Annotated in this window: 59 protein-coding genes and 1 tRNA gene (2 of these 60 only partly in view); 35 read left to right on the top strand and 25 right to left on the bottom strand. The window is 64.4% G+C overall.

The window, feature by feature from the left end:
- Positions 1 to 644, bottom strand: the 5' portion of a protein-coding gene (locus ABIB73_RS23230) for a DNA helicase (protein WP_354227682.1). It extends 97 nt beyond the left edge of the window; 644 of the gene's 741 nt are visible here — the first part of the coding sequence; its start codon is at positions 642 to 644; its stop codon lies off the left edge, out of view.
- 168 nt (positions 645 to 812) lie between these two features.
- The gene (gene lipB, locus ABIB73_RS23225; RefSeq protein WP_354227680.1) at positions 813 to 1,562 is read right to left on the bottom strand and encodes a lipoyl(octanoyl) transferase LipB; all 750 of its coding nucleotides are present in this window, start codon (positions 1,560 to 1,562) and stop codon (positions 813 to 815) included.
- 67 nt (positions 1,563 to 1,629) lie between these two features.
- Between lipB and ABIB73_RS23220 the strand changes: the two genes are divergently transcribed.
- Entirely contained in the window at positions 1,630 to 1,872 is a 243-nt protein-coding gene (locus ABIB73_RS23220; protein ID WP_011088012.1) for a FliM/FliN family flagellar motor switch protein, read from the top strand.
- Positions 1,873 to 2,030: 158 nt separating this feature from the next.
- Positions 2,031 to 2,115, top strand: a tRNA-Leu gene (locus tag ABIB73_RS23215).
- Positions 2,116 to 2,163: 48 nt separating this feature from the next.
- Here ABIB73_RS23215 and ABIB73_RS23210 read toward each other — a convergent pair.
- Entirely contained in the window at positions 2,164 to 2,421 is a 258-nt protein-coding gene (locus ABIB73_RS23210) for a hypothetical protein (RefSeq protein WP_354227678.1), read from the bottom strand.
- A 295-nt stretch (positions 2,422 to 2,716) separates the two neighbouring features.
- Here ABIB73_RS23210 and ABIB73_RS23205 point away from each other — a divergent pair, with 295 nt between their 5' ends.
- The gene (locus ABIB73_RS23205) at positions 2,717 to 3,091 is read left to right on the top strand and encodes a hypothetical protein (protein ID WP_354227676.1); all 375 of its coding nucleotides are present in this window, start codon (positions 2,717 to 2,719) and stop codon (positions 3,089 to 3,091) included.
- A gap of 7 nt (positions 3,092 to 3,098) precedes the next feature.
- Here the strand turns inward: ABIB73_RS23205 and ABIB73_RS23200 are convergent, their stop codons facing one another.
- Entirely contained in the window at positions 3,099 to 4,352 is a 1,254-nt protein-coding gene (locus ABIB73_RS23200) for a polysaccharide deacetylase family protein (RefSeq protein ID WP_354227674.1), read from the bottom strand.
- 161 nt (positions 4,353 to 4,513) lie between these two features.
- Complete coding sequence (locus tag ABIB73_RS23195) at positions 4,514 to 5,287, bottom strand: polysaccharide deacetylase family protein (RefSeq protein ID WP_354227866.1); 774 nt, start codon at positions 5,285 to 5,287, stop codon at positions 4,514 to 4,516.
- A gap of 116 nt (positions 5,288 to 5,403) precedes the next feature.
- Between ABIB73_RS23195 and mgtE the strand changes: the two genes are divergently transcribed.
- The 4 genes from mgtE (at position 5,404) to tolA (ending at position 9,385) form a co-directional block, all read left to right on the top strand.
- Entirely contained in the window at positions 5,404 to 6,825 is a 1,422-nt protein-coding gene (mgtE, locus tag ABIB73_RS23190; protein WP_354227672.1) for a magnesium transporter, read from the top strand.
- 248 nt (positions 6,826 to 7,073) lie between these two features.
- Complete coding sequence (locus ABIB73_RS23185; protein WP_354227670.1) at positions 7,074 to 7,391, top strand: helix-turn-helix domain-containing protein; 318 nt, start codon at positions 7,074 to 7,076, stop codon at positions 7,389 to 7,391.
- 119 nt (positions 7,392 to 7,510) lie between these two features.
- A complete protein-coding gene (locus ABIB73_RS23180; RefSeq protein ID WP_354227668.1) occupies positions 7,511 to 8,329 on the top strand; it encodes an aldo/keto reductase in 819 nt (272 codons plus the stop codon).
- 48 nt (positions 8,330 to 8,377) lie between these two features.
- Positions 8,378 to 9,385: a cell envelope integrity protein TolA gene (gene tolA, locus ABIB73_RS23175; RefSeq protein ID WP_354227666.1), complete on the top strand. Its 1,008-nt coding sequence runs from the start codon at positions 8,378 to 8,380 to the stop codon at positions 9,383 to 9,385.
- 982 nt (positions 9,386 to 10,367) lie between these two features.
- On the opposite strand, the gene ABIB73_RS23170 is transcribed toward tolA, so the two are convergent.
- Complete coding sequence (locus ABIB73_RS23170) at positions 10,368 to 11,084, bottom strand: DUF599 domain-containing protein (protein WP_354227664.1); 717 nt, start codon at positions 11,082 to 11,084, stop codon at positions 10,368 to 10,370.
- Between the two features lie 123 nt (positions 11,085 to 11,207).
- Here ABIB73_RS23170 and ABIB73_RS23165 point away from each other — a divergent pair, with 123 nt between their 5' ends.
- From ABIB73_RS23165 to ABIB73_RS23145, 5 genes are all read left to right on the top strand, one after another.
- Positions 11,208 to 11,870, top strand: coding sequence for a glutathione S-transferase family protein (locus ABIB73_RS23165; RefSeq protein WP_354227662.1), 663 nt, complete (start codon positions 11,208 to 11,210; stop codon positions 11,868 to 11,870).
- A gap of 163 nt (positions 11,871 to 12,033) precedes the next feature.
- Complete coding sequence (locus ABIB73_RS23160; protein ID WP_354227660.1) at positions 12,034 to 12,402, top strand: YidB family protein; 369 nt, start codon at positions 12,034 to 12,036, stop codon at positions 12,400 to 12,402.
- Positions 12,403 to 12,590: 188 nt separating this feature from the next.
- Positions 12,591 to 12,794: a hypothetical protein gene (locus ABIB73_RS23155; protein WP_354227659.1), complete on the top strand. Its 204-nt coding sequence runs from the start codon at positions 12,591 to 12,593 to the stop codon at positions 12,792 to 12,794.
- A gap of 157 nt (positions 12,795 to 12,951) precedes the next feature.
- Positions 12,952 to 13,935: a hypothetical protein gene (locus tag ABIB73_RS23150; protein WP_354227657.1), complete on the top strand. Its 984-nt coding sequence runs from the start codon at positions 12,952 to 12,954 to the stop codon at positions 13,933 to 13,935.
- 42 nt (positions 13,936 to 13,977) lie between these two features.
- A complete protein-coding gene (locus tag ABIB73_RS23145; protein ID WP_354227655.1) occupies positions 13,978 to 14,418 on the top strand; it encodes a DUF1489 family protein in 441 nt (146 codons plus the stop codon).
- Between the two features lie 9 nt (positions 14,419 to 14,427).
- Here the strand turns inward: ABIB73_RS23145 and ABIB73_RS23140 are convergent, their stop codons facing one another.
- Together ABIB73_RS23140 and panC are read right to left on the bottom strand one after the other, a co-directional pair.
- On the bottom strand, positions 14,428 to 15,177 hold the full coding sequence (locus ABIB73_RS23140; protein ID WP_354227653.1) for a hypothetical protein: 750 nt from the start codon (positions 15,175 to 15,177) through the stop codon (positions 14,428 to 14,430).
- Positions 15,178 to 15,249: 72 nt separating this feature from the next.
- Positions 15,250 to 16,104, bottom strand: a complete 855-nt coding sequence (panC, locus tag ABIB73_RS23135) for a pantoate--beta-alanine ligase (protein WP_354227651.1) — start codon at positions 16,102 to 16,104, stop codon at positions 15,250 to 15,252.
- A gap of 283 nt (positions 16,105 to 16,387) precedes the next feature.
- Between panC and ABIB73_RS23130 the strand changes: the two genes are divergently transcribed.
- The 3 genes from ABIB73_RS23130 to ABIB73_RS23120 all read left to right on the top strand — a co-directional run bounded on the left by ABIB73_RS23130 (position 16,388) and on the right by ABIB73_RS23120 (position 19,411).
- Positions 16,388 to 17,311 carry a division plane positioning ATPase MipZ gene (locus ABIB73_RS23130; RefSeq protein WP_354227649.1) on the top strand — a complete coding sequence of 308 codons (924 nt, stop codon included), beginning with the start codon at positions 16,388 to 16,390 and terminating at the stop codon, positions 17,309 to 17,311.
- Positions 17,312 to 17,658: 347 nt separating this feature from the next.
- Positions 17,659 to 18,519: an alpha/beta fold hydrolase gene (locus tag ABIB73_RS23125; protein WP_354227647.1), complete on the top strand. Its 861-nt coding sequence runs from the start codon at positions 17,659 to 17,661 to the stop codon at positions 18,517 to 18,519.
- Positions 18,520 to 18,655: 136 nt separating this feature from the next.
- Positions 18,656 to 19,411 (top strand): VWA domain-containing protein, encoded by a 756-nt coding sequence (locus tag ABIB73_RS23120; RefSeq protein ID WP_354227645.1) that lies wholly within the window; start codon positions 18,656 to 18,658, stop codon positions 19,409 to 19,411.
- A 4-nt stretch (positions 19,412 to 19,415) separates the two neighbouring features.
- Here the strand turns inward: ABIB73_RS23120 and ABIB73_RS23115 are convergent, their stop codons facing one another.
- A complete protein-coding gene (locus ABIB73_RS23115; RefSeq protein ID WP_354227643.1) occupies positions 19,416 to 19,835 on the bottom strand; it encodes a DUF302 domain-containing protein in 420 nt (139 codons plus the stop codon).
- Between the two features lie 126 nt (positions 19,836 to 19,961).
- On the opposite strand from ABIB73_RS23115, the gene ABIB73_RS23110 reads away from it, so the two are divergent.
- Positions 19,962 to 20,687 carry a DnaJ domain-containing protein gene (locus ABIB73_RS23110; RefSeq protein ID WP_354227641.1) on the top strand — a complete coding sequence of 242 codons (726 nt, stop codon included), beginning with the start codon at positions 19,962 to 19,964 and terminating at the stop codon, positions 20,685 to 20,687.
- Between the two features lie 227 nt (positions 20,688 to 20,914).
- On the opposite strand, the gene ABIB73_RS23105 is transcribed toward ABIB73_RS23110, so the two are convergent.
- Complete coding sequence (locus tag ABIB73_RS23105) at positions 20,915 to 22,726, bottom strand: serine hydrolase (RefSeq protein ID WP_354227639.1); 1,812 nt, start codon at positions 22,724 to 22,726, stop codon at positions 20,915 to 20,917.
- 389 nt (positions 22,727 to 23,115) lie between these two features.
- On the opposite strand from ABIB73_RS23105, the gene ABIB73_RS23100 reads away from it, so the two are divergent.
- Positions 23,116 to 23,454, top strand: coding sequence for a phasin family protein (locus tag ABIB73_RS23100; RefSeq protein ID WP_354227637.1), 339 nt, complete (start codon positions 23,116 to 23,118; stop codon positions 23,452 to 23,454).
- A 75-nt stretch (positions 23,455 to 23,529) separates the two neighbouring features.
- Here the strand turns inward: ABIB73_RS23100 and ABIB73_RS23095 are convergent, their stop codons facing one another.
- Positions 23,530 to 25,917 carry a pilus assembly protein TadG-related protein gene (locus ABIB73_RS23095; protein ID WP_354227635.1) on the bottom strand — a complete coding sequence of 796 codons (2,388 nt, stop codon included), beginning with the start codon at positions 25,915 to 25,917 and terminating at the stop codon, positions 23,530 to 23,532.
- A 58-nt stretch (positions 25,918 to 25,975) separates the two neighbouring features.
- Here ABIB73_RS23095 and clpS point away from each other — a divergent pair, with 58 nt between their 5' ends.
- Complete coding sequence (gene clpS, locus ABIB73_RS23090; RefSeq protein ID WP_015685564.1) at positions 25,976 to 26,308, top strand: ATP-dependent Clp protease adapter ClpS; 333 nt, start codon at positions 25,976 to 25,978, stop codon at positions 26,306 to 26,308.
- A 281-nt stretch (positions 26,309 to 26,589) separates the two neighbouring features.
- On the top strand, positions 26,590 to 28,998 hold the full coding sequence (gene clpA, locus ABIB73_RS23085) for an ATP-dependent Clp protease ATP-binding subunit ClpA (RefSeq protein ID WP_354227633.1): 2,409 nt from the start codon (positions 26,590 to 26,592) through the stop codon (positions 28,996 to 28,998).
- A 190-nt stretch (positions 28,999 to 29,188) separates the two neighbouring features.
- Here clpA and ABIB73_RS23080 read toward each other — a convergent pair whose 3' ends face one another.
- The 3 genes from ABIB73_RS23080 to ABIB73_RS23070 all read right to left on the bottom strand — a co-directional run bounded on the left by ABIB73_RS23080 (position 29,189) and on the right by ABIB73_RS23070 (position 32,845).
- Positions 29,189 to 30,610, bottom strand: coding sequence for an MFS transporter (locus ABIB73_RS23080; protein WP_354227632.1), 1,422 nt, complete (start codon positions 30,608 to 30,610; stop codon positions 29,189 to 29,191).
- 179 nt (positions 30,611 to 30,789) lie between these two features.
- Positions 30,790 to 31,815, bottom strand: coding sequence for an aldo/keto reductase (locus tag ABIB73_RS23075; RefSeq protein ID WP_354227630.1), 1,026 nt, complete (start codon positions 31,813 to 31,815; stop codon positions 30,790 to 30,792).
- 124 nt (positions 31,816 to 31,939) lie between these two features.
- On the bottom strand, positions 31,940 to 32,845 hold the full coding sequence (locus ABIB73_RS23070; RefSeq protein WP_354227628.1) for a LysR substrate-binding domain-containing protein: 906 nt from the start codon (positions 32,843 to 32,845) through the stop codon (positions 31,940 to 31,942).
- 219 nt (positions 32,846 to 33,064) lie between these two features.
- Between ABIB73_RS23070 and ABIB73_RS23065 the strand changes: the two genes are divergently transcribed.
- Both ABIB73_RS23065 and ABIB73_RS23060 read left to right on the top strand, forming a co-directional pair.
- Entirely contained in the window at positions 33,065 to 34,387 is a 1,323-nt protein-coding gene (locus ABIB73_RS23065; protein WP_354227626.1) for an aspartate aminotransferase family protein, read from the top strand.
- Positions 34,388 to 34,406: 19 nt separating this feature from the next.
- A complete protein-coding gene (locus tag ABIB73_RS23060; protein ID WP_354227624.1) occupies positions 34,407 to 35,309 on the top strand; it encodes an amino acid ABC transporter substrate-binding protein in 903 nt (300 codons plus the stop codon).
- On the opposite strand, the gene ABIB73_RS23055 is transcribed toward ABIB73_RS23060, so the two are convergent.
- Together ABIB73_RS23055 and ABIB73_RS23050 are read right to left on the bottom strand one after the other, a co-directional pair.
- Entirely contained in the window at positions 35,306 to 35,497 is a 192-nt protein-coding gene (locus ABIB73_RS23055; protein WP_354227864.1) for a hypothetical protein, read from the bottom strand. The genes ABIB73_RS23060 and ABIB73_RS23055 overlap by 4 nt on opposite strands.
- 171 nt (positions 35,498 to 35,668) lie before the next feature.
- Positions 35,669 to 36,625, bottom strand: coding sequence for an AraC-like ligand-binding domain-containing protein (locus ABIB73_RS23050; protein ID WP_354227622.1), 957 nt, complete (start codon positions 36,623 to 36,625; stop codon positions 35,669 to 35,671).
- Positions 36,626 to 36,820: 195 nt separating this feature from the next.
- Here ABIB73_RS23050 and ABIB73_RS23045 point away from each other — a divergent pair, with 195 nt between their 5' ends.
- Together ABIB73_RS23045 and ABIB73_RS23040 are read left to right on the top strand one after the other, a co-directional pair.
- A complete protein-coding gene (locus tag ABIB73_RS23045) occupies positions 36,821 to 37,837 on the top strand; it encodes a carbon-nitrogen hydrolase family protein (RefSeq protein WP_354227620.1) in 1,017 nt (338 codons plus the stop codon).
- Positions 37,838 to 37,859: 22 nt separating this feature from the next.
- Positions 37,860 to 38,900: a phenylacetaldoxime dehydratase family protein gene (locus tag ABIB73_RS23040; protein ID WP_354227618.1), complete on the top strand. Its 1,041-nt coding sequence runs from the start codon at positions 37,860 to 37,862 to the stop codon at positions 38,898 to 38,900.
- A 4-nt stretch (positions 38,901 to 38,904) separates the two neighbouring features.
- Here ABIB73_RS23040 and ABIB73_RS23035 read toward each other — a convergent pair whose 3' ends face one another.
- Positions 38,905 to 39,543 carry an HAD family hydrolase gene (locus ABIB73_RS23035; RefSeq protein WP_354227616.1) on the bottom strand — a complete coding sequence of 213 codons (639 nt, stop codon included), beginning with the start codon at positions 39,541 to 39,543 and terminating at the stop codon, positions 38,905 to 38,907.
- A gap of 302 nt (positions 39,544 to 39,845) precedes the next feature.
- Here ABIB73_RS23035 and ABIB73_RS23030 point away from each other — a divergent pair, with 302 nt between their 5' ends.
- Genes ABIB73_RS23030 through ABIB73_RS23015 form a run of 4 tightly spaced genes read left to right on the top strand, consistent with a single transcriptional unit; the run spans position 39,846 to position 40,837 of the window.
- A complete protein-coding gene (locus ABIB73_RS23030; protein WP_354227614.1) occupies positions 39,846 to 40,040 on the top strand; it encodes a hypothetical protein in 195 nt (64 codons plus the stop codon).
- Between the two features lie 60 nt (positions 40,041 to 40,100).
- On the top strand, positions 40,101 to 40,349 hold the full coding sequence (locus ABIB73_RS23025; protein ID WP_354227612.1) for a hypothetical protein: 249 nt from the start codon (positions 40,101 to 40,103) through the stop codon (positions 40,347 to 40,349).
- Positions 40,350 to 40,358: 9 nt separating this feature from the next.
- Positions 40,359 to 40,601: a hypothetical protein gene (locus tag ABIB73_RS23020; RefSeq protein WP_354227610.1), complete on the top strand. Its 243-nt coding sequence runs from the start codon at positions 40,359 to 40,361 to the stop codon at positions 40,599 to 40,601.
- Between the two features lie 41 nt (positions 40,602 to 40,642).
- The gene (locus tag ABIB73_RS23015) at positions 40,643 to 40,837 is read left to right on the top strand and encodes a hypothetical protein (protein WP_354227608.1); all 195 of its coding nucleotides are present in this window, start codon (positions 40,643 to 40,645) and stop codon (positions 40,835 to 40,837) included.
- An 82-nt stretch (positions 40,838 to 40,919) separates the two neighbouring features.
- Here ABIB73_RS23015 and ABIB73_RS23010 read toward each other — a convergent pair whose 3' ends face one another.
- Positions 40,920 to 41,948: a TRAP transporter substrate-binding protein gene (locus ABIB73_RS23010; protein ID WP_354227606.1), complete on the bottom strand. Its 1,029-nt coding sequence runs from the start codon at positions 41,946 to 41,948 to the stop codon at positions 40,920 to 40,922.
- A gap of 102 nt (positions 41,949 to 42,050) precedes the next feature.
- Between ABIB73_RS23010 and ABIB73_RS23005 the strand changes: the two genes are divergently transcribed.
- The 4 genes from ABIB73_RS23005 to tsaA all read left to right on the top strand — a co-directional run bounded on the left by ABIB73_RS23005 (position 42,051) and on the right by tsaA (position 44,778).
- Positions 42,051 to 43,010: a transglycosylase SLT domain-containing protein gene (locus ABIB73_RS23005; protein WP_354227862.1), complete on the top strand. Its 960-nt coding sequence runs from the start codon at positions 42,051 to 42,053 to the stop codon at positions 43,008 to 43,010.
- 158 nt (positions 43,011 to 43,168) lie between these two features.
- Positions 43,169 to 43,909, top strand: coding sequence for an AzlC family ABC transporter permease (locus tag ABIB73_RS23000; RefSeq protein WP_354227604.1), 741 nt, complete (start codon positions 43,169 to 43,171; stop codon positions 43,907 to 43,909).
- A complete protein-coding gene (locus tag ABIB73_RS22995; protein ID WP_354227602.1) occupies positions 43,906 to 44,256 on the top strand; it encodes an AzlD domain-containing protein in 351 nt (116 codons plus the stop codon). The genes ABIB73_RS23000 and ABIB73_RS22995 overlap by 4 nt, the downstream gene beginning before the upstream one ends.
- 30 nt (positions 44,257 to 44,286) lie before the next feature.
- A complete protein-coding gene (gene tsaA / locus ABIB73_RS22990; RefSeq protein WP_354227600.1) occupies positions 44,287 to 44,778 on the top strand; it encodes a tRNA (N6-threonylcarbamoyladenosine(37)-N6)-methyltransferase TrmO in 492 nt (163 codons plus the stop codon).
- Positions 44,779 to 44,895: 117 nt separating this feature from the next.
- Here the strand turns inward: tsaA and ABIB73_RS22985 are convergent, their stop codons facing one another.
- Genes ABIB73_RS22985 through ABIB73_RS22970 form a run of 4 tightly spaced genes read right to left on the bottom strand, consistent with a single transcriptional unit; the run spans position 44,896 to position 47,900 of the window.
- Positions 44,896 to 45,324, bottom strand: coding sequence for an HIT family protein (locus ABIB73_RS22985; RefSeq protein WP_354227598.1), 429 nt, complete (start codon positions 45,322 to 45,324; stop codon positions 44,896 to 44,898).
- A 60-nt stretch (positions 45,325 to 45,384) separates the two neighbouring features.
- Positions 45,385 to 46,626, bottom strand: coding sequence for a GNAT family N-acetyltransferase (locus tag ABIB73_RS22980; protein ID WP_354227596.1), 1,242 nt, complete (start codon positions 46,624 to 46,626; stop codon positions 45,385 to 45,387).
- Positions 46,627 to 46,680: 54 nt separating this feature from the next.
- Complete coding sequence (locus tag ABIB73_RS22975) at positions 46,681 to 47,427, bottom strand: glycerophosphodiester phosphodiesterase (RefSeq protein ID WP_354227594.1); 747 nt, start codon at positions 47,425 to 47,427, stop codon at positions 46,681 to 46,683.
- A gap of 5 nt (positions 47,428 to 47,432) precedes the next feature.
- The gene (locus ABIB73_RS22970; protein ID WP_354227592.1) at positions 47,433 to 47,900 is read right to left on the bottom strand and encodes a RidA family protein; all 468 of its coding nucleotides are present in this window, start codon (positions 47,898 to 47,900) and stop codon (positions 47,433 to 47,435) included.
- A gap of 252 nt (positions 47,901 to 48,152) precedes the next feature.
- Between ABIB73_RS22970 and ABIB73_RS22965 the strand changes: the two genes are divergently transcribed.
- Positions 48,153 to 48,998, top strand: coding sequence for a cell envelope integrity EipB family protein (locus tag ABIB73_RS22965; protein WP_354227591.1), 846 nt, complete (start codon positions 48,153 to 48,155; stop codon positions 48,996 to 48,998).
- A 75-nt stretch (positions 48,999 to 49,073) separates the two neighbouring features.
- Positions 49,074 to 49,475, top strand: a complete 402-nt coding sequence (locus tag ABIB73_RS22960; protein WP_354227589.1) for a RidA family protein — start codon at positions 49,074 to 49,076, stop codon at positions 49,473 to 49,475.
- 57 nt (positions 49,476 to 49,532) lie between these two features.
- Here ABIB73_RS22960 and ABIB73_RS22955 read toward each other — a convergent pair whose 3' ends face one another.
- Positions 49,533 to 50,822, bottom strand: a complete 1,290-nt coding sequence (locus ABIB73_RS22955) for a DNA polymerase IV (RefSeq protein ID WP_354227587.1) — start codon at positions 50,820 to 50,822, stop codon at positions 49,533 to 49,535.
- Complete coding sequence (locus ABIB73_RS22950) at positions 50,819 to 51,130, bottom strand: DUF3572 domain-containing protein (protein ID WP_045012358.1); 312 nt, start codon at positions 51,128 to 51,130, stop codon at positions 50,819 to 50,821. The genes ABIB73_RS22955 and ABIB73_RS22950 overlap by 4 nt, the downstream gene beginning before the upstream one ends.
- Positions 51,131 to 51,406: 276 nt before the next feature.
- On the opposite strand from ABIB73_RS22950, the gene ABIB73_RS22945 reads away from it, so the two are divergent.
- Together ABIB73_RS22945 and ABIB73_RS22940 are read left to right on the top strand one after the other, a co-directional pair.
- The gene (locus tag ABIB73_RS22945; RefSeq protein ID WP_008566616.1) at positions 51,407 to 51,772 is read left to right on the top strand and encodes a response regulator; all 366 of its coding nucleotides are present in this window, start codon (positions 51,407 to 51,409) and stop codon (positions 51,770 to 51,772) included.
- Between the two features lie 13 nt (positions 51,773 to 51,785).
- Complete coding sequence (locus tag ABIB73_RS22940) at positions 51,786 to 53,159, top strand: PleD family two-component system response regulator (protein ID WP_354227585.1); 1,374 nt, start codon at positions 51,786 to 51,788, stop codon at positions 53,157 to 53,159.
- A gap of 263 nt (positions 53,160 to 53,422) precedes the next feature.
- Here the strand turns inward: ABIB73_RS22940 and ABIB73_RS22935 are convergent, their stop codons facing one another.
- Positions 53,423 to 53,620: the 3' end of a universal stress protein gene (locus ABIB73_RS22935; RefSeq protein ID WP_354227583.1), read on the bottom strand. It continues 255 nt past the right edge of the window; the window shows 198 of its 453 coding nt (coding positions 256-453); its start codon lies off the right edge, out of view — the gene reads right to left on this strand; its stop codon occupies positions 53,423 to 53,425.

Here is a 53,620-nt window from a genome sequence, read left to right as displayed (position 1 = left end):
AGGTCGGGGCAGGGCTTGACTGTGGGATCATAGGACCGGTCGATCTGCGAGATGAAGACGACGATCAACCCCTTGTCGCGCGCGAACGATTTCAGCGCGCGCACCTGGACGGTCAGGTCGGGGTTTTCCCGCCTCTGGTCGAGCAGTTGCAGATAGTCGATCACCACGACCGTGCCGCGGGGAGCCGCGGCCATCTGCTTGACGACGTAGTCGGCACTGATCGCGTCGGAGCAATCGACCTCGAACATGTCAGCGAATTGCGCCGGGTCGGCGCCGATCGCCCGGAAGCGGTCGAGAACGTCTTTCTCGGTATATTCGAGCGAGAAGAACGCGGCGCGGCTGCCGGACTTCATGGCCTCCACGGCAAGCTCGAGGCTCATCAAGGTCTTGCCCTGACTGGGGCGCGCTCCGACCAGCACCAGGTCGCCCGGCTGGAATTGCGGGAACAGTCGATTGGCCGGCGTCACTGCGGCGGCTTTCGCTGCGAGCATGCTCCAGGCGCTGAACCCTTCGCCCGCGGCTATGCGGTCAAGCGCAGCGTGGAGCGGAATGTCTTCCTCGCGGGAGAGGCGCTTCGCCTTGCGCTTCAGATGATAGATGGGTGCAGACAGCTTCTCATCGTGAGAACCTCCCATTGCGAGCATGATCGCAATCCCTCCTTATGCCTGGCGCTCGAACAGTCGGTCCGATGATCAACTCGCCCGGCATGACGTCTACTTTCCCGGCGGAGGGGGGAGGCGTGGGCGACACCGGAAGCAAACGTAGCCGATTCCGCGCCAGTGGAGAACAAGCGCGGCTCGGCCGCCAACAGCCTAGACGGCCGCTTCCGGCACCAGCGCGCGGGTCGGCCCGAACAGCTCCTCGAACGCCTGGCGCAGCGCGATATCGACATCGGCCATCGTCACGAGCTGGCCGAGATCGACCAGCGAGGTGACGCCGTAACGGGGATCGGCGACGCCGCAGGGCACGATCCCTGCGAAATGCGCAAGCTCCGGCTCGACATTGATGGCGATGCCGTGGAACGAGACCCAGCGCTTCAGCCGGACCCCGATGGCGGCGATCTTGTCCTCGTGCCCGACGCCCTTGTCGGGCCGCTTGACCCAGACGCCGACCCGGTCCTCGCGCCGTTCGCCACGGACGTTGAAGGCGGCGAGCGTGCGCAGGATCAGTTCCTCCAGGCTCGCGACATAGGCCCGGACGTCCGGCCGGCGGCGCTTGAGGTCGATCATGACGTAGGCCACCCGCTGGCCGGGGCCGTGATAGGTCAGCTGCCCGCCGCGTCCCGTGGCAAAGGTCGGGAAGCGCGGGTCGAGCAGGTCGGAGGCCTTGCCCGAGGTGCCGGAGGTGTAGAGCGGAGGGTGTTCGAGCAGCCAGACCAGCTCCGGGGCCTCGCCCGCAGCGATTGCCGCGACTCGCGCCTCCATGGCGGCAACCGCTTCCGGATAGGGCACGGGCGCGTCCGAAATCAGCCATTCCACCGGTGTCCCGGCGGAGGCGGAAAACGATGTCAAATCGAGGTCTTGGCGCTGGTCTTGGCGGGGGTTTTGAGGCGAATTAACCATTGGCTAACCATAACGTGGTGATGATCGTAGGCGCAAATGCAGAGTCTCCAGTTGCGGCGGTGCTCAAGTGCCTACTCTCGATAAAGTCACCGTGGATCTCATGGTTGTCCTCGGGACGACCACCATGCCAATCCATCAAGTATTACGTCTTTCCCGCGGCGCCATCATCGAGCTGGACGCAACCGAGGCCGATGAGGTCAAGGTGCTGGCCAACAATCTGCCGGTCGCCTCCGGCGTCGTGCTGGTCGACCGCAACCGGATCGCGGTCGAGGTCAAGCAGATGCTGCCGCGCACGCCGGGCACGCGGTAGCGGCCCGGGCACCCGGCAAGGTTGATCCGGCGCAGGGTGAACTTTCTTCCCAAGCTTGTGGAATTCGGGGTCTTTGCAGGCTTGTACCCCTCTGATGGATTTGTTAGATCGGCGCCGTTGATCCGGTAGGCCTCAAGCCTTAAGCCGGCATCCCCAAAGCGCTCGTGGCGGAATTGGTAGACGCGCTGCCTTGAGGTGGCAGTGAGTAAAATCGTGGGGGTTCGAGTCCCTCCGAGCGCACCATCGTCGAAAATCCGATCCGGTCGAAAGCCAGGCCCCCGCGCGGGCCATTCAGCCATATTCCTCGCCGATCCCGTATTCCCGGTAGATCTCAAGCGGATCCGTATCTGGGAACAGGCGGCATTTGGCTTGGGCGAGGTGCAGGCTCACGGCCGCCGGCTCCTTGCCGTTCGAGAGCATCTTGCGGATGTCGTCCATGTGCGCGCCCGGCTGGTGCTTCGGCTCAAGCTGCTCCAGCGCGACCAGCGCGGTCGCCAGCGCCTCGGTCAGAACCCAGTCGTCGTGGCCCGTGATTCCCTTCTTCGGCATCGGCAGACCCCACGTGGTGCGGCGGCAACAGTCTACCGTAGCTTCCGTCGAATCTCCATTGAGCCGTACGGCGCCGCAGCGCCCATGCGGAACAGGCCGATCGCCCGCACGCTCGCTTGCATTATGGCGACGCGTGGCTAAAAGGCGGCGGCGCGAGGGCGATGGTATCCTTGTTGAAACAAAGTTGGCGTAGACGGGCCTCGCGCGGCATTCTGGCCGGCCGGTCCGGTCTGCGTCCGCAATCCCGAATCCGCAACACGATCCGGTTGCGCGCCTTCTCTCGGCTGGAGCCAGCATGGTCTTTCTAAGCTTCGTCTACCGCTTCTTGACCAACTTCGCGTTCATGGCGCTGGTCTATTTCAGCCTGAACTTCATTGAGAAATATCCGAACCGGGCGATCCTCGCGATCCTGGTGCTGGTCTATTCCGCCATGCGCGCGGCCTCGACGCTGCGTGCTTTCTATTTCTTCCAGAAGATCGAGAAGCTGGAGGCGGAGACGAAGCGCCTTCAGGGCCCGATCAATGACGGCGCGGGCGGAACGAACGCGCGCAAGCAGGTCGTGGCCGACGTTGCCCGGCTGCGGCGCGACGGCGAGCTCAAGTCCTATATGGACCTGTTCTTCCTGGCGCTGATCGTGCTGCTCTGCGTCGCCAACATCATGCGGCAGTGAGCAAGGCTTACTGCGCCCGCTTCTTCAGGCTGGCAACCCGCGTCGGATGCGGCGTTGCGCTCTTGGCTTGAGCGGCGTGTTTCGGCGCGGCGTGCGCAGCATGCGCCGTCCGCCGGGCCGGCACCCTGGCCGCCTTGCCCTTGGCCGCATGAGGCGTCTCGGCCGCCATGGCCAGCCGCGTCGCGGCGCGCCGCGACAATGTCGTCGACAGCAGCACCTCGATCGAGCCTTCCGGGATCGCGAAGAGATCGCGGCCGGGCACGGGCAGGGTGGCGGCGACATCCGCCTGCACCATGGCCTTGCGCGGCAACAGCGGCTGATGCGCCGGCTGCGCATTGAGGTCAGCCAGGCTAGGCGCGGGAAGCGTCTTGGTTTCCGTGAACACGAAATTCGGCACGGCCGGCCAGCGCGCGATCGGCACAGTCTCCGTCGGCGGATGCAGCAGCCATTCCACTGCCGTGGTCGGCGTCGCCGGCCGGTCGGCAGTCGCGGGCACCACATGGACGATGCGATAGCCGCGCGCCTTCAGTTCGCGGATGATTTTTGGCAGCGCCGCCACGGTGCGGGCCTGGATGTCGTGCAGCAGCAGAATGCCCTTGCCCTTGGCCTCCAGCCGCTGGATCGCAAGCTGATAGACGCGATCGGGCGATACATGCCGCCAGTCGTCGGCCGGGAAGTCGGCGCTCCACACCTGGATGCCGCGCGAGATCAAATAGTCTTCGACGCCTTCGGCGCGCATCAGGCCGGGAATCCGGAAGAACGGCGCAAGCTGCGACGGATCGGTCATCGCGGCCGAGGTCCACTCGATGCCGCCATTGATCTCGGCCTCGGCCTTCTCGATCGGCATTTTGTTGAACGTCAGCGGATGGTTCATGCTGTGCGTGCCGACGGTGTGGCCCGCCGCGACCAGCTTGCGCACGCCCTCGGGGTTCGCCTTCGCCTGGCTGCCGATGGTGAAGAAGGTCGCCTTGATACACTCGTCGGCCAGGATCTGGAGCACCTGGTTCGAGTTTTTCGGCAGCGGACCGTCGTCGAAAGTCAGGACCACTTCGTGGTCCTTCAGCGGCAGCGTCTCGCGGTACTGCATGGTGCCGATGCGCGGATGCTCGTGCGGATCGACGACGATGGTGCGGGAGGTGCCGAGCGCGTCCGGATGGCCGGGGCAATTGGCCGCGAAGGCCGCCGGCGGGGCCGTGGTCAGCAAGCCCAGGAGCAGGACGGTCCACGATCGCGTCCGGAAAGCAACGCTACTGCCGATCATGAATCCCGTCTGCCCTCACATGCGATTGCCGCCATAGTAGGTCGGAGACGCCCGGAAACGGTTCAGGCGCAATAGCTCCTTCATCTTTGCACGGCGTAGCATGAACAGAGTGTTAATAGGGCTCAAATCACCCCATTTTGCGCCGGCGTGACATTCCGGCATCAATGCGCTTCGGCATTCTTCTGCGCAGGCGTAGCCGGGACCACGTGAACCACGCGAAAACCGTTCTCCCGCAAATACCGCAGGAACGCTGGCATGATCGCGGCCGTGCGCGCCTTGGGATCGTGGAACAGGATGATGCCCTTGCCGGCGGCCGCAAGGCGCCCGGTGATGAGCTTCAATTCCTGCTCCGGCGTCATCTCGTTCCAGTCGCTGGCCCACAGATCGGCCCCGAACACGACGATGCCGCGCGATTGAAGCAGGTCGAGCTCCGCCGGTGTCGCCTCAAAATAGGGGAAGCGGAAAAACGGCGTCGACGGCGTCGTGGTCGACGTCCCGTGCAGCGCCATCTCGTCGGCGGCGATGCCGCGGTCGATCTCGCCCTTGGCCTTGTCGAACGGGATCCGCGCCATGAACGGATGCGACCAGGTGTGGTGGCCGATGGTGTGGCCTTCGCGGGCGATGCGCTTGACCATGTCGGGGTGTTCGGACGCGTGCAGGCCGATCAGGAAGAAGGTTGCGCGCACGCATTCCTGCGCCAGTGCCGCCAGCACCTTCGAGGTGGTCGGCGGGTGTGGGCCGTCGTCGAAGGTCAGCACGACCTCGTGATCGGCGAGCGGCAGCGTTTGCGGAAAGCTCTTCAGCCCGACGCGCGGCGTGGTCTTGGCGTCGACGCTGAGCACCCGCGAGGTGCCGAGCGCGTCCTTGCGCGGGCAGTCGGCAGCCTCGGCCGAGGCGACCCCGATGAGGGCAGCGAGGACCGCGCCCATCGTTATTGAGGTCCTTCTCGGTCGAGGCATCTTTGTCATTGCGCTTGCGCTTGCCTTGTGGGTATTGCCTGAACCATCAGCTCAGACCACTCGTTCAAACCTGTCAAACGGTGAGGCGCGCCATGGATGAACATATGGACGGTGCCTCATCCGCCGAGGCCTCGGTACTCGACCATGTGCCGATGCGCAATGAAGACGGCGAAATTCGTCACGAGTTCGTCGAGGAGATTGCGCATGCGATCGAGGCCGGCGACAGCGCCGCGCTGCGCGCCTGCGTTGCCGAGCTGCATGAGGCCGATCTCGGCGATCTGATCGGAGCTCTCGAGCCCGATGACCGCGTCCGCCTGGTCGAGCTCACGGGGCGCGACTTCGACTTCTCGGCGCTGAACGAGGTCGACGAGGCCGTGCGCGAGGAGATCCTCGACGAGCTGCCGCCGGAGACGGTGGCCGAGGGCGTCCGCGAGCTCGAATCCGACGACGCCGTCGAGCTGCTCGAAACCCTCGATCAGGACGAGCAGGAGGAGATCCTCGAGAAGTTGCCGCTGAAGGAGCGCGTCGCGCTCGAGCGCAGCCTGCTTTATCCGGAGAATTCCGCCGGCCGCCGGATGCAGACCGAGTTCATCGCCGTGCCCCAGGATTTCACCGTGGGCCAGGCGATCGACTACATGCGCGAAACGCCCGATCTGCCCGACCGCTTCTACGAGATCTACGTCGTGGACAAGGAGCAGCATTGGCAGGGCGCGGTCTCGCTCGACGTCCTGCTCCGCGCCCGCCGTCCGGTGGCACTTGCCGAGCTGACCGATGAGGACCGCCGCCGCGTCTCCGTCCTGGAAGACCAGGAAGAGGTGGCGCGCATGTTCGGCAAATACAATCTCGTCGCAGCTCCCGTGCTCGACACCCAGGATCGCCTCGTCGGCGTCATCACCGTCGACGACGTCGTCGACGTCATCGAGGAAGAGGCGGACGAGGACCTCAAGGCGCTTGGCGGCGTCAACAGCGACGAAGAACTCTCCGACACCGTGTTCACCATCTCGCGCGCGCGGTTCAACTGGCTCCTGGTCAATCTTGCCACTGCCTTCCTTGCGTCCTCCGTGCTCGGCCTGTTCGAGGGTCAGCTCGAGAAGATGGTGGCGCTCGCCGTGCTGGCGCCGATCGTGGCCAGCCAGGGCGGCAATGCCGCGACCCAGACCATGACGGTCGCGGTGCGCGCACTCGCCACCCGCGAGCTCGGTTCTTCCAACGCCTGGCGCGTGGTGATGCGCGAGACCATGGTAGGTCTCGTCAACGGTCTCGCCTTTGCGGTGATCACCGGCATTGCGGCGGTGGCCTGGTTCAAGATTCCCGGCCTCGGCATCGTCATCGGGCTGGCGATCATCGTCAACCTCGTCGCCGGTGCGCTCGGCGGCATCCTGATCCCGATGGCGCTCGAACGGGTGCGGGCCGATCCGGCCGTGGCCTCCGGCACGTTCGTGACGACCGTGACCGACGTCGTCGGCTTTTTCTCTTTCCTCGGCATCGCGACGCTGTGGTTCGGGCTGAGGTAGAAAACGTCCGGCTCTCGTGTCCCGGGCGCGCTGCAACGCTCTATAGCGCGTCGAAGGCGCGCGTAAACGCGCTTAAGGCGTTGCGGCGCAGAACCGGGACCCAGAAAGCGACACGGGCTCCCCCCGTGAAATGGGCCCCGGCACTGCAGCGCACCGCTGAAGTGGCGCTGCGCTGCGTCCGGGGCACCATCCGCCATCTTTAATCCGAACTTAAGCGTGCTGCCGCATGATCCTGCCCGCTTGGGGGAATGAGCATGCGTGTGCGGCTGAAGGCGGACGGACGGATCGTCGAGTTGCGGGACGGGCAAGAATTTCCAGTCCAGCCGTTTCCAATCCAGCCCGCGACCGGTGCACCGCCGGCCGAGGCCGGTTCGCTCGCGGTGCGCGACCTGCGCCGCCGCGCCTGCCTCACCCAGATGGAGTTCGCCGCAAAGCTCGGCGTGCCCGTCGAGACCATCCGCAACTGGGAGCAGGGCAAGCGCGCCCCGCGCGGCCCGGCGAGGGCGCTGCTCGCGGTGATCGCGCATGCGCCCGACATGGTTTTCCAGGCGCTCGCCAAGGTCTGACGTCAGGGCCTGACGCAACTAGCGTTGAATATCCGGCGCGCGCGCTGCGGCGTCCGTTGGCAGCCTCACGGGCCGGGTCCATAATGCATCACGGACGACCGTGACAGAGAGGCTTCCTCATGCTGTTCGTCGAGGCCAATGGCGCAACAATCCCGGCGATCGGGCTCGGGACCTGGGAGTTGAGCGGGCGCACCTGCGCGCGCGTGGTCGAGCAGGCACTGCGGCTTGGCTACCGCCATCTCGACACCGCGCAGATCTATGACAACGAGCGCGAAGTCGGCGACGGCCTGCGCTCATCCGGTGTGCGCCGCGATGATGTCTTCGTCACCACGAAAGTCTGGACCAACCATTTCGCGCCCCACGACCTCGAGCGCTCGGTCAAGGAGAGCCTGGTCCGCTTGCGGCTTCCCGCCGTCGACCTCTTGCTGCTGCACTGGCCCAATCCGCATGTGCCACTGGCAGAGACGCTGGGTGCGCTGGCGCATGCCAAGCGCATGGGCCTGACGCGCCACATCGGCGTCTCCAACTTCACGGTGGCGCTGATCGAGCAGGCGGTCACGCTGTCGCCAGAGCCGCTCGTCTGCAACCAGGTCGAATATCACCCCTATCTGGACCAGGCGAAGGTGAGGGCGGCCTGCGACCAGCATGGGCTGGCGCTCGTCGCCTACAGCCCGATCGCCAGGGGCCGCATCAAGGCCGACCAGACGCTCGCCGCGATCGGCCGTGCTCACCGCAAGACGCCGGTGCAAATCTGCCTGCGCTGGCTCGTGCAACAGAATGTTTCTGCGATACCCAGAACCTCGCGCGTCGAGCGTCTGTCGGAAAATATCGAGATCTTCGATTTCGAGCTCTCGGACGACGAGATGGCGCAGATTGCGGCCCTGGCCAGTCCGAAGGGCCGCCTCACTGATTTCGGCTTCGCGCCGAAATGGGATTGAGGGGCGATTGGGTTATGCTAGGACCTGCGCGGCAACCAAGATCGGGCGATGGAACCGCGGAAGATCATACGGACGGACATTGCAGCGTCGGCGATTGCGCATCTGACGCTGGTGGGGCTGATCATCCTGATCAGCGAGGTCCATCCATTTCATTCCGCGCCGCCGGAGACGGTCTCGGTCGATATCGTCACACCGGAGCAGGTGCAGGAGGAGATCAAGGAGCAGGAGGCCAAAGAACAGGTGAAGGAGAAGGCGCCGGAGCCGCTCCCTGACTTCAAACTGCCAAAGCTCGACTTCACCGACAAGGACAAGGCGGATGCGGCGGCGAAGCCTGCCGCCAAGCAGCAGGCCGCGTCGCAATCGTCGCCGAAGGAGCAGGCATCGCCTGAACCGCAGCAGAAACAGCCGCAGCCACAGCAGGCGTCGAAGCAGCGCGAGGCCAATGTGGAGCCGCAAACGCCCCCAGCGCAACCGCCGCAACCTCAGGCCCCGCAACCACAGGCCGCGCAACCTCAGCAGCCGCAACCACAGCCGTCGCAATCGCAGTTGCCCCCGCAACAGCCTCAGCAAGAGCAGCAGCCACCACCCGCGATGCCGCAGCCGCAGGCGGCTCCGCCGGCCTATCAGGCGCCGGAGCCCGACGTCACCGTCAAATATGGCGTCCTGCTGGGACTGCCGCCCGAATTACCGCCCGAGCCGAAGGACGCCCCCAAGGATGACGGCGGCGACGCCAAGGATTCAATCGGCGCGAAGCTGCCGGCCGAGGTCATCGCCGAGCTTCGCCGGCACTTGAGGAGTTGCGCAAAGCTGCCGGCCGGGGTCGCGCCGACCGACAATGTGCGCATCAAGCTGCGCTCGGTGCTCGCCACCGACGGTACGCTGGCGCGCCCGCCGATCCTGATCGAGGCCCCACCCTCCGCCAAGGGCGTGGCCCTCGTGAAGGCCGCGATGAGCGCACTCCAGGCCTGCCAGCCCTACAAGATGCTGCCTGCCGACAAGTACCAGGAGTGGAAGGTGATGGACCTCTCGTTCACGCCGCAGGATTTCGGGTCGTGACTGGCTTGTAGGGTGGGTAGAGCGCAGCGAAACCCATCATGCTCCACGCGGCGCCATTCGATGGGTTTTCGCTTCGCTCTACCCATCCTACGCGTTGCCCGACGGGCAAAACACCGCGAAGGCTGTCAAGCAGCTCGCGCAAAAATATTCCACTTTACCGAAATTCGGATTTATCGTATGTGTCGCCCATCCCGGCTTGACCTTGAGGGGCGATCATGTGTCGTCATTTTTCGCGAGCTGGGCTTGCGGTGGACGCGGCAGCGTCGGGCGTGAGATGTGCGGGCAGGGCGGATTGCTCTCCATGAGCCCGAGGCTTCACGCCGACGAGCGGCGCTGATAGTTCGTCTCGCCAATATCCCGGTGGCTGTGTGCACCACGCCGTCGGGCTCTGTGGCGAACAAGCGAACGCGCGTACGGCAAAACCGTGTGGTCCTGGCCGTCGTTGCTACGGTCAAGCTCTTGCGGAGGCGACATTCGCGTCAACCGGCGCGGTGTCCGCGAATTTCGCGGGGGCGAGGGAGGCCAGAAGGAACTCGGCTCCCGGGAGAGCGCGGCATAAGCCGTCAACCCACTGCGCAGGGAAGGCCGTGTGTTCGGCTTCACCTGTATGCCGCTGTGCAGTTTTTCTGCGTGTGCTTTCGCACAGCGGACCGCGGGTGCCAGCCGGCACCCGGCCTTCCCTGCGCCCTCTTGGATAAGAGGGTGGAGCGATGAAGCAAAGCTCGGGCGAATTGAGCCGCGAGGATGCGAAGGCGTGTCTGCAAGTTGAGATGTGTTTTGGAGAATGGCGATGCCACCCCTTGCTCCGTCATTGCGAGCGCAGCGAAGCAATCCAGAATTCCTCTGTGGAAAGACTCTCGATTGCTTCGCTGCGCTCGCAATGACGACGTGGCGAGAGTGTGCGTCGAACGTTGCTCTCGTGCCCCGGACGCAGCGCAGCAGCGTTGCACGCTGCAGCGCGTCCGGGACACGAGAGGTTGCATCAATGACTGCGCTTCTGCATCCCCGCGTCACCCGCCACCTCCGGCGCCATCGCCTCCCACGCGCTGGACGCGAACTGCCGTCGCCATGTCACGATCACCACCGCGGCCGTGGTCACGAACAGCAGCCAGGGGCTGACGAACCAGCCGAGATAGCCGAGCGCGAAGAAGAAGGCGCGCTGGCCGCGGTTGAAGTGGCGGCCGGCGGATTCGAACACCCGCGAGGTGCGGATGACGTGGGCTTCGGCCTCCGGCGTGCCGCGCTGCGACGCCGGCGGCATGCCGCCGAACAGGATCGCGACATAGTTGAACAGGCGATAGGCCCAGGCGAACTTGAAGAAGGCGTAGACGCAGATCAGCACCAGGCCGACGCATTTCAGCTCCCACAGCGCGGGCGAGGGGCTGAGGTCGATCGGCAGCTTGGCCAGAATGGCGATCGCGTCGTTGGTGGCGTGCAGCAGCGCCAGCGCGCCGCCGAGTGCGAACAGGCTGGTGGAGGCGAAGAAGGCGGTGCCGTTCTGGAGCGAGGCCATGATCTGCATGTCGACCATGCGCGCCTCGCGGTCGAGCAGGCGGCGCACCCAGACCTCGCGATAGCGGTTCATCCGCGCCGACAGGCTGTCGCGGCCATAGGCCGAGTGCTCGAGCGTTGCGGCATAGACCAGCCATTCGATGATGAAGAAGCCGACGGCGGTGATGTCGACCCAATGCCTGCTCATGTCTCACTCCTCGCGAGGATCGCAACGATTGCCATGCATGGTGAGTTGCGGCAACGATTGATTGGCGGCAGGCGATGGCGTTAAAAGCAGCCGCATCTGGCAGACTCGGGAAGGACTGGTGATATGGCTGCGCTCAAGCTTGCGATTGGCAACAAGAACTATTCGTCATGGTCGATGCGGCCCTGGCTCGCGCTGCGTGCCAACGACATTCCGTTCGCCGAGACCGTCATCCCGCTCTACACCGACAATCCCGCGGACAAGCAACAGATCCTGAATTTCAGCCGCGCCGGCAAGGTGCCGGTGCTGGTCGACGCCGACATCACGGTGTGGGATTCGCTTAGCATCATCGAATACATCGCCGAGCGCTATCCGGAAAAGAAACTGTGGCCCGACGACGTCGCGGCCCGGGCGCATGCCCGTTCGGTGTGCGCCGAGATGCATTCCGGCTTCACGGCTCTGCGCAACGAGTGCGGCATGAACCTGCATCGGCCTGTCGGGACCGTATCTCTGTCGGCGGACGCCAGGGCCAACGTCGCGCGCGTGCAGGAGATCTGGCGCGAATGCCGGGCGCGCCACGGCGCCAGCGGGCCGTTCCTGTTCGGCCGCTTCGGCGCGGCGGACGCGATGTATGCGCCGGTGGTGCACCGCTTCCGCACCTATGCGATCGAGGTTGGGCCCGGGGCCAAGGCCTATATGGACACGATGATGGCGCTGCCGGCGTTCCAGGAATGGACCCGCGACGGTCTCGCCGAAACGCTTGTCATCGAAAAATTCGAGAACGTGTAATCAGGAGCACGATCCGGACCCGAAGGGCCGCGTCAGCGAAAAGTAGGCACCGGTTTTTCCGATAAGATCATGCTCGCTTAAAATGTGATTGAGCGCCGCTTGACGGCATGCCGCATGGCGGCGCTCAATCACGGGGAATGACGGCTTGGGAGAGGGCACGGCAATGGGAATTCTGGACTCGCTGGAGAACAACCCCGCATTGCGCAGCGCGCTCGGCCAGCTTGGCGCCGCGGTCCTGCCGGCCGTGCTGAGCGAGGTGCTCGGCAGCAACAATCAGGGCGGCCTCAGCGCGATCGTCGCCAAGCTCCAGCAGGCGGGCCTTGGCGACCAGGTCAAATCATGGCTCGGCAACGGCCAGAACCTGCCGATCTCGGCCGACCAGCTCCGCGCCGTGCTCGGTAGCGACACCGTCCGCCAGCTCGCCGCCCGCTACAACATCCCGGTCGACCAATTGGGCCAGATCCTGGCCCAGGAGCTGCCCAAGGCGGTGGACCAGGCAAGCCCGGAGGGCCATCTGCCCCATACCGCCTGAGGCCCGGTTCCAGCGGTATAACCGGCAGGCCGTTGTTCCCGTTATCACCCTGAAAGGACTTCAAAATTGGCGTGTTTGCCATGCTCGCATGAGGCTGGCCAAAAACGCCGCATGCGTGCTATATAACGCTTGGGTTTCCAGTCGGCCGCCGCAGTGGGACCATGGGCGGGGCAGGCGCTGTTTGAGTAATGGAGAGGGTGTTGAAGCACAAATTCCCCGTTGGATCGCGCGTATTGTTCACGGCCAGCAACGTTGCGCGCCCGGCTGCCAGCGGCTCGTATGAGATCATCCGCCTGCTGCCGACGGAAGGCGACGACTGCCAATACCGGATCAAGAGCTCGACTGAAGCCTTCGAACGGGTCGCCAAGGAAAGCCAGCTCGCACTCTCCTGAAGCGCTGACGGGACTGCGCATTGACGTCGCGGACGAATTTGCTTCGCTCGCCGTTAAAAGGCCCGCTTCACCTCGACAAGGTGGGCCGGGGGCAGTTGCCGACCAGCGGTGCTCGCTTTGACCATTCGCTCTCTGCTCGCGTGAGGGGACGTCGCGCATGAACTGGGCATGGGCCACTTCGCTCGACGATATCTGGCGTTCGCCGGCCTTTCCGATGTGGATGACGCTGGCTGCCGCCGGCTTCTTCGGACTGATTCTCCTGATCACGCTGCTGCGCGCCGAGAAGTCGGTCGCCAACGGCGCGCTGACCGTCATCACACTGCTCGCCATCGGCATCGCGGTAGCAGCCACCATGCGCGTCTACGGACCGGAGGGGCAGGCCGCGCCGAGCGAAGCCCGCGCACAGGCCTTGGCGACGCCGAACCTGCCGGCGCTGTCCTGCCTCGACGGTCTCGCCGGCGACGCTGTGCTGGCGGGCTGCGAGAGGGCTTTGTTCGGCTCGCCCGATGCCGCGGCCGCCGCCGTTTCCTACACCGCGGCCCGGATTGACCGGCTCACCGCGCTCGGCGATGCCGCGACCGCCGAGAAGAGCCTGACATTGGACATGAAGGTGCTGCGCAAGGCGCTGGAGCGCGATCGCTACGGCCTCGTCGCTCAGGTGCTGGTCGTGCGCGACGGCTGCACCCGGTTCGATTGTGCCGCCTTCCGCTCGCTGACCGATCAGCAGCAGGTCGCCGCCAACATGGATGCCCATTTGTACGACACGCTGGTCGCACGCTACGCGCCGGTCTGGAACGCGCCCACAGCGGCGCCGGCGATGCCAACCTCGGGTGCGCTCGCGGGGCTGCCGACAACGATGCCGACCGGCAAGCCAACCAATGCGGAGTTCCCGAGCGCCTCGTCGACGCCGCCGGTGAGCATCATGAATCCGGAGCCGCCGACGGCCGCGACGCGCCAGGCGCCCGCCGCCAACGCTGCTGCCACGCCGGCTGCACGCGCGCCGTCCGCGACCTCGGCACAGGCCGCAGCGCCGGCCGCGAAGAGACCGCCGGCTCCGAAGGCTGCGCGCGCGCCGGCAGCCGCGCCGGTTCCGCTCGCGCCGCCGCCGGCCTCGGCCCCCGCGGCTGCGGATAACGAGTAGTTCGGCTTTGAAAACCGGCGGCCAGCCCGCTAATGCTGAGGCATGCCACTCCATCTGATCAAGCTTGCCGTCGGCTGCGACTCCGTCAAGGAATTGAAGGGGTGGATCGCCGAACGGATGCAGACCGCCAAGAAGAAGGGTCTGCCGCAACATCACATCCACATCACCCGCATGGTGCCGAAGCGGGACGCCGAGATCCTCTCGGGCGGGTCGCTCTATTGGGTCATCAAGGGCGAGATCGCCGCGCGCGAAAAGATCATCGGTATCGAGCCGTTCCGCGACAAGGATGGCATCGGGCGCTGTCGGATCGTGATGCAGCCCAAGGTGATCTCGGTCTCGCCGCGCCCGATGCGCCCGTTCCAGGGCTGGCGCTATCTCGCCGACGATTCCGTGCCGCCCGATCTCGGCAAGTCCGCCGCGGACACCATCGCGGCGATGCCGGAGCCGATGCGGCGCGAGCTGCGCGATCTCGGATTGCTCTGAAGCGGCGGCTCAAGGCGGCGTGACGATATGTAGCCGCGCCCAGTCGGAGGGCGGCATCACGACCGGAGGTCCGCCTTCGCCGATGCCGTCGACGATGTCGACCAGCTCCGGCGCGACGCCCATCTCTTGCAGATACTTCCGGTACTGCTCGCCGAAATGGGCGGTCAGGCTTTCGCGCTGTTCGGCCGCGACATTGGGCGCGAGGCGGTTGCGGACAGTGCGGCCGGTCAGCACCACCTTCACACCTTGGGGGAGGCTGCGATGCACGCCGCCGGCGAGCATCAGGACGCACGCGAAATCGCAAGCCGGCTCCGGCAATTTCACCTTGGCCTCGAGCGGCCCGCCCGGGCGCTTCAGCGCAAAACAGTCCGCCTCCGGCTTGCCGGCGCAGGCCTCGACCTCGGTCGCACCTGCGGCGGTATCCAGGCCGCGGTCGCGCAAGATGCGGCCCATGCTGGTCGCGACATTGAGATTCGACGCGCCCCAACTATCGATGATGAGCGGCAGCTTGCGGCCGGGCTGACGATCGAGGATCGCGATCAGCCGCTTGTAGCTGTCCCATTGCACCGCGCCTTCGGCTGCGATCCAGTCGGAGCAGCCTGGTCCGCAGGCCCCGGCGGGGCCATGAGCGACATAGAAGATCATCGCATCCGGCGGCGACCCGTACAGGCCGATCGGCGGACGCTGCTGTGCTTGCGCAATCGTAGAGGCGATCAGCGCCAGCACGGCGCTCGTGATCATCGTGCGGATGGATAGCATTTCCTGCCGTCCGGCTTGCTTCCTCGCGCCGATCATCCCTGCGGGCGAGTGGACGTGCAAGATCAACCTTGGCTATCCTACCGCGATATTGTCGATCAGCCGCGTCGTGCCGAGCTTGGCTGCGACCAGAATTCGCAAGGGCCCGTCCTTGCGCGAGGTGACCTGTGCCAGCGTCTCGGCATGGCGGACCTCGAAATAGTCGAGGACAAAGCCGGCCGCCGTGACCATCTCGGCGCCGCGCGCCATCGCGGGCGCGATTGCTTCGCCGGCCTGGATCCGCCCGGCGCTGTCCTTCATGGCGCGATACAGGGTGGTGGCGGTCTGACGCTCCTCCGGTGAGAGATAGACGTTGCGCGAGGACATCGCGAGTCCGTCGCGCTCGCGCACGGTGCGGGAGCCGATCACCTTGACGCCGAGGTCGAGATCCCGCGCCATCCGCGTCACGACTTGCAACTGTTGAAAGTCCTTCTCGCCAAAGATCGCGACATCCGGCCGGCATTGCGTGAACAGCTTGCCGACGACGGTGGCGACGCCGCCGAAGAAATGCGGCCGGAAGCGGTCCTCGAGGCCGGCCAGCGCCGGTCCCTCCGGGACGATGCGGGTCGCAAAGCCCTCCGGATACATCGCCTCGACGCCGGGGTGCCAGACCATGTCGACGTCTTCGGCCGCGAGCTTCGCGATATCGGCCTTCCAGGTTCGCGGATAAGCGCCGAAATCCTCGGTCGGGGCGAACTGGGTCGGATTGACGAAGATCGACACCACGACGCGGCTCGCGCGCCGCTTGGCCAGGCGCACCAGCGACACATGCCCGTCATGGAGTGCCCCCATGGTCGGCACCAGCGCGACCGTGGCTTTTCGCTTGCGAAGATTGTCGACGGCGCGCCGCAGGGCGGGGACCGTGCGGGCGATCAAGGGACTTCGTGACATCAGGACTCGAGAGGGTTGGGGATGGGGTTGGGCGCGGCGGCTGCGCCACCGGCTAACCTTAACAAGCGGCTGTCGTGGACGCCATGCATCCACATGCGGCACAGCATCCCGCACAACGCCGCGCAGGATGTCGCGACGTTGTGGGCTGGATCACAGACGCGACTCGGCTGCGCGATTCATGATCAAGACCGGCGCAGTGCGATTTGCATTGACTGTCACGCATTTCACTTGACCGCAGACGCCGCCAACTCGAAGATATTCCGCAGGGGTGTTGAGGATCGCTATGCTTGTGCAGGCTAGCCAAGGCCAATCCGGCTCGGCACATGTGGTCGTGCTCGGCAACGAGAAAGGCGGCTCCGGCAAGTCGACCACCGCCTTGCACGTCGCGGTCGCGCTCCTGAAGGCCGGCCAGCGCGTCGCCACCATTGATCTCGACTGCCGCCAGCAAAGCTTCACCCACTACATCAACAACCGCTCCGCCTGGGCGCGCCGCACCAAGCTCGATCTCGAGCTGCCGGTGCATCGCTGCATCAGGCTCGGCGAGACCATGCAGATCGCCGAGAACGAGAGCTCCGAGTTCCAGCAATTCATGGAAGCGGTCTCGGCGGTCGAGAGCAGCTTTGACTTCATCGTCATCGATACCCCCGGCACCGACAGCTACCTGATGCGGCTTGCGCATTCGATGGCCGACACGCTGGTCACGCCGATCAACGACAGCTTCCTCGACTTCGACGTGCTCGGCACCGTCGATCCCGCCAACTACGCGGTCACGGGCGAGAGCCATTATGCCGAGATGGTGCGCGACACCCGCCGCAAGCGCCGCCAGCTCGACGGTTCGACCACCGACTGGATCGTGGTGCGTAATCGCCTGTCCATGCTCGGCTCGCGCAACAAGCAGCTCGTCGCGGACGGGCTCAAGGATTTGTCGTTGCGATTGGGCTTCCGCTACGTCGACGGTTTTGCCGAGCGCGTCGTCTACCGCGAGTTCTTCCCGCGCGGCCTGACCGCGCTGGACGAGATCGATGAGGCCACGCTCGGTATGCGGCCCAATCTCGGCCATCTCACCGCGCGGGAGGAGGTGACGAGCCTGCTCCGCCAGCTCAAGCTGCCGCTCGACGAGCGCGGCCGCCGCCGTGCGGCCAACCGGGCCGAGTGGTTCAGCCAAGTCGACAAGCCGCTTGAGGTCCACGACATCCTCGGGGCCTGACCGCAGCGGTATATCGCTACTTCCAGTCGATCAGCATCGCCGGTTCCCGCTGGAACTGCGCCCACGCGAGGCCGTTTTCATCCTGCGTTTACCGCGAAATTGAACCCGATCGAGACGAGTTGCGTCGGATGGTGACCTGCACCCTGACGTAGCGGTAAGAGGAGGGGATGCACAACAAACGTGTGCGTCGCACAATGAAAGGGCTGCCGGATCACAATATTTGGCCTTCCTGTCACGCGGCTGTGACGTATATTAGGGAATAGGCGAGAGGGAGCCAAAGAGCTCCCCTAACAAACACGGTTTCGACAGGGACTTCAGGTGGACAAGCCCTGAGGCTGAGGACGAAAATGAAGCGTGGAATTGCCGTTCTGGTTTGCGTCAGTGCCCTTTGCGGCGTCGCCTATTTCACGGCGAGCAAGTGGGCCATCAGGCATGAGACCATCACCTTCTACGATGCTTCGCGCGACAATCGTCCAGTGCCTGTCGACATCGCGATCCGCCGCGACAAGGAAATGCAGGCCAACGCCGGCATGATCACCATGCCGGTTGCAGTGATCAATCACGGCAACACCGTCAAGAACACCGAGTACGGCTTCCTCGCCAACGTGTTTGCGGCGCGCGGCTATTTGGTGGTCAGCCCGCAGCATGACCTGCCGACCGATCCTCCGATGGTGACCAAGCCGGGCGAGCTCTATGTCGGCCGGCTGCCGCAGATTCTGCGCGGCGTCGCCAACATCCATCTCGCGATGCAGGAGATGAAGAAAGTTCAGCCCAACGCCGACTACACCAGGGTGACGATGGTCGGCCATTCCATGGGTGGCGACATCACGATGTATTTTGCCAAACAGTATCCGGACGAGGTCAAGAAGGTCGTGACGCTGGATAATCTCCGCGTGCCTTTCGTGACTGCCGGCAAGTTCAAGATCCTGTCGTTCCGCTCCAAGGATCCGCAATTCAAGACCGATCCGGGCGTGATCCCCACCGACGAGGAATGCGAGAAGGCCGGTATTCAGGTCGTGAAGACCGACTTCCAGCATAACGACATGCGCGACACCGGCCCGGATGACGCCAAGAACTCGATCCAGGGCATGCTCGACAAATTCCTGAGCGACACCGACAGCGCGATCGCGCCCGTGGACACCTCGTCGTCTCCGCCGAAGATACTTGAGCCCGGTCCTGTCGCCCTGATGGCGCCCGCCAAGAGCTGATCGATAGCTGATCGATCCGGCCATAGCTGGAAACAAGTTTCAAAGCCTCCGCCGGCATACCCGGCGGAGGCTTTGCACATTGACCTGCCAGCGCGCGCTATCCACATTAGCTGTTTGAGACCAAGTGCGACCAGGGATGTCCGGCGAACCCATCAAACCGCGCAACCGCGATGCCGCTTCGGCCAAGGCCGGAGGAGGCGGCACGCTGCCGCAGGCGAAAACCTCGACCTCGGAGGACGTCGCCGCCTTCGTCGCCAAGGCGCGTGCGCTGTCGCCGCATACGCCCGGCGCGAAGGGACGTCTGATCTTTGCGCTGGATGCGACGATGAGCCGGCAGCCGACCTGGGACATGGCCTGCGCGCTCCAGGCGGACATGTTCCGCGAGGCCGGGGCGCTCGGCAGCCTCGATATCCGGCTCGTCTATTATCGCGGGTTCAACGAATGCCGTGCCAGCGGGTGGATCTCGGACAGCGGCAAGCTTGCGACGCTGATGAGCAAGATCGACTGCCGCGGTGGTGACACCCAGATCGGCAAGGTGCTGACCGAGGCTCGGCGCGAAGCGGTCGCATCTGGCGTGCGCGCCGTGGTCTTCGTCGGCGACGCGATGGAAGAGAAGGTCGACGAGCTCTGCGCCAGGGCCGGCGAACTCGGCATGCTGAAGGTGCCGGTGTTCCTGTTTCAGGAAGGCCATGATGCCGTAGCCGAGCAGGCGTTTCGCGAGATCGCGCGCCTCACGGGTGGCGCCTGGTGTCGGTTCGATCCCGGTGCGGCGACGCAGTTACGCGACCTGTTGCGCGCCGCCGCAGCCTATGCGGCCGGCGGCCGCGAGGCGCTGTTGAAATTGGCGAAGACCGCGGGCGGCGCGGCGAAGTTGATCGAACAGATGAAGTAGCGGGTCACGCCGGCGCTGCCTGCGGCGGAGGCGCTGTTGCCGCCTTCGCCACCGCCACGAGCAGGGCCGACATATTGCCCAGCACAGCCAAATCGGCTGGTACGCCGTGGCGCGCCGCGAGCCATGCCGGATCATTGTACGAGAGCCAGGTAGCGCCGGCGGCATCCTGCCAAACCAACGTCTTCAACGGCAGGTCGATGCCGATGGACTGGACGGATTGCATCAGGGGCGTTCCGGCCTTGGCGTTGCCGAAGATCAGGACTTCCGTCGGCCGCAGTGAAAGGCCGGCCTCTGCCGCGCCCGCGGCGTGATCGATCCGAGCGAAGATGCGCAAACCTTTCGTCGTTAGTTCTGCCTCGAGCCGGTCCATGGTTTCCCGAGGTTCGTACCGGCTCGCAAGCGTCACCAGTCCATCCGCGCCCATGTCGCAACTCCGTTCCGGTCGTATCGCGCCGGACTATCGGGCAAACGAACTCCTCGTGTCATCTGCCGATTGCGGGCGTGCGAAGGACGCCATGCTTTTTGACAAGAGCGCGACTATATTCACGCCATGACACTGATCGCCGGCGTTGTCGCCGTTATCACGCTCTATCTGTTGCTCCAGATGTTCCGCGCCGCCAATCCAGCGGTGCTGGCGCGCACCATCAAGGTCGGCGGCGGCGTGGTGGCGCTCGCGGTTGCGGCCTTCACCGGCTTGAGGGGCGAGCTGGCGGTGGCGATTCCGCTCGGAATTTTCGGAGCCGGGCTGCTCGGCTGGACACCGCTGGCGAATGCTGGCTTCGGCAATATCGGTGGGCTATTCGGCGGCGGTGCAACGCGCCCGTCGGGCCAGACCTCGCGCGTGCGTTCGCAATTCCTGGACATGCGGCTCGACCACGATTCTGGCCAGCTCTCGGGCCAGATCGTCGCCGGGCCCAATACCGGGCGCAATCTCGAGGAGTTCGATCTTGCCAGCCTGCTGGCGATGGTCCCGGCGTTTGACGCCGAGAGCGTGGCCTTACTTGAAAGCTATCTGGACCGCCGGTTTCCCGCCTGGCGTCAGAACGCGCAAGGCGATCCGGCAGGGGGGCAGCGCCGCACGGCGGCGAGCGGCAAAATGACGGCGGAGGAGGCCTATCAGATCCTTGGCCTGCAGCCGGGGGCGGGGCGCGACGACATCAGCCGGGCGCACAAGTCCCTGATGAAGAAACTGCATCCCGACCAGGGGGGCTCGACGTACCTCGCTGCCCGTGTAAACGAGGCCAAGGATACTCTGCTTCGGACGCATCACAGCTAACTCCGGCACCACGCTACAAAACGCTCGTACCGCGTAAGCTCCGCTGGCTCTGTTTGCCGTCGCCCCGATGCCCGCCATTGTCGGCGTGGTCGATCCCTTGAGCGAAGTTTTAACCCTAAAGTCTTGACGAGAGGTTGTCGTGGAGCAGCCCTCGCATCACCGCGTCCCGAAAACGAAAATGCCCGCGCCGTAAGGCGCGGGCATCGGGATCGGAATGCGGCCGGAAACTAGTTGCGGACGGTGATGCAGGAGATGTCGGCGCGCTTCAGGGCGCGGCAGACGGCTTCGGCCTGGTCCCGCTCGAGCCCGGCGAAGCGGGCGCGGTAGAGCTTGCGATTGTCCTTGGCGACGACCGGCTCGGTGAACGGATCGGCCTTGCTGAGCAGGCCGCGGGCCGAGCTGCGCGCGGCATCGATGCGCTGCTGGGCTTCGTTCTCGCTTTCGAGCGCGCCGACTTGAACGATCCAGCCGCTATGGGTGATGACCGGTCTGGTGGTGGCGCTCATCTGGATCGGCTGCGGCATCGGATCGGCCGAGGCAAGCTTTGGGGCCGCCGGAGCGGGCGTGGCAGCGGTTGCGGCTGGCAGCACGCCGAGGATGCCGTTGCCGGTGCCGAAGCCCGCCGGCTGCTGCGGCAGCTCGGTACGGGCGATTTCGGCCCTGGCGGGCTCTGGCTTGTTGATGATGTCGGCCCTGGCGACGACAGCGCCGGAGGTTTCCGCGATGTCGGTGCGGGGCGAAATCGTGTTGGTAACCTGCGGCCCGACTTGCGTCGGGGCGGCGGAAGCGACCTTCACAGCGCCAGCCTTGACCTGGACCGTCTTGACCCGGACCGGCTTCATCGGCTCGGACGAACCCGGAATGAGGGCGAGCGGCTGGCTCGAGATCACGCCATTGGTGAGCGGCGCGGGGTCGATCTTGGACTCAGCGGGTTTGGCCTCAGGCTTGGGCTGGGCCGGCGGCATCGCGGCGGTCGCCGCTGCAAGCGCCGACAGGCGCGAGGCGGGACGCGGTGCGGGTGCCTCGGGGGCAGGAGCGGCCGCGGCCTGCGGCGCGAGGCGGGCCGGGGTGTCGGATGCGTCGGCGACATCGGTGCTGGCGTCAGCGCCATTGCGCTCGGTCACCGCGACGACGGTGTGGGTGGTTGCGCCCTTCTCGAGATTCTCCGCAAGAAGGTTCCGCATGATGGCATCGCGCGAGCCGCCGCTGCGGCCGCCCAGCACCACGCCGATCAGATGGCGGTTGCCGCGGCGCATCGAGGTCACGAGATTGAAGCCGGAGGCGCGGGTGTAGCCGGTCTTGATACCGTCCACGCCTTCGACGCTGCCGAGCAGGTGGTTGTGGTTCCGGATCGATTGTCCGCGCCAGTTGAAAGTCGACGTCGCGAAATAGCGGTAGTAGCGCGGGAAGCGCTCCTGGATGGCGCGGCCGAGCGTGGCCTGGTCGCGCGCCGTCGTGACCTGCTCGTCGTTGGGAAGGCCGTTGGCATTGCGGTAGACCGTCTTGGACATGCCGAGCGCGCGCGCCTTGCGCGTCATCATCGCGGCGAAGTCGTCCTCGTCGCCGCCGATCGCTTCCGCGATCACCACGGCGGCGTCGTTGGCGGAGCGGGTGACGAGACCCTTGATCGCGTCCTCGACGCGAATGGTCTGGCCGGCACGCAGGTTCAGCTTGGTCGGGTCCTGGTCGGCGGCGTGCTGCGATACCGGCATTTCGGTGTCGAGCTTCATCTTGCCGGACTCGAGCCGCTCGAACAGCAGATAGAGCGTCATGATCTTGGTAAGCGAGGCGGGATGGCGAAGCCCATCTGGGCTGGTCGACTGGAGCACCGCGCCGGAATTGCCGTCGACAATGATCGACGCGAATTGCGGGCTATAGCTCTCGGAAACATCGCGCTGCACCCGATGGTGCGCGTAATGGCGCCGATGGCGCCGCGCCTCGGCGGCATCGGTGGTGAAGATGGCGGCTGCGGTGACCGTAAGAAGACCGAAAACGCCAACCCGCGCCAAGCGCGAGGAAGACCAGTTGTTACGAAGCATGAAACCCCGTCCCCGTTTGTGACTTGATCACCGGCTCGTGAGGCGAAATTGTGCCCTGCGGACCCGGGATCATTACCTGCTCAGGCTGTCCCTCCGCCGGTGCTCACTGCGGGGAACGTTGGGCCTGAGCCGCTGTTCTGGCTAAGGTGATGTTCTCAAACGGCTATTGACCGCTTGCGGAAGGTGAACACGTCCAGGGAATCAGGGTAGGGGTCCGCGGTTTCCAAAAGCTTAAGGAACCCTTGCGGGAAAGCCCGGGAATCTCCGTAACTTGCATTGATTTTTGTGCGTCGCACAAGATTCTTGACTTTTTTGTGCGTTGCACTAATTGTGGGCAGAGTCAGGGAGCCGGGGCTTCCGGACCAAAGCCAGGGAAAAGGATTCCGAGAATGTTCAAGGTTGAAGACTTTCAGAACTACGGGAAAGAGCAGTTCGAGACGTGCGTCGCCTCCGCGACCTCGGTGCAGCACGGCCTCCAGGCGATCGCCAGCGCCTATGGCGACTACACCAAGAAGTCGTTCGAAGACACCAAGTCCTTCGTCGAGAAGCTGTCCGGCGTGAAGTCGCTGGACAAGGCGCTGGAAGCGCAGACCGATTTCGCCCGTTCCGCCTACGAAACCTTCGTCGCGGAATCGCAGAAGATCGCCGGCCTCTACAGCGACCTCGCCAAGCAGGCCTTCAAGCCGGTCGAGACCGTCGTGTCGAAGTTCACCCCGGCCGCCAACTAACCTTTCCCGGACATCCTGGAAGCAAAAAGCCCGGCTGATGCAGCCGGGCTTTTTCGTTTGCAGGCGATGGATCTGTCAGCGCGCCACGCGCAGCTTCGACAGCGCTGTGCCGATCGTGTTGAACGTCGTCACGATCTGGCTTGAGCTGGTCAGCATGAAGAACTTGTCGGGGCTGCTCGCGCAGTTTTGCAACACTGTGGACGTCGCATCCGCAGGCGAGCTCGTGTTCACCTGGATGGTGTAGATCGTATACATCGTCTGGCCCTTGGAATCCTTGGCGGCCTTCAGGTTTGTGCACATCAGCGCCTGGCGCGCATCGATCGGATTGCCGGAGGCTTGCGTGTTGCCGTCGCCGTATTCGGGCCAGCGGTCTTCGGTGTTGAGACCGTCGGACAGCAGGATGATGACCCTGTTATATGTCGTATTGGCGTCCTCCGCGGGGGCATTCAGCGGACCTCCGATCAGCAGCGATTGCCAGCCCCACGCCAGTCCGACCGCCTGGTTGGTGCCGCCTGTCGGCTGCATCGCATTGACGGCCGTCTTGAGCGTGCTCCAGCTATAGCTCAGCGGAATGAGGGGCTCGAGCTGGGTCGAGGCGCTGCTGCTGCAATAGGCCGTGCTGTTCTCGTAATACTCGTTGGCCGGAAACAGCGTCGTGACATCGGACGTCGCGGGCAGCACGCCGGTAGCGTCGTTCGGTTGGGTGCGGTCTGCGACGCAGCCGGTCCACGTGCTGATGGGATTGGTGGACGGCTGGCGCCAGTCATTTGCAACCCCGACGGCGCTGGGAGTCCAGACGTGGTCCTTGTTGGGCGTGTGGGCGTTGTCCTTGAAACCGACGACGGCGGAAACCCTGGGCTGACTCGGGTTATCCGTCAGGTCATTGGGGCCGGGCTGCGTCCAATTGTGGACGTATGTGTCCCCCTTGCAGGATTTGCTACTGCCGCTTCCGGTGCAGGTGCAATTGGCGACAGCTGAGCCCGAGGAAGTCTTTGGACAACTGCAATTCCCAGATCCTGAGCAAAATATTTCATTGAGGCCAGTCGGCTCGCTGGTCCAGCAGCCGTTGTATTTCACGTAGGTTCGCGAGCGGCCGAAACCGTCGGCGGTCGGGCAAATGGGATTTTTGACGGTTGCGCCGTTGACTGTGAGCGTTGTCGACGGAACTGTCGCCGTGGTCGAAGTGTTGCTTGCGGTGGGACTGGTCTTGCAAACAAAGCCGCCATTTGCACTACCATTGGTGTTGCCAACAGTGTTGGTGAACGGGCACTTCGCGCCCGGTCCGACTGCATGCCAGTTGATGGGAAGCGTCGCCATCAAGCTGCCATTGGCCGGTTGCGTGGTGGGCGGATTGAGCCAATCCGTCCAGTCGATCCAGCTCTGGCCATATTTGCTGGCGTCGACATTGACGTCCTTGGCGAAGGGGATGACCGAGATATAGACGTCGCCATTTGTCTTGCTCAGCGCGCTAAGCTGATCGATGAGGCCGCCGGATCCGGCCACGGCGTTTCTCAACGCGGTGATCTTGCCGTCCTGCGCCATCGATCCCGTATTGTCGAGCACGAGCGCCACGCGCATCTTGACGTTGCCCCAGGTGGTGGTCGAGGTGGTGTTGAAGCCGAGCGTCGGATAGCCGGCAATCTGCATGAAATCGGAGGTGATGTAACCGGAGCCGTTCAGCAGCAGGGTGGCTGCCGCACTCGTCGTGGCGGCCGTGTAGGTGGGGGTGATGGTGATGGCTTTTGCCTCAGTATCGGTATAGAGGCCCGAGAAGTAAATCTGTGCCTTCGTGCTGATGTCCGAAGTCGCGATCGTTCCTGCCGTCAAATCCTTCGAGAGCATCAGCGCGGTGGAGTCGAGGGCGGCCTGCATCGACGAACGTGCGCGGGACGCGCGGGTGTAATCGATGGCGGCGCCGACGAAGCTCAGGATCGGGATCAGCGTGATCGCGAAGATGACCGCAATGTTGCCTTGCTCTGCGGCGGCGAAACGACTGAACTGCCGATGCAGGCAACGGACAAAGGGCAGGCGAAACATGATGATCCCCGATATCTGTGGCTTTGCCTGATTTCGGGGTAGACGATTGAACGGCAGGTAAATTGGACCGTAGAAAGCCGGAAGAATCCCGCGCCAAACCGCCGCGGTTGCGCCCATGTCAGGTTCCTGGTCAACAGGTTCTAAACGGTCCGGGCGGAAATTTTTGTCAAATCGGTCCGGATTGATTAACCTTCGCCAAGATCGCCGGACCGGGAATCGGGGCCGCCGCGGCCGCATCGGCCGGACCGTTGCACGCTTGCGGCGAGCCGGGGGCAGGCCCATATTCCCTGCAATCGATCCGGTTTGGACCGGGCCGGTTGGAAGCGGCGATCCAACAAGGCGGCGCGCCTGTGCGAGGCTCACAAGTGCGGGACCGCGCGGTGGACCGTTATTCGCTTCCGTGGGGAATTTGAACGCCTGAGCCATGCTGCAACTGACTTCCAGACTCGACCTGTCCGCGGCGGCCGCCGCCACCGCTCCCCGGATGAGCAACGACGAGAACCGTTCCGGCGGCCCGACGGGTCCGAACACCTCGGTGATCACCAAGGTCAAGCCGAAGACCAAACGGCCGAACCTTTATCGAGTGCTGATCCTGAACGACGACTACACGCCGATGGAATTCGTCGTCCACGTGCTGGAGAAGTTCTTCCAGAAGGACGTCGAGGCCGCGACCAAGATCATGCTGCACGTCCATCATCACGGCATCGGGGAGTGCGGCGTGTTCACCTACGAGATCGCCGAGACCAAGGTGACGCAGGTGATGGATTTTGCCCGCAAGCACCAGCACCCGCTGCAATGCGTGATGGAAAAGAAGTAAGGCACCTCACGGCGCGCCGGCTCTTGGCATGTCGCAGTGTGATCGTCGCGTGATGTCTGCGCGATGTCGGTTGCTCCCCGGCAAAACTACGGAAATCTGTACCGGCGCCAATCCCGCCCAAATCGGAACGGGTTTTGCATCGAGAATGCCGTGGGGTGCGTACTCCCTTGAGTCGCGGAACCGGTCTTTCGCCGCGGCTTTGTATAACTATATGTGACAAAGGTTGTTGTTGCCTGACCGGGCGATGGCGATCATGATGGTGGGGGCCATAGAGGACGCGAATGCCGACTTTTTCTCAAAGCCTTGAACAATCCCTGCATCGTGCGCTGGCGATCGCAAATGAGCGTCATCACCAATACGCGACGCTTGAGCATCTGTTGCTCTCCTTGATCGACGACTCCGATGCAGCCGCGGTCATGCGCGCCTGTAGCGTCGATCTCGACAAGCTCCGCACGAGCCTCGTCAATTATCTTGAGACCGAATTCGAGAATCTGGTGACGGACGGCGCCGACGATGCCAAGCCGACCGCCGGTTTTCAGCGCGTGATCCAGCGCGCGGTAATCCACGTGCAGTCCTCCGGTCGCGAGGAGGTGACCGGCGCCAACGTGCTCATCGCGATCTTCGCCGAACGCGAAAGCCATGCCGCGTATTTCCTGCAAGAGCAGGACATGACGCGCTATGACGCAGTCAACTACATCAGCCACGGCATCGCCAAGCGGCCGGGTGTCTCCGAGGCGCGCCCCGTGCGCGGCGTCGACGAGGAGACCGAGGCCAAGGGCAGCGAGGACGCCAAGAAGAAGGGCGAGGCGCTCGAGACCTATTGCGTCAACCTCAACAAGAAGGCGCGCGACGGCAAGATCGATCCGGTCATCGGACGCAATTCCGAAATCAACCGCGCGATCCAGGTGCTGTGCCGCCGCCAGAAGAACAACCCGCTGTTCGTGGGCGAGGCCGGCGTCGGCAAGACCGCGATCGCGGAGGGCCTCGCCAAGCGCATCGTCGACAGCGAAGTGCCGGAGGTGCTGGCAGCCGCGACGGTGTTCTCGCTCGACATGGGCACTCTGCTCGCGGGCACGCGCTATCGCGGCGACTTCGAGGAGCGCCTGAAGCAGGTGCTGAAGGAGCTCGAGGCGCATCCCAACGCCATCCTGTTCATCGACGAGATCCACACCGTGATCGGTGCGGGCGCGACGTCGGGCGGGGCGATGGATGCCTCGAACCTGCTCAAGCCTGCGCTCGCCTCGGGCACCATCCGCTGCATGGGCTCGACGACCTACAAGGAGTACCGCCAGCACTTCGAGAAGGACCGCGCGCTGGTGCGGCGCTTCCAGAAGATCGACATCAACGAGCCGACGGTCGAGGACGCGATCGCAATCCTCAAGGGCCTCAAGCCTTACTTCGAGGATTACCATCGGCTGAAATATACCAATGAGGCGATCGAGGCCGCAGTCCAGCTCTCCTCGCGCTACATCCACGACCGCAAGCTGCCCGACAAGGCGATCGACGTGATCGACGAATCCGGGGCGGCGCAGATGCTGGTCGCCGAGAACAAGCGCAAGAAGACCATCGGCATCAAGGAGATCGAAACCACGATCGCCTCGATGGCGCGGATTCCGCCGAAGAGCGTGTCGAAGGACGATGCCGAGGTGCTCAAGCATCTGGAGCAGACCCTGAAGCGTACGGTGTTCGGTCAGGACAAGGCGATCGAGTCGCTCGCAGCCTCGATCAAGCTCGCCCGCGCGGGCCTGCGCGAGCCGGAGAAGCCGATCGGCTGCTATCTGTTCTCGGGTCCAACCGGCGTCGGCAAGACCGAGGTTGCAAAACAGCTCGCGGCGTCGCTCGGCGTCGAGCTGTTGCGCTTCGACATGTCCGAATACATGGAGCGGCACACCGTGTCGCGCCTGATCGGCGCGCCTCCCGGCTATGTCGGTTTCGACCAGGGCGGCCTGCTCACCGACGGCGTCGACCAGCATCCGCATTGCGTGGTGCTGCTCGATGAAATCGAGAAGGCGCATCCCGATCTCTACAATGTGCTGCTCCAGATCATGGATCACGGCCGGCTCACCGACCACAACGGCAAGCAGGTCAACTTCCGCAACGTGATCCTGATCATGACCACGAATGCGGGTGCTTCGGATCTCGCCAAGCAGGCGTTCGGCTTCACGCGCTCGAAGCGGGAAGGCGACGACCACGAGGCGATCAACCGGCAGTTCGCGCCGGAATTCCGCAACCGCCTCGACGCCGTCGTCTCGTTCGGGCATCTCAGCGTCGAGGTGATCGGCACGGTGGTGGAGAAGTTCGTGCTGCAGCTCGAGGCGCAACTCGGCGACCGCGACGTCACCATCGAACTGTCCGAGCCCGCCAAGGCCTGGCTGGTCAAGCACGGCTATGATGAGCAGATGGGTGCGCGGCCGATGGCCCGCGTGATCCAGGAGCACATCAAGAAGCCACTCGCCGACGAGGTGCTGTTCGGCAAGCTCAAGGGCGGTGGCCACGTCCGCGTCGTTCTGGTCAAGGACGAGGCCGACGAGACCAAGGAGAAGATCGGCTTCGAATTCGTCGAGGGCCCGGTCACGCCGAAGCAGGAAAAGCTGCCGGGCGCCCGCAAGCGTCCGCCAGGCAAGCCCAAGCCGGGTGGTCCCGGCGGCTCGAAGGGGCCGACGTCGAAGGGACCGCTGGTCAAGGCTTGATCGCGCGCGTCATGAATTGAAAAGGCCGGCTGAAAAGCCGGCCTTTTTGTTAGGAGGACCCTATCTCTTTCTGCAGGACGCAATATCCCCCAGCCCCGGTTGCAACGAAGCGCAACCAAGGCGTGAGCGCAATACGCCTTGCGTGGCATCGTAAACTACGGATTGTCGTCGGACTGAGCGTGGGCCCGAGCTAATCGCCGCGCAGGCGCTGGTCGTCCTGCACGCGGACACGCTCGGCGCCGCGCGCACCTGTGGGCGAGAGCCGCAGCATGCTCAGCGCCGCGCCGCAGAGGGCGAAGCCGACGCCGGTGAGAAGTGCGATTCGGGTTCCGTCGATCGGATAGCGGCCGAGGAAGAGCGCCACCAGCGCCGCGCCCGTGGTCTGGCCGAGCAGCCGCGCCGTACCAAGCATACCGCTGGCGCCGCCGGAGCGCTCGCGCGGCGCGGCGGCGATCATGGTGCGGTTGTTGGGCGTCTGGAACAGGCCGAAGCCGGCGCCGGCAAGCGCCATCCGCCAGATCACGTCGAGCGGCGTTGGCGCCGCGGGCAGGAAGGCGAGCGCGCCGAGGCCGCAGGCGAACAGCGTGAGCCCGATGCCGCCGAGCAGGCCGGCCGGATAATGCTCGACCAGGCGGCCGGCGAGGGGGGCTGCGAAGGCCACCGCGATCGGCCATGGCGTGATCAGCAAGCCCATGTGTACGGCGGAATAGCCAAACCGGCTCTGGAGGTAGAATGGAATGGCGACGAAGGCCAGCATCTGCCCACAGAACGAGGCGATTGAGGTCGCAATCGACAGCCCGAAAACGGGGATTCGCAGCAGATCGACCGGCAGCAGCGGCGAGGTCATGTGGGTCTCGCGGTAGACCAGCAGCGCGCCGGCGACGATTGCGATGGCGAACTGAACGAGACAGGTGATCGTCGCCTCGCCATGGCCGACACTGTCGATCGCTGCGATGCCGACGCCGAAGGTGATCGCGCAGAGGCCGGCGCTCTGCCAGTCGAAGGAATGGCTGGCGGGCTTCGTGTGCGGCAGGCTGCGCAGGCCGAGCGCCAGCGTCACCACGCCGAGCGGGACGTTGATCGCGAACAGCCACGGCCAGCTTCCGACCGCGAGTATGCCGGCGGCGAGCGTCGGCCCGACCGCGGCGGAAAAAGCGACGACGAGCGCGTTGATCCCGATGCCGCGGCCGAGCTGGCTGCGCGGATAGGTGAAACGCACCAGGGCCGAGTTGACGCTCATGATGCCGGCCGCGCCAAAGCCCTGGACGATGCGCGCGATCGTGAGCAACGGCAGCGTATGCGCCAGCGCGCAGAAGGCGGATGCGAGCGTGAACAACACCAGCCCGACCAGATAGACGCGGCGATAGCCGACGATCTCGCCAAGCGACGCCAGCGGAAGAAGCGAGATCGTGATCGCGAGCTGATAGCCGTTGACGATCCAGATGGAGAAGGCCGGGCTCGCATCGAGGTCGGCCGCGATCGTCGGCAGCGCCACATTGGCGATCGCGCTGTCGACGACGGCCATGATGATGCCGAGCGCAATGGTCAGGACCGCCTGGTTGCGCTGCGGCTGGGGCAGGCCGTCGGCATGCTCGATCGGGACAGACGACATGGTGGAGGCGTGCTTGATTCGAGCCGTGATTGATCCCCGGATTAGGAAATTGCAGGATTGACCGCAACCCGGCAGGACGCGGACAGTTCCCATGCCGGAAGCAGGCCCCCCGGCGCCATGGGAATGGGTCAGGGTGGCTTTCGCAGCCTCACCAGCGTGATGTCGGCTTTCGGAAGTGACTACACCGGTGGCGGATTGCGGTCGGTGAAGGTCGTTCGCTGATGCCAGTACGGATAGGGCAGCGTCACCTTGCTCGCCGCGTCTAGCTTCTCGATCTGGTCCCTGGTCAGTGACCAGCCGACCGCGCCGAGATTTTCGCGCAACTGCGTCTCGTTGCGCGCGCCGATGATCAACGTCGAGACGGTCGGACGCTGCAACAGCCAGTTCAACGCGATTTGCGAGACGCTCTTGCCCGTTTCCTTGGCGATTTCGTCGATCGCATCTACAACGCGATAGACATGCTCGTCGGGCACAGGCGGCCCGAAATCGGCGGTCTTGGGCAGGCGGCTGACTTCGGGCTTCGGCTGACCACGACGAATTTTTCCGGTGAGGCGGCCCCATCCGAGAGGAGACCACACAACCGCGCCGAGCCCCTGGTCGAGGCCGAGCGGCATCAGCTCCCATTCGTAATCGCGCCCGATCAACGAATAGTAGGTTTGATTGGCGACGTAGCGCGGAAATCCGTGCTTGTCGGCAACCCCGAGCGACTTCATCAGGTGCCAGCCCGAAAAGTTCGACACGCCGACATAGCGGATCTTGCCCGCGCGCACGAGCACATCGAGCGTCGCAAGTACCTCTTCAGGCGGCGTGAATGCATCGAAGCCATGAAGCTGGAACAGGTCGATGTAGTCGGTGCCGAGCCGGCTCAGCGCCCCATCGACGGCCGCGAGCAAATGTTGCCGTGACGAGCCGATGTCGTTGGGCCCGTCGCCGAAGCGGAACGTTGCCTTGGTCGAGACCAGCACCTTGTCGCGACGGCCCTTGATGGCCTGGCCGAGAACGCGCTCGGACTCGCCGAGTGAATAGACGTCGGCGGTGTCGAACATCGACACACCGGCCTCGAGGCAGATGTCGAGCAGACGCCGCGCCTCGGTCGCGTCGGTCGTGCCCCATGCCGCAAGGCGGCCGACGCCGCCGAAAGTGCCCGTTCCGAGACTCAAAGCGGGTACCATGAGGCCTGACCGGCCCAAGCGTCGGTATTCCATCGATATGCTCCTCGACCGGCCGCTGATTGATCCGCGCGGCCTTGGTGGCGAATGGTAATGCAAGCACGCGCCGTGTCCTACGCCGCGCTCACATAGCGGCCCTGCTTTGCTGGGTCCGCACGGCTCACGCCACGCTTGTCGCCTGCAGATTCGCAGCCGAGATCTTCGCGCGCAGCCAGGCTTCGAAGGCGCCGACGTGGCTGCGGCCTTTGGCTTCGGCGGACCGCACGAGATAATAGGAGACTGTCTCGACCTCGAATTTGGGCTGCCGGAACGGCGCGACCAGCGTGCCCTTCGCGAGCTCGTCGGCAGCAAGGATCTCGCTCTCCAGGACGACGCCGAGACCTTCGACCGCTGCGTCGATGGCCATCGTGGATCGGTCGAACCACAATTCGTGGCGCGCCTTGATGGTCGAGCCCAAGACCTGTCGCAGATAGTCGGTCCAGGTCAGGGCATTCGAGGAATGGATCAACGTGGCGCTGGCGAGGTCGCTGGGGTCGCGAAGCCCGAGCTGCTCGATCAGTCGCGGGCTACAGAGTGGGCGGAGACGTTCCGCGAGCAACGGTTCGATCTGCCGGCCGTTGCCGACGGGAGGACGGCCATAGGCAATGGCGAGATCGAAGCGAATGGTTTCGAGATCGCGCAGGTCCGAGATGGTCGACAGCCTGATCCCGATCTCCGGGTGCTGGCCGATGAAGTTCCCGATCCGCGGCTGGAGCCATTTGGCGGCAAAGCTCGGACCGCTCGCGATGAACAGATGATCGCGCTGCGACTGCGGAGCCACCAGCCGCGTCGCGCCCATGATCGTCCCGAACGCGCGCTCGATCTCGCCTGCATAGAGGCGGCCGGCATTGGTCAGCACCGCGCGCCCGGCGTGCCGCGAAAAGACGCGAACGCCGAGGAAGTCCTCGAGCTTCTGGATGTGGTGGCTGATCGCGGAGGGCGTAACCCCAAGCTCCTCGGCGGCGCGGCTGAAGCTGCCATGGCGTGAGGCGGCTTCGAACGCGGATAGCGCCCTGAGCGGAGGCATCCTCGGCCGCTGTGTTGACTCGGATTCATCGGCTGCTGAGTTTTTTGAACTGGCGCCCATCATGTCCGCTCGGTACGAATTTCTCCGTTGCTCAGGCAATTCTCGTACCGCAGACGCCCTGACGCAACAGCTTCGTACCCCAAAACCGACCCGACAACGGCGAGCGCACCGCCACACCGCGCGTCCGTGCGACGGATGCCGCTTGCCCGAGGAGATCGCATGACTTCTGCGCTGAAACAGGCTGCCGACGAATTCCTGGTCCGATACGGCGGAGACGTCTTTCCGAACCTCTTCACCTCGGCGAAGGGGACGATCGTGACCGACAGCGACGGGCGCGACTATCTCGATTTCACCTCCGGCCAGATGTGCGCCACCATCGGACACAACCATCCCGCCATCGTGTCGGCGGTGGAGAATGCGGGAAAGAAGGCCTTCCATCTCTTCAGCGGGATGATCCCCGAGGTGGTTGCCGAGCTCGCCCAGGTGCTGGCGACGGATTGGCTTCCCGGCGATCTTAAACGCTCGATCTTCATCAATACCGGTTCGGAAGCGACCGAAGTCGCGCTCCGGATGGCCAAGATGTACACCGGCGGCTACGAGGTGCTCGTCCTTGGCGGCTCGTGGCACGGCATCACCGGCGGAGCGGCGTCGGTCTCCATGGCCAGCGACCGCAAGGGATATGGCGTGCCGCCGCCAGGCGTGTTCGTGATCCCCGAGCCGAACGCCTATCGGCCCTACATCGCAAAAGGCAGCGAGGACGAGTCCGCGCTCGCGAATCTCGAACTCGCCCTGAAGATGTTCGACATGCAGTCGAGCGGGCGGGGTGCGGCGATCATCGCGGAGCCCGTGATCAGCGCCGGCGGCGTGCTGGTACCGCCGAAGGCGTTTATGGAGGCGCTGCGCAAGGCGGCCCATGAGCGCGGCATGCTGCTGATCTTCGACGAGGCCCAGACTGCCTTTGGGCGCATCGGCAAAAAGACAGGATCGGAATATTTCGGCGTCGTTCCCGACATCATGACCATGTCGAAGACACTCGGCGGCGGGCTTCCGCTTGCGGCGGTGTCCACCACCGAGGCGATCGAGAGCAAGCTCCACGACGATCACTTCACCTATTACACAAGCCACGTCTCCGATCCCCTCCTTGCCGAGGTCGGGCTCGCGGTGCTGCGCGTGATCACTGAAGAAAAGCTCGTTGCACGCGCCAACGAGATGGGCGCCTACCTGCGCAGCCGGTTCGAAGGGCTCCAGCAGAAATACGAGCAGATCGGCGACATCAGGGGCATGGGCCTCCTGCTTGGCGTCGAACTGGTCAGTGATCGCAACAGCCGGCGCCCAGCCCACCAGCTTGGAGGCCTGACGACGAAGAAGTGTTTTGAGTACGGGCTGAGCATGAACATCCGCCGTCGCCCCGAGCGCGGCTCGGTGTGGCGCATCGCGCCTCCTCTGACCGTCTCGACCGAGGAAATCGACCGCGCTGTTGAAATCCTGGATCGGGCTTTGAGGGAAAGTCTCGACGAGCTATCGCGAAACCCCGCCGCCTAGCAACTTGTTGGAGGCTGACATGATCCGCAAATCGTTGTCGACGCTCGCCATTGCCGCTGTATCGCTTGCACTGCTCGATATTCCGGTGGCGCGGGCAGCCAGCCAGACGCTCGACAAGATCAAGGAGGTCGGCAAGATCACCTTCGGTTACCGCGAGGCGTCGATTCCGTTCGCTTATCTCGGGGCCGATCAGAAGCCGATCGGACTTTCGCTCGACCTCTGTTCGATGGTGGCCGACAAGATCAAAGTCGCGTTGCAGCGGCCCGAGCTCGGGATCGAATACGTTCCGGTGAATGCGTCCAATCGTATTCCGCTGCTGCAGAACAGCACGATCGACGTCGAGTGCGGCAGTACGACCAATACCGCGGAACGGCAGAAGCAGGTCTCGTTCTCCATTGCGACCTATGTGGCATCGCCGCGCTGGCTCGTGCCAGCGTCGTCCCGGGTGATGGAGCCGAAAGGGCTCGACGGCCAGACGGTCGTCATCACGCAGGGCTCGTTGAATTTCGGGGTCGCCAAGAAGATCATCGATGACCAGAAGCTGAATGTAACGATCGTCCAGGCCAAGGACCACGCCGAGTCGCTCCTCATGCTGGGAACGGGCCGAGCCGCGGCGTGGTTTGAGGACGATATCCTGGTTGCCGGGCTCGTCGCGAACGCATCTGATCCCAAGGCCTTTCGGATGTTGGCGGCCACCTATGCGCCGTCCTACTACGGGCTAATGACCCGGAGGGAGGACCCCGAGTTCAAGGCCCTCGTCGACGCCGCAATCAAGGAAAAGATGGCGTCCGGCGGGTTCGACCGGCTCTACGTCAAATGGTTCGAGTCGCCGATTCCGCCGAAGGGACAGAACCTCCAGCTTCCCATGAGCGGAGCGATGAAGGCCCGCGTCGCTTCTCCAAGCGATGCGCTAGCGCCTTAGTCGTGCAGAAGCATGTCGTCGAGCGCGGTGTCGACGACATGCGAGCCGACCATATTCGCCGATGGTTGCGCCTCAATGGTTGTTATCCGGGACGGAGCGCAGGCGACGTCGCTATTGCGATCCTCTCGCGGCAGGAGAGCGATGCACCAGCCCGCCAGGACCAGCACCGCGAGCCGGATCGCGATCATGCCCAGCAACAACTCTGATCCGCTTATCGTGGAGCGAGTCCTCATGCGCGCCAGCCTGATCCTCGTCGATGGGCGAGACAATCTGGAATTGGCGAGCGTATCCTTCGTCCAGAACGAAGGCTGGAGCTAATGGCTGAGCACCCCTGCGGATTTCACCCTGTTCCGAGCAACTCAGTGCCGCAACTGGCTCTGTCGGAAGTCGCGCGGCGACGTCCCAAAATGCTCGCGGAAGACGCGGCCGAAATGCGAAAGGTCGTTAAAGCCCCAGGCAAAGGCGATCTCGCTGATGTGGCGGTGGGCGAGCACGGGTAAGGCGAGGTCGCGCTTGCACTGAGCGAGACGCTCGGCGAGCACATAACGTTGGAACGAGGTGTCCTCGTCGGCGAGGAGATCGTTCACGTAGCGCGGCGAGAAGCCAAGCGCAGCGGCGGTCTCCGACAGAGAGAGATCTGGATCGGCAAGGTGCGTCCGAATGTGCGCTTTCAACCGGTAGAGCAGCGCGGAGCGATGGGTTGAGGACGGCAACGACGTGTTGCCGAGCCGTTCGCTCAGCGCCATCGCGAGCAGATCGACGGCTTGTTCTGACAAAGCGGCGGCATTGTCCGGAGCAAGCCGATCCGCGCTCTGGCAAAGCCTGAAAATGAAATCATAGGCGAGCCGTTCGAGCGGCACATCAGCGCCGAAAGACATGGCGGTCAGCGTCTCGGTACCGCCCAGCCGACGCTGCAACATCTCTCGCGGCACCTTGAAGATGGTCTGGGTGAACGTGTCGTTGAACTTCAGCTCGTAGGGGCGCGTGGTGTCATAGAGCGCGAACTCGCCGGGATGGATCACGGTCTCGCGGCCGTCCTGCACCACGCCGCCGTCGCCGCGATTGCCGAGCGCGATGAGAACAAAATCGTGGTCCGAGCGCGCGATGCGCGAGGGCGTGCGGAACACGTGCTGGCGGTCGGAGCAGACCTCGGAGCATATGGCCTTGCCGAGCGGGGCCTGCGTGACCGAGCCGTGAAAGGCGCTGCCAAGGTCGGACCTGCAGTCGAGCCCGACGAAGACGTCGCAGACGATATCCTGCCAGAGGGCCAGCCGCCGGTAGCCGGGACTGCCGTCCGTCGTGAACTGGATTGGCATCAGCAAGCCTCCCTTTCACCTCCAGCAAAACCGCATGTTGGCGCAGATCCAGCCTCACCGGAGGCAAATTCCGTACCGGGCGCGATCCCATCCGGTCGAGTTTTTGTTCCACTGCGGTCGAGCGCCGAGCCTCCGACCTTGGCTCAATAGACTGCATCGGACGTGGCTTCCGATCAACCGGCAATGGAGGCGGCAATGGGCATCGAACATCCGAAATACAAGGTGGCAGTGGTGCAGGCGGCGCCCGCCTGGCTCGATCTCGACGCCTCGATCGACAAGTCGATCGCGCTGATCCGTGAGGCGGCCGAAAAGGGCGCCAAGCTGATCGCCTTTCCGGAAGCCTTTATCCCCGGTTACCCCTGGCATATCTGGATGGACTCGCCGGCCTGGGCGATCGGTCGCGGCTTTGTGCAGCGCTATTTCGACAATTCGCTGTCCTATGACAGCCCGCAGGCCGAAAAGCTGCGCGACGCCGTCCGCAGGGCAAAACTGACAGCGGTGCTCGGCCTGTCCGAGCGCGACGGCGGCAGCCTCTATCTCGCGCAATGGCTGATCGGCCCGGACGGCGATACCATCGCAAAGCGCCGCAAGCTGCGGCCGACCCATGCCGAGCGCACCGTCTATGGCGAGGGCGACGGCAGCGATCTTGCCGTCCACGCCCGATCCGACATCGGTCGCATCGGCGCGCTCTGCTGCTGGGAGCATCTGCAGCCGCTGTCGAAATACGCGATGTACGCCCAGAACGAGCAGGTCCATGTCGCGGCCTGGCCGAGCTTTTCGCTCTACGATCCCTTCGCACCGGCGCTTGGTGCCGAGGTGAACAACGCTGCCTCACGCGTCTATGCGGTTGAAGGCTCCTGCTTTGTGCTGGCGCCTTGCGCGACGGTCTCGCAAGCCATGATCGACGAGCTCTGCGACCGGCCCGACAAGAACGCGCTGCTGCACGCGGGCGGCGGCTTTGCCGCAATCTACGGGCCCGACGGTAGCCAGATCGGCGACAAGCTTGCGCCGGATCAGGAGGGGCTGCTGGTCGCCGAAATCGATCTCGGCGCCATCGGTGTGGCCAAGAACGCGGCCGATCCCGCCGGGCATTATTCGCGGCCGGACGTGACGCGGCTGCTGCTCAACAAGAAGCGATACCAGCGCGTCGAGCAGTTCGCGCTGCCGGTCGACACCGTCGAGCCCACGGACATTGCGGCGGCGGCGAGCTGAGCATCACGGGGAGGGCATCGCCATGGAATCCGCAATTCCTCAGCATCTCGAGACGACGCGCTCGCGCCACAAACGCGTGCCGGACGACTATCAGCCGCCATATCCCTCGTTCGTGGCGCGCTACAAGCCCGCGGTGAGCCGCGTCGTAATGGCCTATTTCGGCGTGCAGTATCGCGGCACGGTGCCGGCGGCCGCAACGGAAGCGCTCGCTGAAATCGCGGGGCGGTTTGCGATGGAAGGCGGTCCCTCGCATTGGGATCGCGCGCACTATGTCGACCAGGCCGGATATGAGAACGTCGTCTCGGTCGCCTATTGGGACGATGTTGCGCGCTTCGATGCCTGGTTTGCGGCGGTGCGGGAATTGTGGACCGGCAAGGCGCGAGGGGGCATCGGCACCTTCATCGAGGTGCTGCGCCCCTCGGTCGAGCGGCACGAGACGTTGTTCTCCTCGCTCGGTCGGCCCGAGGGCGTCGCGGTCGTCGCCGACGGCATGAGCGGCGAGGTGCAGGAGCACGCTTATTGGGGCGGCATGCGCGATCGCATCCCGCTATCGCAGACCGACGCGATGACGCCCGGCGACGCGCCAGGGCTGATCCGTGACGGTGCGCGGCTGCGCGTTCAGGCACATGATAATCTCTGCCTGATCCGCTCCGGACAGGACTGGAGTGACACGGAGGCGTCGGAGCGAAAGCTCTATCTCGACGACGTCGAGCCGGTGCTGCGCGAAGGCATGGACTTTTTGCGTGACGATGGTCCTGGTATCGGCTGCTACGCCAACCGCTACATGCGCGTGTACGCAGCCGACGGCCGCGTGAGCGAAAAATCCTACGGCCAAAGTTGGTGGAAGAGTCTCGCAGCGCTCGAGCGTTGGGCGGAATCGCATCCGACCCACGTCAAAATCTTCGGCGCGGCGATGAAATATCTCTCGACGCTCGGGCCGTCAGCGAAGCTGCGGCTCTATCATGAGGTCACCGTGGCGGCCGCAGACGAGCAGTTCTTCGAATATCGGAACTGCCATTCGAAGACGGGCATGCTGGCGGCGGTCGAGACCGCCAGTGCCTGAGGGGTTACACGACGCAATGGCCGAGCAGCTCGGGATGTGCGGCGCAGATGTGATGCGCGCCGGCCTCCTTGAGCTCGGCCTCGCTGCCATAGCCATAGAGCACGCCGATCGCGGTCATGCCGTTGGTCCGGGCGCCGACCACGTCATGGCTGCGGTCGCCGATCATGATCGCGCTGCCGGGATCGACCTTGGCTTTGTCGAGCGCGTAGCGGAGCAGGTCGCGCTTGTCGACGCGCGTACCGTCGAGCTCGGAGCCGAACACGCGCTCGAAATACGGTTTTAGGCCAAAATGCTCGACGATGCGGGTGGCGTAGACCGCGGGCTTGCTGGTCGCCACGAACATGCGCGGTGTTGTCGCGGCGAGCGTCGCCAGCGTGTCCTTGATGCCGTCGTACGCCTCGTTTTCGAACAGGCCGATATCGCTGAAGCGCTCGCGGTAGAGCAGGAGGGCGCGGTCGGCGAGTTCCTCGCTGCCGATAAGCTTCTTCAGGCTGGCATGCAACGGCGGGCCGATGCACCAGGTCAACTCATCCTCGCTCGGCACTGCGAGGCTGAGCCGCTCCAGCGCGTACTGGATCGAGCGGGTGATCCCGGGCTTCGGGTTGGTCAGCGTGCCGTCGAGATCGAAATAGATTGTCACCATGCTGGCCGTGCCCGTGTTGATACTGCGGTCTGTTGCCTGACCTAAACGAGGTCGCAGCCTAAGGCAACGCCGCCTCGTCGATGTCGCGTCCCGTATTAAGGCTCGCTATTCGCGGGGCGTAAGCGTAGAGTCACCCGATCACCGCCCTTCCCATGGCATCCATCGGTGACTGAGGGTCACGAGCGCTCCCGCCGAACGAGGAGGAGCGCACATGCGTCAGTTTCGTCTGGCCGACTGGATCGTGCCGCCGGTGATCGTCCCGCTGTTTCTGTTGTTCCTGGTGGCTGCTGCGGCTTTTCTGCGTGGATAGGACGCCACTGCAATATCTGGTGAGCGGACGCGATCAAAGCGGCTACGTGAGCTTGGGCCGCACCACGACGGCTGCCGCTTTGAAGAAGGCGAAGGAGCTGTTGCAGGAAGGCTATATCGACGTCCGGATATGCACGCCGCAAGGCCGGATTCTGGAGTCTGATGAGTTCGACGAGTTCGAGGCATGAGGAGCCGCCGGTGGTCCATCAAATGTCCGCGCCCAGATCTCCGCGAGGAAAGATACCTGCATGAAAATGCTTATTGTCGCATTGGCACTCGGCACATTCGCGCAAGGTGCCATCGCGAAAGAGCCGGACTGCCGCACGATCGAAAGCACGAGCGGACGCCTGGCCTGTTATGATGCTGCGTTTCCGCCGCTAGCGAAGAAGCCCGCAACTCCAGAAAGCGACCTATCTCGAGCTCCCTATAAAGATCCGTTCGTTGCGGAAGAAGCCCGCACCGCGGCGAAACTCAAGAACATCTGTCGCGGTTGCTGAGGGAACGTCATGGCCCGCGTAACAACCTACGTCGTGCAGGCGTTCAACCCCGGCAAGGGCAGAAATCTGAAGCCCGACACACCGATCGTCTGCAAGTCGGAAAGTGGCGCGCTGCGAACGGCGGAGAGACTGGCCCTGAGCAAACTCGGCGTCGTTGCGTTCTCGTCGAGCGGCGATCCCGAGATGGGTGACTATGACGAAGAGCCTACGGTCTTCTTCCGAAAGGGCGAGCTTCCGGCTGGCTTCGACTGAGGTCTTGGTGGCGTCGAGCAGATATTGGCAGAGGAGCACGGATGAACGAGCGACTTGAGATATTGAAGAAGGCCCGCGATCGCATGATCGAGGACAGAGATCCGCATGCGAAGGTGCTGGCGGCTCCCTTTGATCGTGACAAGGCCGAGCGGGCACGGAACAAATTCGTCGAACTTCAAACGCTGATCGATGCCCTGGACCGCGCAATCAGCGCAGAAAAGCCGGTCTCGGCATAGGACCGAAGCGAGCAAAAGGCGGGACTGGCGGACATTTCATCGCAGGAACGTAGCGATGTGCTGCCAGCCGCCGTGGCTCGCTCTATTGCTGCCTCGCCCATTCGACAATCGCGACCGCATCGGAGCCCGCCTGCGTCTCCCAGGCGGCGATCGCGCCCGTTGCGGCCGCTCGGAGCGCTGCGACAAGGGACGGCGGCGCCGGCTCGGCGATGCGGACGCCATTGTCGCGCATGCGCGCATAATTCTCGGACCTACGATTGGCCAATAGTGCGAACTGGCTCTGTTCGGTCTCGGCCGCGGCCGCCAGCACCTCGCGCTGTAACGGCTCGGACAGCGCGGCAAACGCCTCGTTGCGGACGAAAGCGATCGAGACCGGCATAGCGTAGTTGATGGCCGTGAAATACGGCAGGAAGTCCCAAAGCTTGCGGCCTGCGCCGCCGTCGCCGGAGGTGAGAAACGCGTTCAGCCGATGCTCCTTGAGACCGGCAAGCGCGGCGTCCATCGGCAGGAATTGCGCGTTGGCGCCGGCCGCGCGCATCACCTCATTGGAGTTGGCATCGTAAGCCCGCAAGTTCAGTTTCGGCAAATCGTCGGCGCCTGCGAGCGAACGATCCGACCAAAGGCCTGTGGCGGGCCAGATTGTCAGATAAAGCAGCTTGAGGCCGCGCGCGGCGAGCGCCTTCTCGTAGAGCGGGCGCGCCCGCGAATTGGCGGCGCGAGCGACGTCGGCTGATTGCACCAGGAAGGGCAGAGTGGAGAGACCGAGCACCGGGTCCAGCCCGGACAGTGCGCCCGCAAAGGCATCACCGCCGGCGATTCTGCCATCCAGGGTGGCGCGCGGCATCTCGCCCGAGCTGATCTTCAGCTCATTGTCGAAGGCGTTGGTTACGGTCACGAAACCGTTGGTGCGCGCGGCGACGCGATCGGCAAAAGTGGTGAGCCCGATCCCGGAAATGTTGTTCTGCGGGTATTCCGTGGTCATCCGCCAAGTGATTTGAGAAGTGACTTGAGCTTTGGCCGGCGCAGCCCACAGGACAAGTGCGGCGAGGACAAGGATCGCGCGGATCCGTTTGGCGGGGTAACGCATTGGGAGATGCGGGTCAGGCAGCATATATTGGCAACTCGTTGAACCATGGCACGATGCCACAACATGGCACATTATCTTGTTGCATGCCGCGCCGGTGCGCGCCACCGCCATGCCTGCACGCAGTTGATGCAGATTGCATCGCGCGTCATCGCCATGCTGCTCGTCTCGGCGACACAGGTGGCTGCATGGGACAGCTCGCCGGCAAAGACCAATGTCGCCGTTCCCAGCGTCGAGGAGCTTGCGATGCCGCCGCAACGGCCCGTCGATGCACGCGAGAGCGACACGCGGGAGTCGATCTGCCTGATCATCGAGGCGGCCGCGCGCGATGCCAACCTGCCAGTGGAATTCTTTGCCCGCGTGATCTGGCAGGAAAGCCGCTTCCAGGCCGACGCGGTCGGCCCCATGACGCGCAGCGGCGAGCACGCGCAGGGCATCGCGCAGTTCATGCCGGGCACCGCGAGCGAGCGCGGGCTGCTTGATCCATTCAACCCGGTTCAGGCGCTGCCGAAGTCGGCCGAATTCCTGGGCGAGCTACGCAACCAGTTCGGCAATCTTGGCCTGGCCGCAGCCGCCTACAATGCCGGCCCACGACGGGTGCAGGAATGGCTCGCCGGTACCGGCGGCATGCCGGAGCAGACCCGCAACTACGTCGTCGCCATCACCGGCGCGACGGTCGAGGCCTGGGCCAAGGCAGGTAGCACCGGCAAGGGGCCGCCAAGCGCGCCGCCGACGAGTTGCCGCGATCTGATGGCGCTCCTGAAGCGCGCGCCGAATCCGTTCGTCGCTGAGCTCGAGCAGCATGTGGAGCTTGCCGCTGCAAAGATCTGGGGCGTGCAGCTCGCGGCCGGATTCGACCGCAACAGGGCGCTGGCGATGTATTCCCGTGCCGTCACGCGGCTCGGCGCGGTGATCGGCGACCGCGATCCGAGCCTGCTGAGTTCGGTGATGCGCAACCGCGGCACACACGCGTTCTATCAGGTGCGTATCGGCGCCGACACGCGCAGCGAAGCGGATGATCTGTGCAATCGTATCCGGAAGGCGGGCGGCGCCTGCTTCGTGCTGAAGAACCGGGGCGTGAGCGGGTAGAGCGATGCCCGTCATTCCGGGGCGCGACGAAGTCTCGAGCCCCGGAATGACGAGCGGATGGTGTCGTGCGCATGCCAGCTCCGCCGCGCGCTTCCTTGACGCGCACACCGGCATTGCCCGTTATGCGGGCACGATTCCTCATCCAAGCCGGCCTTCCCGTGGCGCTTCCTCCGCTCGATTCACCTCAATGGCAAAGCCCCTGGCGCGCCTTTGCGTGGGGGCTGCGCGCGATCACGCAGACGATCCTCACCGTCGTGCTGTTCGTGACCTATCTCGGCATCGGCGCGCTCGCGCATGATACTCATTTCAGCCTGGCCTGGGCGCTGGCTTCCACGCTGTTCGTCTGGGCAGGGCCGGCGCAGATCATCCTGATCACCACGCTCGGCTCGGGCGCGACCATCATTCAGTCGGCGATTGCGGTGACCGTCAGCGCCATCCGCCTGTTTCCGATGGTGGTGTCGGTCCTGCCCCTGATGCGCACGCCAACGACAAAACGGCGCGAGATGATATTCGCGGCGCATCTCACCGCGGTGACGCTGTGGGTCGAATGCCATCGCTTCCTGCCACAGGTGCCGCGCGAGCGGCGGATCGCCTTCGTCCACGGGCTCGGCTGCGGCCTGGTCTCGGTGTGCCTCACCGCCAACACGGTCGGCTATTTTCTTGCCGCCAACCTGACGCAGACGCTGGGCGCGGCGATCCTGCTGCTGACGCCGCTGTCTTTCCTGTTTTCGACGGCGCGCAACAGCCGCGAGATCGCCGACGTGGTCGCGCTCGCGCTCGGGATCGTGCTCTATCCGCTGGCGGCGAAAATGAATTCCGGCCTCGACATCCTCGTCAGCGGCGTGGTGGCCGGCACGATCGCCTATGGCGTGCATTGGTGGCGTGAGGTGCGGGCATGAGTGTGGGCGAGCTCGTTGGCGACTGGCACGCGCTGGCTGTGTTGTTCGTCGCCGGCGTCATTCCGAACCAGATATGGCGGATGCTGGGCCTCTGGTTCGGTGGCAGCCTCGACGAGGGCTCGGAGCTGCTGGTCTGGGTGAGGGCGGTCGCGACCGCAATCCTGGCCGGCGTTATCGCCCAGATCGTGGTCGAGCCGCCGGGCGCGCTCGCCAGCGTGCCGGATGTCCTGCGCTACGGCGCAGTGGCTGCCGGTCTCGTGGTGTTCCTGCTGACCCGCCGCTCGATCTTCGCGGGCGTTGTCGCCGGCGAAGTCTTCATGCTGGCCGGCAAGTGGTGGTTGGGTTAAAACGTCCGCGAATAGCAAGGAACTGGGACTATGGTTCGCGAAAACGAGCTCCGCGAGGGTGAGGTCGCCATCGAGCTGCCGCCGACGGAGGATGCCGGCCTTGTCTTCATCGGCCGCATCCGTACGCCCTGGACCTCGCGGCTGGAGACGCCGCGGCAGGGTCGCGCCGACGGCCCGGTGTGCCGGCTGGAAATCTTCGAGCCGTTCGTGCCGGCGATCAAGGGCGTCGATTTCTACAGCAATCTCGAAGTGCTTTACTGGCTCGACAAGTCGCGCCGCGACATCGTCCTGCAAAGCCCGAAGAACAACGAGAAAACCCGCGGCACCTTCTCGCTGCGTTCGCCGGTGCGGCCCAATCCGATCGGGACCTCGATCGTCAAGCTGGTCGGGATCGAGGGCAGCACGATCCTGGTGCGCGGCCTCGACTGCATCGATCGCACGCCGCTGATCGACCTCAAGCCCGATCGCTGCGAGTTCACGCCGCTGGCGGCGCCGCAGTCGGGGGATTTTCAGACGGAATGAGAGCACTCCGCTCCAACCCCGTCATGCGAGGAGCCCTTGCGACGAGGCAATCCAGAGTGTCTCTGCGGAAGCAGTCTGGATTGCTTCGCTTCGCTCGCAATGACGGGCGGGAGAGACCTACCCCGCCTTCAGCGCCGCGATCAGCTTGGTCGCGTTCGCTTCCAGCACCTTGACGTCTTCCTTGCGGCTGGCGGGCGGCAGCATTGCCACGCCGTGGTGGCGCGGCATGACGTGCATGTGGAGGTGAAACACCACCTGTCCGCCGGCGGCCTCGTTGAATTGCTGGACCGTGATGCCGTCGGCCTTGAACGCCGTCATCGCGGCGGCCGCAATTCTGTGCGCGCCGCGGGCGACATGGGCGTAGTCGTCGGGCTTGATGTCGAGGATGTTGCGGGCAGGGGCCTTCGGGATCACCAGCGTGTGGCCGGGTACGCGCGGCATGATGTCGAGGAAGGCGAAGACATGTTCGTCCTCGTAGACCTTGTGGCAGGGGAACTCGCCGCGCAGGATCTTTGCGAAGATGTTGTTGGGGTCGTAGGCGGTCATTGTAGCTCCTCGGCGGCTCCCTGAAATTTTGCGCTTACTGTCACCAGCCGTGCGAGGGCGTCAAGGCGCCTCGTCGGCGTCCTTCCGGAACGGGCCGAGCTCGGCCAGCTCCCGTCCGGCCTCCGCGACGTAAGCGCGTTCGCGCTTGAGATAATCGTCGATGGCGCGGCGTAAGCCCGGATCGGCGATGAAGTGTGCGGAATGGGTGGTCCGCGGCAGGTAGCCGCGCGCGATCTTGTGCTCGCCTTGCGCGCCGGCCTCGACATGGGTCAGGCCACGCCTGATGGCGAAGTCGATTGCCTGATAGTAGCAGACCTCGAAATGCAGGAACGGATGATGCTCGACCGCGCCCCAGTTGCGGCCGAACAGCGTGTCCGAGCCGATGAAGTTGATCGCGCCCGCGATCCAGCGGTCGTTGCGGCGGGCCATCACCAGCAGCACGTCCTCGCTCATGGTCTCGCCAATCAGCGAGAAGAATTCGCGCGTGAGATAGGGCCGGCCCCATTTGCGCGAGCCGGTCTCCATGTAAAATCCGAAGAAGGCGTCCCAGGCATCCTCGGTGATGTCGCCGCCCGTGAGGCAGTGGATGGTGATGCCGGCGGCGAGCGCATCGCGTCGTTCGCGCTTGATCGACTTGCGGTGGCGCGAGTTCAGGGTGGCGAGGAAGTCGTCGAAGTTCGCAAAGCCCTCGTTGTGCCAGTGGAACTGCTGGTCGGTGCGCTGGAGGAAGCCGTGCTCGGCAAGCAGCTTCCATTCCGCCTCGCGCGCGAAAGTCACGTGCACCGAGGAGGCCTTGCTGACGCCGCACAGCGCCACCAGCCCACTCGCCAACGCCTCCGCGATGCGCTCATGGTCGGCACCATCGCGGATCAGGAGCCGCGGACCCGTCGCCGGCGTGAAGGGAACCGAGACCTGGAGCTTTGGATAGTAGCGCCCGCCGGCGCGCTCATAGGCGTCCGCCCAGCCGCGGTCGAAGACGTATTCGCCCTGCGAATGCGATTTCAGATAGCAGGGCACGATGCCGGCGACGCGGCCGCCGATCTTGGCCACGAGATGCCGCGGCCCCCAGCCGGTGCGCACGGTCGCCGAACCCGATTTCTCTACGGCCGAGAGAAATGCGTGCGAGACGAACGGGTTATAAGCAGGTTTTGAGAACCCGGCGAAATCGCCTGGGAGTCCGGATGAGGTTCCCTTGCCATGCCCATTGCAAGCCTTGCCGGGATTTGCGCAGGCGTCCCAATCCTCCGGCGAAACTTCGCCAATCGACGGTACTGCCTCGAGCGTGATGTCGGATGATGCCATTGCGCCCAAGATCGTGCATTGCAGCAGCGACTTCAAGAGCGGGGAACATCAAGCCTACGGCACGAATCCCTCAAAGATCATCTGATCGGCACATTGCCCGACGCGCGTCCGCTGCTCCGCAGTGCGCACGGTCCAGCCGAGCAGGGCGCAGCCGAACAGGTTGCGGGCGATCCAGGGGGCGGGGGCCGGGAGGTGGTCGACCTTGAAGGCGACGAAATGCGGCTGGGTCTGGAAGCCGTGGCGCAAGTACAGCATGCTGTCGCGTTGGTCCTGCGTCAGCTTCGCCCAGTACTCGTCCTCATAGGTCCGTTGTGCGACGATGCCGCGGGGGCGTGCGGGCAACAGCTCGCGCAGTGCGAGCACCTGGTCGGGATCGAATGACATGCCGACCGCGGGCCCCTGGTAGGACGACAGCACCTCGGCCATCCGCTTCACCAGCTTGCGGTCGCCATCAAAATGGCTCTTTACCTCGATCACCAGCGGCACGCTGCCGGCGACCATGGTGCAGAGGTCGCTGAGCGACATCATCCGCTCGGGCGTGTCCTTGAAGCTGAGCGCCTTCAGCTCGGCCGCGGTCTTTGCGACCAGCTCGCCCGTGGCCTCGGTGAGGCGCCCGAGTGCATGGTCGTGATGCACCATGGCCTCGCCGTCGGCGGAGAGCTGGATGTCCACCTCGATCGAAAAATTGCCTGCGATCGCCGCCTGCACCGCACCCGGCATGTTCTCGACGATGCCACGTGAGATGTCATGCAGGCCGCGATGGGCGACCGGCCGCGCTGTCAGCCAATCAGGAGCGCGCATCCGCGTCAGGCGACCTCGAACACGCCTTCGACCTCGACCGCCGCATCCGCGGGCAGCGAGGCAACGCCGACGGTGGTGCGGGCGTGGCGGCCCTTGTCACCGAAGGCCGCGACCATCAGGTCGGAGGCGCCGTTGAGGACCTTCGGCCCATCCAGGAAGTCCGGTGCCGAGTTGATGAAGCCACCAAGGCGCACCACGCGCACGACCTTGTCGAGGTCGCCGAGCGCCGCCTTGACCTGGGCGAGCAGGTTGACCGCGCAGCCGCGCGCGGCCGCAGTGCCGTCTTCGAGCGAGACGCCGGCGCCGAGCTTGCCCTTGGCGATCAGCTTGCCGTCGGGTGCGAAGCAGACCTGGCCGGACACAAACAGCAAATTGCCGGTGCGCACGAACGGCACGTAGTTGGCCACGGGGGTGGGGGCCTCATGCAGCTTGATGCCCTGTTCCGCCAGTTTCTGTTCGACCGTGCCCGCCATCTTCAACCTCGTTGTCCAAAAATTCATCTGCTCCGGACGCCTGATTTCGCGGCCGGGCGCGCCCTGTTTCGCCCATCGTGCCGCCACATGCAAGCAAGCCGACAGGGCGGCAAGGCGCCGGACCGGACTGTATTTTCTTGAGGTAGGACAGGAGGTTCAACGTAGAGGCGCAACTTTACGTGAAACCGCCGCAGTTGCGACGCAATGGAACGGTCATTAAAGTGTCGAATCTGCGCTTCCCAAGGGACAGATATGGTGCACCTTTTCCGGACTTCGCTCGGTGTGATGGCGCTCGCGGCGGCCGCTTTCGGCGCTGGCGGCGGAGCCGAGGCTGCGAACGGTCCGTTCCTCGCGCACCAGGCGCTCTATGATTTGAGCCTCGTCAAATCGCGCTCCAACTCGATCAGCAGCGCGCGAGGCCGCATCCTCTACAATTTCGCCGGCAGTGCTTGCGAAGGCTACACGTCGGAATTCCGGCAGGTCTCCGAGCTTGACAGCGGCGAGGGCAAGATCACGCTGAGCGACCTCCGCTCCAATTCCTGGGAGGACGCCGCCGGCAAGAGCTATCGCTTCAAGATCGAGACGCGGATGAACGAGACCGAGGCCGGCCAGGTCGACGGTTCGGCGGAGCGCGACGGCGACCACATCAACGTCAAGCTGAAGCTGCCGGCGCCGAAGAATTTCACCCTCGACGGCAAGGTCGTGTTCCCGACCGAGCAGATCCAGCGCATCATTGCTGCGGCCAAGGACGGCAAGTCGCTGCTGGAGCTCTCCGTCTACGACGGCTCCGACGACGGCCAGAAGGTCTACAACACGCTGACCGTGATCGGGCAACCGATCCCCGCCGACCGCACCGCTTCGCCCGATGCGTCGACGTCGGACGAGCACATGAAATCGCTCAAGCGCTGGCCCGTCACCGTCAGCTATTTCGATCGCGAGGTCCAGCAGAAGGAGGGCGAGCAGACGCCGGTCTATGCGATGTCGTTCGAGCTCTACGAGAACGGCGTCTCCCGCCAGCTTGTGCTCGACTACAACGACTTTGTCATTTCCGGCGCGATGGGCAAGTTCGACGTCAAGGACAGCAAGCCCTGCAATTGAGGGCGAGACGTCTAGCCCTTGTCGCACTCTGCGGCTACGCTTGCTCCCAACCACAAACCTCCGGGAGCCAGCCCCATGCCCAAGCTCGATCATCTCCGCCCCAGCGGCCTGCATCACAATCCGGCCTATTCCCACGTCGTCACCGCCACCGGTGCGCGCACCATCTACATCTCCGGCCAGGTGTCGGTGGATGAGGAGGGGCGGATCGTCGGCGAGGGCGATCTCGCCGCACAGACCACGCAGGTGATGCAGAATCTCGGCCACGCGCTGAAGGCGGCCGGCGCGAGCTACGCCAACATCGTCAAGATCACGACCTTCGTGGTGAACTACAAGCCTGAGCTGCGTCCCATCATCGGCAAGGCCCGCTCCGTCTTCTTCGATGGCATGGAGCCGCCGGCCTCTACCCTTGTCGGCGTCTCCGCGCTCGCCGCGCCGGAATGGCTGATCGAGATCGAGGCCGTGGCGGTCGCAGATTGAGGGTCTGAATCTGTAGCCCGGATTGCGCTGCGCTCAATCCGGGCTACGGGCGCTTCGTCATTCCTCCGCCTTCTCCGGCCCCTCATACGCAATGCCTCGGATCACCGCGGCGCTGCCGAACTTCTTCCGCAAGCTGTCCACGGCCCGCTCCGCATGCGCGGCGCGGCGGTCGAGCATGTCGGTGTCGTCTTTCGCCGAGCCTTCGCGCAGCGCGCTGACGCCGGCGCCCATCAGGCGGAAGGCGGTGCCGTCGATCTCTTTCGCCAGCATCTCGCGGCAGATCGCAAAAATCTTTGCGGCGAGCTGCGTCGGGGCTGCGATCGATTGCGAGCGCGTGCGCTGGCGGAAATCGGCGGTCTTCAGCTTCAGCGTGACGGTCGATCCGGCAAGCTCGCTGCTCTTGAGCCGCGATGACGTCTTCTCGCACAGCCGCCACAGGATCTTCTCCAGTGTTGCGAAGTCGCGGATGTCGGTCTCGAAGGTGGTCTCGCTTGAAATCGTCTTGGCGCCGCGGTCGGCTTCGACGCGGCGGTCGTCGATGCCGCGGGCGAGTCGCCACAGCCGGCGGCCCTCGCTTGGAAACTGCCGCATCAACTCGATCTCGTCGGCCTTCTGGAGGTCGGCGATGATCCGAAAGCCCCGCTGCCCCAGGCGCTCCTGCGTCGCAGGCCCCACGCCAAAAATGAAGCCGACCGGCTTCTCCGCCAGCATCAGGCGCGCTTCCTCCTGATCGAGCGTGGCAAAACCGCGCGGCTTGTCGAGGTCGGAGGCGATCTTGGCCAGGAACTTGTTGCAAGACAGGCCGACCGAAACGCTGATGCCGATGTCGCGTTCGACATCGCGGGCGAAGCGCGCCAGCACCTTTGCCGGGATCATGCCGTGGACGCGCTCGGTGCCGGAGAGGTCGAGAAAGGCTTCGTCGATCGAGAGTGGTTCGACCAGCGGTGTCAACGCCTGCATGGCCTGACGCACCTCACGCCCGACGCGGACATATTTCGCCATGTCCGGCCGGATTACGGTCGCGTGCGGGCAGGCTTCGAGCGCCCTATACATCGGCATCGCCGAGCGCACGCCATAGGTGCGCGCGATGTAACAGGCCGCCGACACCACGCCACGCTTGCCCCCGCCGATGATGACGGGCTTGTCGGCGATCTCTGGATTGTCGCGCTTCTCCACCGTGGCATAGAAGGCGTCGCAATCGATATGGGCGATGGTCAGCCCCGAGAGGCCGCCGTGGCGGACGAGGCGAGGGGACCCGCAGGCGGAACATCGCCGTACACCCATGTCGAGATCGGCCAGACAATCCCGGCAGAAGCAGCGGGGACCGGCCGGGTCGGGGGTGCTCACGGCACGTCGCGCTCCCAGGTCCGGTCACCGAGCGCGTCGCCCAGCACCTGCCGCGCCGCGGCGACGTTGGTCGGATGCAGTTCCGAGGCGGTCGCAAACGCCTTCACGGTCGCGTCATCCCGCATCACGAAATCGAGCACGCTGAGGAGGAAATTCGGGTCCGAGGCGGCATTCCGGAGCGTCTCCGGGCCGACACCTGTCTCGGCCAGGAACAGGCCGAGCCGCTCGGGATCGCCTGCGACGAAGGACAGCGCCTGAATCGCAACGATTTCAGCGACTTCGCGGGGGTTGTGAACAGGCTTTTTCAAGGGGCCGGTTTGCCTTTCCATTAACTTTCAGTGTCTACTTTGGAATCATCATGCCCGAGTCTCGTGCCCAAGTCTCTTGCGACCAAGTCTTGTCTCTTGCGACCAAGTCTTGCGACCCCAGACAAGCAACTGGAAACCACATCGCAGAAAGTCAGCCCTCGGGTTTAACGAAACTAGAGCGAATCTGAGGCTAGTTTGAATCCAGTTTTCGAAGCGCCGGCGAGCGGCGCCTGAGGCGTCATATGTATCGGTCTCCTTGCCAGTCAGGAGGACAGGATGGCTAAAACCGTCCTGATCGTGGAAGACAACGAGCTCAACATGAAGCTCTTCCGCGACCTGTTGGAGGCGCACGGCTACCAGACCTCGGGCACCAGCAACGGCTACGAGGCGCTCGACCTCGTTCGCAAGATGCGGCCCGATCTCGTGCTGATGGATATTCAACTGCCGCAGGTCTCAGGGCTGGAGGTGACGCGCTGGATCAAGGATGATCCGGAGCTGCGCGCCATTCCCGTCGTCGCGGTCACGGCCTTCGCGATGAAGGGCGACGAAGAACGCATCCGCGAGGGCGGCTGCGAAGCCTATTTGTCCAAGCCGATCTCGGTCGGCAAATTCATTGAGACGGTTCGGCGTTTCATCGGGTAGGGAGTGAGTTTCAGTGTCCGCGCGTATCCTCGTCGTCGATGACGTCCCTGCCAACGTCAAACTCCTCGAAGCCCGTCTCTCTGCCGAATATTTCGACGTGATGACCGCCTCGAACGGCACCGAGGCGCTGGCAATCTGCGCCCGCGCCGAATGCGATATCATCCTGCTCGACGTGATGATGCCCGACATGGACGGCTTCGAGGTTTGCCGCCGCCTGAAGAGCGATCCGACCACGCACCACATTCCCGTCGTGATGGTGACGGCGCTCGACAGCCCCGCCGACCGCAACCGCGGGCTGGAGGCCGGCGCCGACGACTTTTTGACAAAACCCGTCTCCGATATCGTGCTGATCGCGCGCGTGCGCTCGCTGACACGGTTGAAGATGATGACGGACGAGCTGCGCATGCGCGCCATCACCTCGCTCGAGATCGGCATGCAGGCGCCGGAGCGCACTGCGGTCGCCGATACCGGCAAGGGCGGACGCATTCTGCTGGTCGATGATCGCCAGTCGTCCTATGAGCGGCTGGCGAGCCTGCTCGCGGCCGAGCACACCGTCGATGTCGAGCCCAATCCGACGGAGGCGTTGTTCCACGCTGCTGAAGGCAATTACGATCTGCTGATCGTCTCGCTCGACCTCAACAATTTCGACGGCCTGCGGCTGTGCAGCCAGGCGCGTTCGCTGGAGCGCACCCGCCACGTGCCGATCCTCGCGATTGCGGAGGCTGAGAACTCGACGCGGCTGCTCCGCGGCCTCGAGATCGGCGTCAACGACTATTTGCTGCGTCCGATCGACAAGACCGAGCTCTTGGCACGCGCACGCACGCAGATCCGCCGTCGCCGCTACACCGATCATCTGCGCGACAACGTGCAGAACTCGATCGAGATGGCGATCACGGACGCACTCACCGGCCTGCATAATCGCCGCTACATGGAGAGCCATCTGGCGACGCTTGCCGAGCAGGCCTCGACCCGCGGCAAGCCCTTGGCGCTGATGATCCTGGACATCGACTACTTCAAGTCGATCAACGACAATTACGGCCACGACGCTGGCGATGACGTGCTGCGCGAATTCGCCGTGCGCGTCCGCAAGTCGATCCGCGGCATCGATCTCGCCTGCCGCTATGGCGGCGAGGAGTTCGTCATCGTGATGCCGGAGACCGACCTTCACGTCGCCGGCATGGTCGCCGAGCGCCTGCGCCGCTCGATCGCCGGCGAGCCCTTTGCCGTCCACAAGGGCACCAAACGCATCGAGGTCACGATCTCGATCGGCCTGACCACGCTGGAGCAGAAGGGCGAGGCCGTCGGCGACGTCCTCAAGCGCGCCGACACCGCGCTCTACCGCGCCAAGCACGACGGCCGCAATCGCGTGGTGTCGCAGGCGGCGTGAGGCTGGCGTCCGCACAAAAAAATCGAAAACAACCCCATGCAAAGTAGCCGGCTGCTGTCGGATCAATGGCTTATGCGTCAGCAAAGCCGTTTGACTCGTCGGGCAAAACAGGAGCATTTTGCTAACATCCCGAACTGGTCCCGCTAGCTCCGCTGTCATTCCCCGCCACCGGGTCTCGCCGTCGGCGAGCCCGATGACAGGCTCCGGTGGGGAACCCAGTATGCCGCGGCGAGTGGCTTGCCCTCTTCGGGGGACGGCAAGGGCTACGGCACGACCAATACCGGCACGCTTCCGTTCGCAAGGACCTCAGATGTTTGGCTCCCCAAAAAGAGCTTCCTGAGGCCGCGACGCCCATGCGAGGCCATGACGATCAAGTCGCAGCCTCTGGACTTTGCTGTCTCGATGATCGCAGTGGCCGGATGTGCATTCGGAACATGCAAAAATTCTGCAGAAATCCCGAT

Source organism: Bradyrhizobium sp. F1.4.3 (assembly GCF_040548375.1).
In the GTDB taxonomy this organism is placed as follows: Bacteria; Pseudomonadota; Alphaproteobacteria; order Rhizobiales; family Xanthobacteraceae; genus Bradyrhizobium.
This window is presented reverse-complemented; position numbering and strand designations above follow the sequence as displayed.

Excerpts from the sequence above, each read along its gene's own strand:
- lipB (WP_354227680.1), bottom strand. The coding sequence starts at position 1,562 with ATGGTTAATTCGCCTCAAAACCCCCGCCAAGACCAGCGCCAAGACCTC.
- ABIB73_RS23210 (WP_354227678.1), bottom strand. The coding sequence starts at position 2,421 with ATGCCGAAGAAGGGAATCACGGGCCACGACGACTGGGTTCTGACCGAG.
- ABIB73_RS23205 (WP_354227676.1), top strand. The coding sequence starts at position 2,717 with ATGGTCTTTCTAAGCTTCGTCTACCGCTTCTTGACCAACTTCGCGTTC.
- ABIB73_RS23200 (WP_354227674.1), bottom strand. The coding sequence starts at position 4,352 with ATGATCGGCAGTAGCGTTGCTTTCCGGACGCGATCGTGGACCGTCCTG.
- mgtE (WP_354227672.1), top strand. The coding sequence starts at position 5,404 with ATGGATGAACATATGGACGGTGCCTCATCCGCCGAGGCCTCGGTACTC.
- ABIB73_RS23185 (WP_354227670.1), top strand. The coding sequence starts at position 7,074 with ATGAGCATGCGTGTGCGGCTGAAGGCGGACGGACGGATCGTCGAGTTG.
- ABIB73_RS23180 (WP_354227668.1), top strand. The coding sequence starts at position 7,511 with ATGCTGTTCGTCGAGGCCAATGGCGCAACAATCCCGGCGATCGGGCTC.
- tolA (WP_354227666.1), top strand. The coding sequence starts at position 8,378 with ATGGAACCGCGGAAGATCATACGGACGGACATTGCAGCGTCGGCGATT.
- ABIB73_RS23170 (WP_354227664.1), bottom strand. The coding sequence starts at position 11,084 with ATGAGCAGGCATTGGGTCGACATCACCGCCGTCGGCTTCTTCATCATC.
- ABIB73_RS23165 (WP_354227662.1), top strand. The coding sequence starts at position 11,208 with ATGGCTGCGCTCAAGCTTGCGATTGGCAACAAGAACTATTCGTCATGG.
- ABIB73_RS23160 (WP_354227660.1), top strand. The coding sequence starts at position 12,034 with ATGGGAATTCTGGACTCGCTGGAGAACAACCCCGCATTGCGCAGCGCG.
- ABIB73_RS23155 (WP_354227659.1), top strand. The coding sequence starts at position 12,591 with ATGGAGAGGGTGTTGAAGCACAAATTCCCCGTTGGATCGCGCGTATTG.
- ABIB73_RS23150 (WP_354227657.1), top strand. The coding sequence starts at position 12,952 with ATGAACTGGGCATGGGCCACTTCGCTCGACGATATCTGGCGTTCGCCG.
- ABIB73_RS23145 (WP_354227655.1), top strand. The coding sequence starts at position 13,978 with ATGCCACTCCATCTGATCAAGCTTGCCGTCGGCTGCGACTCCGTCAAG.
- ABIB73_RS23140 (WP_354227653.1), bottom strand. The coding sequence starts at position 15,177 with ATGCTATCCATCCGCACGATGATCACGAGCGCCGTGCTGGCGCTGATC.
- panC (WP_354227651.1), bottom strand. The coding sequence starts at position 16,104 with ATGTCACGAAGTCCCTTGATCGCCCGCACGGTCCCCGCCCTGCGGCGC.
- ABIB73_RS23130 (WP_354227649.1), top strand. The coding sequence starts at position 16,388 with ATGCTTGTGCAGGCTAGCCAAGGCCAATCCGGCTCGGCACATGTGGTC.
- ABIB73_RS23125 (WP_354227647.1), top strand. The coding sequence starts at position 17,659 with ATGAAGCGTGGAATTGCCGTTCTGGTTTGCGTCAGTGCCCTTTGCGGC.
- ABIB73_RS23120 (WP_354227645.1), top strand. The coding sequence starts at position 18,656 with ATGTCCGGCGAACCCATCAAACCGCGCAACCGCGATGCCGCTTCGGCC.
- ABIB73_RS23115 (WP_354227643.1), bottom strand. The coding sequence starts at position 19,835 with ATGGGCGCGGATGGACTGGTGACGCTTGCGAGCCGGTACGAACCTCGG.
- ABIB73_RS23110 (WP_354227641.1), top strand. The coding sequence starts at position 19,962 with ATGACACTGATCGCCGGCGTTGTCGCCGTTATCACGCTCTATCTGTTG.
- ABIB73_RS23105 (WP_354227639.1), bottom strand. The coding sequence starts at position 22,726 with ATGCTTCGTAACAACTGGTCTTCCTCGCGCTTGGCGCGGGTTGGCGTT.
- ABIB73_RS23100 (WP_354227637.1), top strand. The coding sequence starts at position 23,116 with ATGTTCAAGGTTGAAGACTTTCAGAACTACGGGAAAGAGCAGTTCGAG.
- ABIB73_RS23095 (WP_354227635.1), bottom strand. The coding sequence starts at position 25,917 with ATGGCTCAGGCGTTCAAATTCCCCACGGAAGCGAATAACGGTCCACCG.
- clpS (WP_015685564.1), top strand. The coding sequence starts at position 25,976 with ATGAGCAACGACGAGAACCGTTCCGGCGGCCCGACGGGTCCGAACACC.
- clpA (WP_354227633.1), top strand. The coding sequence starts at position 26,590 with ATGCCGACTTTTTCTCAAAGCCTTGAACAATCCCTGCATCGTGCGCTG.
- ABIB73_RS23080 (WP_354227632.1), bottom strand. The coding sequence starts at position 30,610 with ATGTCGTCTGTCCCGATCGAGCATGCCGACGGCCTGCCCCAGCCGCAG.
- ABIB73_RS23075 (WP_354227630.1), bottom strand. The coding sequence starts at position 31,815 with ATGGAATACCGACGCTTGGGCCGGTCAGGCCTCATGGTACCCGCTTTG.
- ABIB73_RS23070 (WP_354227628.1), bottom strand. The coding sequence starts at position 32,845 with ATGCCTCCGCTCAGGGCGCTATCCGCGTTCGAAGCCGCCTCACGCCAT.
- ABIB73_RS23065 (WP_354227626.1), top strand. The coding sequence starts at position 33,065 with ATGACTTCTGCGCTGAAACAGGCTGCCGACGAATTCCTGGTCCGATAC.
- ABIB73_RS23060 (WP_354227624.1), top strand. The coding sequence starts at position 34,407 with ATGATCCGCAAATCGTTGTCGACGCTCGCCATTGCCGCTGTATCGCTT.
- ABIB73_RS23055 (WP_354227864.1), bottom strand. The coding sequence starts at position 35,497 with ATGATCGCGATCCGGCTCGCGGTGCTGGTCCTGGCGGGCTGGTGCATC.
- ABIB73_RS23050 (WP_354227622.1), bottom strand. The coding sequence starts at position 36,625 with ATGCCAATCCAGTTCACGACGGACGGCAGTCCCGGCTACCGGCGGCTG.
- ABIB73_RS23045 (WP_354227620.1), top strand. The coding sequence starts at position 36,821 with ATGGGCATCGAACATCCGAAATACAAGGTGGCAGTGGTGCAGGCGGCG.
- ABIB73_RS23040 (WP_354227618.1), top strand. The coding sequence starts at position 37,860 with ATGGAATCCGCAATTCCTCAGCATCTCGAGACGACGCGCTCGCGCCAC.
- ABIB73_RS23035 (WP_354227616.1), bottom strand. The coding sequence starts at position 39,543 with ATGGTGACAATCTATTTCGATCTCGACGGCACGCTGACCAACCCGAAG.
- ABIB73_RS23025 (WP_354227612.1), top strand. The coding sequence starts at position 40,101 with ATGAAAATGCTTATTGTCGCATTGGCACTCGGCACATTCGCGCAAGGT.
- ABIB73_RS23020 (WP_354227610.1), top strand. The coding sequence starts at position 40,359 with ATGGCCCGCGTAACAACCTACGTCGTGCAGGCGTTCAACCCCGGCAAG.
- ABIB73_RS23015 (WP_354227608.1), top strand. The coding sequence starts at position 40,643 with ATGAACGAGCGACTTGAGATATTGAAGAAGGCCCGCGATCGCATGATC.
- ABIB73_RS23010 (WP_354227606.1), bottom strand. The coding sequence starts at position 41,948 with ATGCTGCCTGACCCGCATCTCCCAATGCGTTACCCCGCCAAACGGATC.
- ABIB73_RS23005 (WP_354227862.1), top strand. The coding sequence starts at position 42,051 with ATGCAGATTGCATCGCGCGTCATCGCCATGCTGCTCGTCTCGGCGACA.
- ABIB73_RS22995 (WP_354227602.1), top strand. The coding sequence starts at position 43,906 with ATGAGTGTGGGCGAGCTCGTTGGCGACTGGCACGCGCTGGCTGTGTTG.
- tsaA (WP_354227600.1), top strand. The coding sequence starts at position 44,287 with ATGGTTCGCGAAAACGAGCTCCGCGAGGGTGAGGTCGCCATCGAGCTG.
- ABIB73_RS22985 (WP_354227598.1), bottom strand. The coding sequence starts at position 45,324 with ATGACCGCCTACGACCCCAACAACATCTTCGCAAAGATCCTGCGCGGC.
- ABIB73_RS22980 (WP_354227596.1), bottom strand. The coding sequence starts at position 46,626 with ATGGCATCATCCGACATCACGCTCGAGGCAGTACCGTCGATTGGCGAA.
- ABIB73_RS22975 (WP_354227594.1), bottom strand. The coding sequence starts at position 47,427 with ATGCGCGCTCCTGATTGGCTGACAGCGCGGCCGGTCGCCCATCGCGGC.
- ABIB73_RS22970 (WP_354227592.1), bottom strand. The coding sequence starts at position 47,900 with ATGGCGGGCACGGTCGAACAGAAACTGGCGGAACAGGGCATCAAGCTG.
- ABIB73_RS22965 (WP_354227591.1), top strand. The coding sequence starts at position 48,153 with ATGGTGCACCTTTTCCGGACTTCGCTCGGTGTGATGGCGCTCGCGGCG.
- ABIB73_RS22960 (WP_354227589.1), top strand. The coding sequence starts at position 49,074 with ATGCCCAAGCTCGATCATCTCCGCCCCAGCGGCCTGCATCACAATCCG.
- ABIB73_RS22945 (WP_008566616.1), top strand. The coding sequence starts at position 51,407 with ATGGCTAAAACCGTCCTGATCGTGGAAGACAACGAGCTCAACATGAAG.